The sequence below is a fragment of the Terriglobus albidus genome (genome assembly GCF_008000815.1).
GTDB classification, from domain to species: Bacteria; Acidobacteriota; Terriglobia; order Terriglobales; family Acidobacteriaceae; genus Terriglobus; species Terriglobus albidus_A.
The window spans coordinates 691144-748183 of the sequence record NZ_CP042806.1; the positions used below are offsets into that span (position 1 = coordinate 691144).

The window sequence follows — 57040 nt, forward strand, 5'->3', positions numbered from 1 at the left end:
GCATCGGGAGCATGTCCCTGCTGGATGTTGGTAATCACCTCGGTCCATGCCAGCGCAGCCTGCTCGCGCGGAGTGAAGAACGTCGTCTCGCGCCATGCATCCAGGGCAAACAGACGCTGCGCGGTCTCTCCGGCGGCCATGGCATCTTTGCTATGCATGTCCAGGCAGTAGGCGCATCCATTCAACTGCGAAGACCGCATCTTCACCAGCTCCAGCAAGCTGTGTTCCAGGCCGCTGTTGTCCACAATGTGTCCAAGCTGCTGCAGCGCCTTCACTCCGTCCGGAAAGGCCTTCCAATATGCAATACGCTGTTCGTGCATTCCGCTTCTCCTTTAGAGCATTTTTCCTGTTGCTGGGTATTCCGGAAGGGGCGTGCAGCGGCGTTTTCATTGCGGAAAACGCCCATAGATGCGGAAACCCTACTCTACACCTACAGGAAAAATGCTTTACTGCACCGGCGGAACGACTGTATGCGTGTCGTACCACGCGGCGTCTACACTCTGGATGCCGGCCGGGCTCACCGTGACGCGCAAAAATCCCCGAGCCTGTTCCGCTTCACCCACCTGGTTCTTTTCACTTAACGGTGGCGCCACCCGGGTCTTTGCCGCAACACAGGGATTCACCGCCAGCGAACTGTCTGTACCTGCATAGCTGGTCTTTGCCTCGTCATGGAAGTGGCCGGCAAAGATGCCTATGACCTTCGGCCCACATGCGGTCTTCTCCCAATCCTTCCGCAAGGTCTCATCAATCTCCCACACAGTATGTTTGCGGAATGGGTCCATCAGGTCCGGCTCATGCGTGAAGATCACCAGCGGCTGCGGTGAGTCGTCAGCCAGGTCCCCGATGAGCGCAATCTGCTCCTTCGGGCAGTTCACCGGCTCCGGCGCAATGGCGCAGGGCGCTGCGTAGTTTTCCTTCGCTTTAAAGCTGACCGTGTCCATGCCGGCGAAGCGAAGTCCACGGATGACGAATGCATTCTTCGTCAGCAGCGGATACACCTCAGGCCCATGCTTCGCTTTCATACGCTCCTGCAGCAGGGCCATAAAGCAAGGAAACCGCCCCGAGTCGGCAATGCGCTCATGGATCACGTCGTTATTTCCCGCCACGAAGTAGATCCGCTGTACCTTCAGCGGAGCCAGCAGCTCGGCCACCTCTTCCACGGCCGCGTCCAGACGGAAAGGCGGCAGACCCGTCGGCGATAGCGGTACAGGAGTCGCCGCACAGCGCGACTGCGAGAAGTCCACGTTCAGCAGGCCCATGTCGCCGGTGAAGACCGCGAAGTCTGCCTGAAAGCCGCTGGCATTCATCGCCCCGATGGCCCAGCGGAAGCTGCGGCGATCCTCCGCGGCAACCTTGAACGCCTCTTCCCGCGGAAGCTTATCTCCGTCATCGAACAGATGTGCGTCGGTGAACTGGAAGAAACGCACAGGCTCCTGGGCGTACAGGGCAGCAGAGCAGAGTGCAAACAGCAGTGTGGCAAGGAGACGCTTCACATTCGACAGTCTAGAGAATTTTTCCTGTTGCTGGGTAGCCCGGGAGCTGGGGTGCAGCGGCGTTTTCATTGAGGAAAACGCCCGTTACACAGGCCCCGGACGACACCTACAGGAAAAATGCTCTACCGGTACAGCCCATGCTCTTCGATGTAGCGAAGTACCGGCGGAGGCACCGCTCCCGGCTTTTCACCGCGTTTCAACGCATCGCGCAGATCCGTCGCCGAGATGGGTTCCTCAATATCGGTCAACAGATGCACGCGTGAAGACTGCGCCGATGTCAGTCCCAGATCGTTAATTCGCGAAAGATCGAAGCCCGGGCGCGAAACGACGATCCATTGGGCAAAGTTCAGAAGCTGCTCGGGCTGTTTCCATCGGCGAAGATCGAGAAAGCTGTCTGCGCCAACGATATTCCACCAGCTGCAACCGGGATTTTCCCCGCGCAGCGTCTGCAGCAGGTCGATGGTGAAATTCGGTTGTCCATCGCCACGCGGAGCGTCGGCCCCGCTGGCGACGAAGCGGTAGTCCGCCTCGCATACCATGCGCACCATCGCCAACCGCTGGGAATAAAACGCCTGGGGAGGTGTGGGCTTCAACGGCTGGCGCCCCACGGGGATCCACCAGATCTCGGAAAGACCAAAGTTGTCGGCCGCTGCTCTTGCTACATCAATATGGCCCGAATGGGGAGGGTCAAAGGTTCCACCAAAGATACCGATACTTCGCATGAATATGTCCCTGTCTTAGGTCTACCAGACCTTGCAGGTCTCTGCGCGCACCATCGGGTCCCCTTTCTTGCACCCCCATGCCTTCTCGAACTCCGGCATGTTCGATAACGGACCCAGCACACGCCATTTGCCCAGCGGATGTGGGTCCACCTGAACCTGGCTGCGTGCCGCCTCGGGCCGCACCAGCGCTCCGCGCCACTGCGCCTCTGCGAGGAAGAACTGCTGTTCCGGGGTAAGGCCGTCGACGGTAGCTTCCGGTCCCTTCCCCTCCCGCGATTTCTCGTACGCCCGGAGCGCGAGGTTTACGCCGCCCAAGTCACCTAAGGCCTCGCCTGTCACCAGCTTTCCGTTGTGATGAATGCCCGGCTCAATGAAGTAGTTGTCGTACTGCTGCGTCGTGCATGCTGTCTTGGTCTTGAACTTTTCAAAGTCCTCCGGTGTCCACCACATCGTCAACGATCCATCGGCGGCGAACTGCGCACCCTCATCGTCGACGCCGTGGCTGATCTCGTGGCCAATCGTTACTCCAATTGCACCGTAGTTGATGGCGTCGATGCCCTTCGGATTGAAGCCTGGTGGCTGCAGGTATCCCGCCGGTACAACAACCTCGTTCATTTGCGGGTTGTAATAGGCGTTCATCGTGGGCGGAGTCATATCCCAGCGGCCGCGGTCCAGCGGCTTGCCGATCCGCCCCAGGTCGTCGCGTATCTCGAAGGACTGCGTCGACATGACGTCCGACAGAAAGTCGCCGCGCGTGACCTTCACGCTGGAGTAGTCCTTCCATTTGTCGGGATATCCGACCTTGATATTCAGTGCAGCTACCTTTTCCAGAGCCTTGGCCTTGGTCGCCTGCGTCATCCAATCGTTATTGGTGATACTCAGCTTCAACTGCTCGGCGATATTGACTGCCATCTCGCGCGCACGAGCTTTCGCTTCGGGCGAGAAGTACACCTCGACATACTTCTTACCCAGCGCTTCACCGAGTTGGGAATCCACCAGGCGCGAGCAGCGCTGCCACCGCGGCCGCTGCTCCTTCACGCCGGTCATCACTGTTCCGAAGAAGCGGAAGTTCTCATCAACAAATGTCGTTGGCAGGTAGGCCGCATCCGCGTGCAGCACCATCCAGCGCAGATAAGCCTTCCACTCGCCAACCGGCGTCTGTTTCAGCTCTGTGAGGAAGGCGGTGGTTAACTTCGGCTGGCTGAGATTCAGCTTGCCCTGAGGAATATTCAGGGCCTTGTAGGTAGCCGCCCAGTCGAAGCCCGGATACTGTTTCGTTAGCTCGCTGAATTGCATCGGATGGTCGGTGTTCTTCGGCTCGCGCAGCTCTACGCGCGACAGCCGCGCCTCGGCTAGCTTTGTCTCGATCTTAAGCACGGCATCGGTTGCTTCTTTTGCCTGAACCTCGCTATAGCCTGCAAGTTTGAACATCGCTTCCACATGCGCGGTGTACTTCTCGCGAATCTCCTTGTAGCGGGGCTCATTGCGCAGATAGTAATCCCGGTCGGGCAGGCCGAGGCCGCGGATCGAGATCTCGGCGATGGTATCCAGCGGAGCATGCGCATCCTGCGATGAACTGATATCGAGCGGAGCCCGAACGCCGACCTTCATCAGATCGACGATTGTTGTCTGTACGCCGCGAGCATCCTTGATAGCATCGACGCGCGCCAGTGTCGCCTGTAGCGGCTTCAGACCCGCTGCATTCACTGCGGCCTCATCCATGCAAGCCCCATAGAAGTCGCCGACCAGTTGTTCGGTGCTGCCGGCCGCCTGCTTCTTTGAGGAAGCCTCATCCAGCAGGCCGCGCAGCTTCGCCGTCGTCTCCTCCTGGGTTACCGTGCGCAATGCCCAGGAGGTCTGGATTGCCGGCATCGGATTCTGCTTTCGCCATTGCCCGTTGGCATAGTTGTCGAAGTCGTCACAGGCTGAGAGCGACGTATCGATGTCCTGAACGCGCGCGCCCTGCTGGGCGGCGACGGTGGAAAATGGCAGCAGGGTGCATCCCAGTGCGGCTGCGGCAAACCACTTCATGGCAAAGTCCTCAATGGCCCCACTATACCGGTTCTACCGGCATTTTCCCTGTTGCTGGGTATCCCGGAAGAGGAGTGCTGTGGCGTTTTCATTGCGGAAAACGCCCATAGATGCTGGAGCCCGCGCTCCACCTACAGGAAAAAAGCTCTAGCGGCAAACGCTTCAGCTTTCCTGCTATCCTTGCCTGCCATGAAAATCGCACTTGCCGCCACACTCTTCGCTACCTCTGCCCTGGCCCAGTCCACCCTCCTGGTCACCAATCAGACGGACAGGAGCCTGACCTATATCGATACGGTGGCCGGCAAGGTCATCGACACGATTCCCGAGAACGGTGTCACCGGGCACGAGATCACCACTACGCCCGACGGCAAAATCGCCTTCGTTCCCATGTACGGCAGTGCCGGTGTCGGCAAACCCGGAACCGACGGCGCGGAGATCCAGGTCGTCGATGTAGCCAGCCACAAGATCATCCACACCATCAATTTCGGTCACGGTGTACGTCCGCACAAGCCTGTCTATGACACGCACCGCAACGTCCTGTGGGTGACCACCGAGATCGATCAGAGCATCACCGCCATCGATCCCAAGACCTATAAGGTGCTTTATTCCATCCCGACAGGACAGGCCGAATCGCACATGCTGGTGCTTTCTCCCGATGGCCACCACGCCTACACCGCGAACGTCGGCCCCGGTACCGTCTCCGTTCTCGATCTGGATGCGAAGAAGCTCGTCACCATCATTCCGATCTCGAAGAACACACAGCGCATCACCATCACGAACGATGGCAAGTACGTCTTCACCTCAGACCAGGTTGAGCCGCGTCTCGCTGTTATCGATACCGCCACCAATAAGGTGAAGAACTATGTCGCGCTGCCGGCTTCCGGCTACGGCGGCGCCATTACGCCCGACGGTAAGACCCTGATCCTTTGCCTCGTACATGCCAATAAAGTCGCTTTTCTGGACCTGGCGACGATGAAGGTCACGAAGGTGATTCCGGTGGGCGAATATCCGCAGGCAGTCGTGATCACCAAAGACGGAACGCGCGCCTTTGTCTCCAGCCTGCACTCCGGGACCATTGATGAGCTGGACGTTGCCAAACAGGAGCAGGTAAAGAGCATCTTCTCCGGTAAGGGCGCGGACGGCATGGTGCTGGTCTCCGCGAAATAACGGTTACGCAGGCAGGCCTGGCGTTCGTCTGCTAGCCTTTTAGCAGCATGGAAGCAATCTGCCATCGGTGCCATCAGTCGTTCCCCGCGGACTCCGCGTTCTGCCCTCACTGCGGAGCGGCGCAGCTCTATGTCACCGCGGAGCAGATGGAGGATGAAGCAGCCGCCGGCAATCTGCCGCCGTTGCAGCGAGTCTCGCGCATCGACTGGCACCGGGCCCTGCTCTCGTCGCTGGTGGTTGCCGCCGCAGCCGCGGTACTGTCTGCGCTGGCCGTGCTGGTGCCGGTGCTCTCTATCGCTCGCTTTCTCTGGATCCTCACGGCATCCACCACGACGCTCTGGTTCTACCTCAAGCCGGCGCCCAACCGTCCCATGGATGGCGGTATCGGCGCGCGTCTCGGAACGGTGACCGGTCTCGCCGTCTCGTTCCTCACCACCTTTTCGACCGCGCTGCTGATGGTCATCCAACGTTATGTCCTGCATCGCGGAGCAGCCATGGACGCTGCTTTCGCCGACATGCTGAACAGGCTGGGTGAGTTTTACAAGAGTGTGGGCATTGACGCCCAGCAACAGCAGCTCGTCTTCTCCCTGCTGCGTTCTCCCGAAGGCCATGCCGGGCAGATGCTTTCGGAGTTCGCTATGCGCGCCGTCTTCATCACGGCCTTCCTTGCGCTGGTCGGCGCCATCTCCGGCATGGCCCGTAAGAGCCGTCGCCGCGTCGCTGGCTAACATATATCTGTTGCGGATATATCTGTTCCTGATGTAGAGTGCTTCCATGAGCACCGCCAGGACTTCGCCCGAGGATCATCTTCCGCTAACGCCGGCAGTCTTCGCCATCCTTCTCGCCCTTGCCGATGGTGAAAAGCACGGCTACGCCATCATGCAGGAGGCGCGCGAGCACGTCTCCATGGGGCCGGGAACGCTCTACGGAACGCTCGACCGCCTGCTGACCGCTGGCCTTGTCGTGGAGACGGGCCTCTCTGAAGATGAGCGCCGGCGCTACTATCGCGTTACCCCGCTCGGCAGGCGTGTGCTTACAGCAGAGACGGCACGGCTGCAGCGAGCGGTCGCCATGGCTCAGGACAAAGGCATACGCCCCATCGAGGTGAAGGCATGAAGCTCGATCGTCTCCTCCGCATCTACGCTTTATCCCTGTACCTATATCCAAAGGCATTCCGAGAACGGTATCGCGAGCAGCTTCTCGACGCCGCGCGCCAGGCCTATGACGAGCGGCAATCGGGACACGGCCGGCTGCTTCTGGTCCATCTACGGGACAGCCTGGGTTCCGGACTCTGGGAGCGGATAACGACACCTTTGCGGCCGCTGTACGCCATCCTGCTCTCTGGAGCCGTCACCCTGGTCCTCTTGGTGATGGCGGTTACAGCGCAGCAGATCGTGCGCCGCCAGGCCGATGTCAGGCCCCGACAGGCAGTGGCAAGCATCGCTGCCAGGCTCGGACAAGGCGCGAATGAGCATATCCTGCAGCCGCGAGAAGAGATCAGCGATGTCGATTGGCTGCGTTCTGACCATACCTTTGCCGCCATCTACAACCCTGCCGGCGAACCCATCGCTGCCAGCGCCACGCTGCATGGAGCCTTTCCGCATCTGCCCAGCGTGATCTTCCCTCGTATCCGGCAGACCGGGCGTACGGTCATCACCTGGCAGCCGGAGAATCGTCTGCGCCTTGCGCTCACCGTTCGTCCGCTTCCCGACGGTAACTATGTCGTCGCGGGCCAGAGCCTGCTTCCCTTTGAACGCCGGGAAAGCGCGCTGCGCCTCTCTTTTGCCATCGCCTGGGGCCTCATTCTTTGCGCCGCAGGAGGCCTCTTCCTCCGCCGTCCTGCACCGTACGCTCCGCTCCGGTAAAATAGCCGAGGCGGTTACGAACAGGATGTCCTGGTTTAAGCGCGAAGATAACGAGATCATCAACGACGACACAGAGAAGACAGTCCGCACGGAAGGTCTTTGGATCAAGTGTGAGGGTTGCCGGCAGATCATCTGGAAGGCTGATCTCGAAGCCAACCTGCAGGTCTGCCCCAAATGCGGCAAGCACTTCCGCCTCGATGCCCGTTCGCGTATCGATCTGCTGCTTGAGCCTGGCTATCAGCTGGTCGACCTGGATCTGCGCTCCACCGACCCGCTGAATTTCACCGATCTTAAGAGCTACAGCGGCCGCCTGCAGGCAGCCCGCCGCAAGACCAACCTGAACGACGCCATCATCAATGCCGTCGGCCAGATGGGGCCGCATCGTGTCGTTCTTTCGGTGATGGAATATGGCTTCATCGGTGGCTCCATGGGCTCCGTCGTCGGCGAAACCATCGCCCGCGCTGTGGATCGCGCCTACGAAACCAAGACCCCGCTGATCATCATCTCGGCCTCCGGCGGAGCCCGCATGATGGAAGGCATCGCCTCCCTGATGCAGCTTGCCAAGGTCTCCACGGCTCTTACGCGTCTCGACGCCGAGAAGATCCCGTTCATCTCGCTGATGACCGACCCTACCACCGGTGGCGTCACGGCCAGCTTTGCCATGCTGGGCGACCTCAATATCTCCGAGCCCGGAGCCCTGATCGGTTTTGCCGGTCCCCGCGTCATCGAGCAGACCATCCGCCAGAAGCTACCCGAAGGCTTCCAGCGCGCGGAGTTCCTGCTGGAGCACGGCTTCCTCGATGCCATTGTTCCGCGCCGCGAGCTGAAGGACTACCTCGTCCGCGCTCTCAGTTTCATGCAGCCGGCCTAGCCCAATAGAGACAAGATTTCGTATCCTTGCCGGGCCGTCCCATACCTCCTGGGATGAACCCTCTAAAGGAGACCTTGCCTCATGGCTGAAACCGCAGGCACCTCGAAGGCCGCGCTGTGGACTGGGCGCATCCTCATCTGGATTCCCTCACTCTTTATCCTCTCGGGCGGCATCAACACGCTCCGCCACGCTCAGATGGTGATCGACGGCCTCAAGCAGTTCGGCTATCCCATGAGCATCCTTCCCTACATGGGCACTGTGGCTCTGCTCGGCGGCCTGCTGGCGCTGATTCCGGTCACCGAAGTGTTGGGCGTGATCCTGCTCACGGCCTACCTCGGTGCAGCTGCCCTCACCCACCTGCGGGCGGAACAGGCAATCTGGTACATGCCTGTTCTCTTCGGCGCCATACTCTGGATTGGCCTCTACCTGAAAGAGCCTCGCGTCCGCGCGGTCTTTCCCCTCAACCGCTAGAGCATTTTTCTGTAGGTGTAATGCAGGGTTTGTGCATGTATGGGCGTTTTCCGCAATGAAAACGCCGCTGCACGCTCCTCTCGGAATGCCCAGCAACATCTAGAGATATCGACATATAGAGATAGCCCATGCCCGGGTCCCCATGTCCCCAGGAGACATCCTCCAAGTCAGCGCAGTCCAAAGAAAAAATGACGCGAATGAGTCCCCTCATCCGCGTCCCAGGACACACCTTGGAACTTCTTTATGGGCTCTTCCTTCCTCTTTCCCTCTTTCGAGGCAGGAAAATGCGATTCATGAGATTGCGGAACTGACTCGTAGGGTTGTACTTACGAGCGACCACAAACACACATGCCGACGGCCAGAGGCAGACACGAGTTCATTCTCAGAAAAAATGATCGAGCCGATTGATTTTGGCAGCTGCCATTCAAAGAGAGGGGCGCCTTGCGGGCTCTTGGTAGCGATAAACGCTATTTATTTATCGTTATTCGATAAATAAATATTGACAAAGACGCTCTAGCGTCTTACTGTTTCTTTCGTGGTGCTGGTAGATCTACGGAGGTATCGTTCATGGATTCCGAACTCGAGAGAAAGCTGCAAAGGATTCGGTCGTTCAGCCAGGTTTTCAGGCGGATTTGCCAGGGAGCGTTGCTTGTCATGTTCCTGCTGTTGCTCGCCTGTATCGCCGGCATCTGCATTGGAAGGGGTGGAATCGTCCGTGCATTCGATATCTCGATCCCGTTGAGCACGTTGAGTGGATATCAACGCATCCTTATGGCTGTGGTTGCGGTGCTTGCGATCGCTGTTCCTATCAAAGGGCTGTATCACCTGGAACGGTTATTTCGGAACTATACGGAAGGCAAGATCTTTACCGTTGCATCCGCTGGGGAGATCCGGCAATTGGGTATAACCGCTCTTCTGTGGGCCGCGGCCAATCTTATATGGATTGCCGCTGCAGTGGTCTTAACCGAGCGGCGCCTTCCTCATTCCTTCTACTTCCGCATGGACTCAATCGCCATTGGCGTGACGGTCATCGTGATCTCGTGGCTGATGGAGATGGCTGCGGCGATGCGCGAAGAAAACGAACTGACCATCTGATCTGGCCGAAGGAGCGTTTGCAGTGCCAATTGTTGTCAATGTCGATGTGATGCTTGCCCGCCGGAAGATGAAGCTGAACACTCTCGCCGAACGAGTGGGCATCACGCCACAGAACCTCTCGGTCCTGAAAACCGGCCGCGCAAAAGCGATCCGGTTCAGCACGCTGGAACTGCTGTGTGAGGTTCTCGAATGCCAGCCTGGAGATCTGCTCGCGTTTGAAAAGTCACCCGCGAGTTCCACTTCTGAGGAAGAAGAAGAACTCGCTGAGCTTTAGCAGTTATCGATGAATTCGGACGCTTTACTCTGGATGCCCGTTCATTGCATCGCAAAGGATGGAATATCTGGGGTGAACCATTCGAGCGAAGCTCGAACCGGTGGGAGCCGTGGGCTTTAGCCCACGGTCTCTTTGCCCCAACAAGAAAATGGGCTTTAGCCCTGGGCCTTTCCTCGCGGGCGAAGGAGAACCCAGGGCTAAAGCCCATTTATTTTTGAGCCTTTATCAGCGGGCTGAAGCCCGCTGCTCCCGCCAGTCGTAGCCATGCTCTGGCTATCTCGATGCGTCCTGGCGAGGTACTTCCCCAATCCATCCCGGGGCAACCCTATTCAACGAGTCCCCGCCTTAACGCCCCAACTTTTTAACTCTTCCTCGGCCGCGTAAACACAAACGGCTTCACTGTCCGTTCCAAAGGAATCGAAAGCTCCGTCACCTTACCTTGAGCATCGAGATGGAAGCTTGCTGTCAGCCGGCCCGTAAATGGATCGCTCGCCACGAAGGTGTCGTAGTTGTAATGGCGGAAGTGCAGTGTCAGAGCGTCGAAGTGAAGATCGAGAACGTCTCCCTCTACCGTCATAGACACCTTGCCAAACGCCGGATGAAACCACTCTCCCGCATATGCAGAAAGCGGCAGCGATGTGGGCGCATGAGGCAGACGTCCTGCTTCGAATGCCGCATCAGCTTCTGCGCTTTTCTTCCTCGCGGTATCGATGTTCTGCTTGATCGCATCAATCCGGTCGTGAAACGGAAGATTGAGATAACGGCTCAGAAAGTTCTCCGCTACTGCTTTCGGTAAGGCCGTCTCAGCGTTGTTCAGTACCACGATGGCCGTATGCTTCTCCGGAATCAGAGCTACCATCGCGGTGAATCCATTGATCGAGCCGTCGTGTAAAAGCAGGCGATATCCCGCGCGGTGCTCGATGATCCAACCCATCGCGTAGCTGAGATCACCGTCAGCAGAGATAGCGCGGTGAATTTGCGTGAACTGCTTTGGTGAAAGCACCACCTTCCCGTTCGCTGTGCCGTCTCCCATATGAAAGGCAAGGTATTTCAACATGTCGTTCACCGACGAGTTCACTGCTCCGTTCGGGCCGATGCCGAAGGATTGATAGTCGTAAAACGGGATGGGCGCAGCCGTATCGTTTGTAACTTCGTGTGGCGTGGCGAAGTCAGGGCTCTGCTGTATCTCGCGCGCAGAGGAATTCGAGTGCGTCATGTCCAGCGGCACAAAGATGCGGTCATGAAAGAGCTGCTCCCAGCTTGTGCCATTCGCATGGCCGGCGAGATAGCCGGCCACCACATACATCAGATTGTTGTACTGGAAGGTTTCGCGGAAGGTGTGATTCGGTTCCAGATAGCGCAGACGCTGGATAAACTCGTCGGGAGTGAGATGGGTGCTGTAGCGGATGAAGTCATGCCGCGAAAGTCCAGACCGATGTCCCAGCAGATCGCGCGGCGTAATCAGCTGTGTCGCAATGGGATCGTAGAGCCGAAAACCTGGCAGGTACTGCGTGACCGGTGTATCGAAGTCGAGCTTGCCGTCATCGACCATCTCCGCTACGGCCATTCCGGTAAACGACTTCGTGATCGACCCGATATCGAAGAGCGTGTCGGCGTCGACTGGCTGCGGCGAGCCTGCGCGGCGAACGCCATAACCCTTCACCAGCACAACCTTGCCATCGACAAGAATGCCGACGGCCACCCCCGGCGCATGAAACGCGCTCATTGCGTGCGCAACGTCAGCATCGACGGTAGAAACATCGAATGCAGGCCCGGAGACCTGACCAGGCAGCAAAACAGAGCAAACAGCAAGCAGGCAAAGAGTGACGACGCGAGAAAGCTTCATGGGTACTTCCTACGTATCATTTCGTAGTTTGGTTCCGTACGGTATGAATCATTCTCCAAATAGTCGCTTGCCTGCTTAACTCTACATATGTAGAGTTAAGGGCATGAAGCTGCGCAGCTCACCGCAAACCACCATGGTTCTTGCCGAGTTTCTTACTTCCAGAGAGGAGTGGAGGTATGGCTACGATATCAGCCGCAACACAGGGCTGAAGTCAGGGACGCTCTATCCCATCCTTATGCGGCTCGCCGACCATGGATTATTGCAGACAAGCTGGGCGCAAGGAGAGGACGGCAAACCACCGCGACACATGTACAAACTCACCCGCAGCGGTATCCGCTACGCGGCTTCACAGGTGGAACCTGGTGTTTCCCGGTCTCTCGTCAAACCAGCCTTTGAGGTGTAAACAGCCGATGACGATCCTTCGCAGAGTTGCACGCAACATCGCCGGTTATGTTGTCCAGCATGCCTCTCCAGGATGGAAAGAGTGGGCGGAGGGCCTCGGTCGCGAGCTTGACTTCATCGAAAGCGACTGGCGCGCTCTCAGATGGGCCGTCAGCAGCCTCCCGGTGCTCCTCGATCGCAGGCCGCGTGCCATTCTCTCCTCTGCCGATCTTGAGATTGCGGCACAGAAGTTTGCCTCGCAAAAACGCTATCGTGTGAATGATGTCTGGTTGGCCAATAATAAGGACTGGCTCGTGTGGGTAGGTCCGCTGCTTTCATGCCTCATTCAGCTTCTTACAGAGCACACCAGGTATTGGTCTGCAAACTGCGTTGCGCTTCCCGGTCTCATCATTCTTTTGACTCATGGAGTCCTCCATCGCAAACCGTCGTCCGTCCCCGACCGGGACGATACCGCAGGCATGGTTCAGTTCTACAAGAAAGAACTCGAACGCTTCTGCAATGTAAGTTTCTGGTTCTATTTTGTTGGTTTCCTATCAGTTGGCCTCGGCTACTCGCTGATGGTTGGGGTAATCGGGAAGTTAATTCTGGGCCTCTTCTGGACGGTAAACCTCTGGATCATTGCGTGGAAGTATCGGAACGACAGCAGGCATCTGCAACAGATCGAACGCTTGACCGGGGATGATGTGTCCGCCTGAATGCGGTGAATTGGCAGATGCCGTTCTCTGACGGATCCTCGTTCTGCCTGCATCAATTGCGATCCTCCCTGCAAATTGCTGGAGATGTTGACAACACTCCGCGAACCTTGCCCCAGAGGGTAAGCGGAGAATGCACCTATTTCGGATACTCGTCATCCTGGCCGTCATGTCCACAGCGGTCACCTCCTTAGGGCAGCAGCCATGCACCCGCGGTGTTCGCGTTGACGGCCTGGTAACCGATCCCAGCGGAGCCATGGTTCCGGGTGCAACCATACAGGCCTCTACGGGCGCGGTGGCAACGAGTGATCAGACTGGACACTACCTGCTGCCGTGCCTTTCTCGTTCTTTTACTCTGCAGGCACGCGCGGATGGCTTCGCTCCGCAGACTCTCACTCAGACAGCAAACTCGCAGCAACTTCACCTCGATATCCAACTCTCGATTGCTTCAGTGGAGTCTCAGGTGCAGGTCAGCGCCGACGACAACACCGTCGCTCTCGACCCAGGGCGAGGGCCAGGCACCGTCACATTGGACGAGCGAGCTGTGCAGCAACTTGCGGATGATCCAGACGATCTGCTGCGCCAATTGCAGATGCTCGCGTCGCAGAATGGCGGTGATCCCAGCACTGCGCGCATCACCGTCGATGGATTTCAGAACGCCACCACGCTGCCCCCAAAAGGTTCGATCGCATCGATTCGTGTCAACCCCGATCTCTTTTCCGCCGAGTATCGTTGGCCGCCTTACGGTGGAGGTCTTATCGAGATCAAGACGAAGCCTGGTGCTGCGGCGATACACGGAGCCGCATTCTTTACCGGTAGTAATGGAAGCTGGAATGCGACTACCGCATTTGCACCCTCGTCGACTCCGGCAAGTAAACGCCGCTATGGTTTTGAGCTCAGCGGGCCTATTCTTCCTGGTCGCGGAGACTTCTCCGCCGCCCTTGAAAAGCGCGATATCGATGAGTTCAAAGTCGTGAATGCGCAGGTTCTGGCGAGCGACTTCAAGATAAGCCCGTTCCGCCAGACCGTTCCCACGCCACAGCGCTTATGGGTGGCCTCGCTGCGCAGCGGCTGGCAGCTTGGCCAATCTGACACGCTCACCGGCTCCTTTGCTGCGAATGTGAACAGTCTCGGTAACCAGGGAGTCAGTGCCCTGGTTCTTCCAGAAGCCGGATACTCCACCATGGCAACTCAATACGAGCTTCGCCTTGCGAATGAGCTTACGCACGGCGCAGGCCAACTTCACCAGACCAGGGTTGGACTGTCATCCCGGAGAAGCCAGAACACACCAAATGCGACAACCCCTTCGCTACAGGTGGCGGGATACTTCACCAGCGGCGGCGCCACAAGCCAGGCCACTGACAGCCGTCGATACACCCTGGAGCTCGATCACGATGCAATGTTCACGAAGGGCAGGAACACACTCAAGCTGGGCACCCAGAGCCTGGGCATCGTGATTCACAACCATACTCCCGACACTTTCAATGGAGCGTTTCTCTTTGGTGGAGGGAGCGCGCCGGCGCTGGACCCTCAGAATGCGACTACGGGACAAACCGTCACCATTGACGGCATGGATCAATACCGCCGCACCTTGCTCGGGTTACCTGGCGGGAATCCCACTACCTATCAACAGACCAGCGGAAATCCCGAGGTGAACTTCACACAATGGCAAAACGCGCTGTATCTCGAAGAGAACTTCCAGGTCACTCAGCGGCTAACTCTGTCAGGAGGGTTCCGCTATCAGTTTCAGACCTCACCAGATAGCCTTGCCAACTTCGAGCCTCGGCTCGGCATCGGCTGGTCACCGGATAAGAAATCCACCTGGGTGATTCACGCTCGTGCGGGTATCTTTTCGAACTTCATCGACGCGGACACGATTGCGGATGGTTTCAGGCTCAACGGCAGGCGTCAGCAGCAGGTCGTGGTCTACTCGCCCGGTTACAGTGCGCCGCTCAACCCGAACTCAGCTTCCATTGCCGTCTCTACCCGGCGGGAGTTTGCGCCGGCGCTCTCGCAGACGACGACCTTTACCGGATACTTCACCGTTGAGCACACCTTCGCTCACCATTGGCTGGCACGCTCGGCCTTCTATTGGGGAGCCGACTGGAATGCGATCCGTATGCGAAATACTAATGCCCCCATCGTCAGCACAGCCATTGGCGCACCCGCTGATCCAATCGCGGCACTCCGCGCTCCGCGCCCGTATGGCGGCAATGAAAACATTCTGCGCTATGAGAGCTCGGGGCATCTCGCCGGCAATCTTGTCTCCTTCTCTGTTGAGCAACAGAGCTACAAACGCTTCAACCTGCGTGTGTACTACCGGCATGCGAACTTTAAAGCGAATGGTGGGGATGGCATCGTCACTCCGCAATCCTCCTACAGCGAACAAGGGGAATCTGCTCGTGCCGACTGGCTGAGACTCAACGGAGTTTCGTTGATTGGCAGCCTCATCCTTCCTCGCAGGGTCGAGTTAGCAACGGAGCTCGATGCTCACTCCGGCGCGGCATATACCATCACGACCGGAACCGATGCAAATGGCGACGGTATCGTGAACGATCGTCCTTCCTATGCTTCTCCGGGGATGTCCGGATCCGTTTATCACACGCGGTATGGCCTGATGACGGCCGATACGACCAACGGCAACGTGCCCCGGAACGTCGGCACAATGCCGCCTACGGTCCATCTCGACATGAACCTCAGCCGCGCCTTTACGCTCAATCCAAAAGACAAGGAGCACGCGCGAACCATCACCTTCAATCTTCGCGCCGCTAATGTTTTGAACCACGTCAATATAAACGGGGTTGGGACTGTCGTCTCCTCGCCGTCCCTGGATAAGCCTTACCAGGCGGAATCCGCCAGGCGGCTCGAAGCCGGCGCGCGATTCTCTTTTTGAGAGGTATTCGTACAATGAAGACAGACATTCTCAACGGAGGTGACCCATGGGTCTCTTCATGAGCAATCTCGAAGCTGCTGTCCCTCCCGCGCTCGATCAGCTCCATTCGTCCACCTCTCCGCCGGCTGGAGCTGCCGCATTCGACATCAGGGCATGGCATATCGTCGTGCCGATCACGCTCGGCATTACGCTTATCACTGCTTCGGAGTGTCACTCCATCACCTCCATCCCCTCGCTTCGCTATGGTTTCGTCCTGGCGGGCTGGTGGGGAGCCACCGCTCTGGGGCTGTGGCGCGTGGCGCAATCGAGACCGCAACTCCTTCAACTACGTCCCGCGGTTCTCGCGGTTCATGCAGCCATCGCTTCCCTTCTCGGCGTTCTCCACCTGTTGCTCATGGCCTGGATGGATTTCCTCTTTCTTACGCCATCGGTCCAGGCAGCCATCCATCTGACATGGATGCGTTATCTGTATCTGAACCGCTGGGGTTTAGAGATGCTGGTCTACGGATTCATCTTTGGCGTCGCTGCCGTCGCCAAGCTGCAGTTGCTGGCGCAACGAAACTCAATGCGCTCGCTCGAGCTGCAGAAGGAGCTCTCTGCAGCGCAGCTTCATGCGCTGCAGATGCAGGTCGAGCCGCACTTCCTCTTCAATACACTTAACGCCATCACTACCCTGGTGGAGCTCGGCCAACAGCAGAAAGCGTCGGCGATGTTAAAGCATCTCAATATCATTCTGAAGACGACGCTTACACGCTCTGCCCCACAGAAGGTCCCGCTCGCGCAGGAGCTTGAGAATGTCGAGAACTACCTTGCTATCGAGCAGGTCCGATTCTCTGATCGTCTTCAACTCCAGTTCCGCATTGATCCGTCAGCACTCAATGCCCTGGTGCCAAGTTTTCTGTTGCAGCCATTGATCGAGAACGCCATACGCCATGGCATCGGTAAGCTCGAGGATGGTGGCGTCATTCAGACCTCCGTTGAAAATCGCAATGGTACCTTGTTGCTCCGTATTCATGACAACGGTCCCGGCCTGAGTACGCAGACGGCTTCAGGTCACGGCATCGGTCTCAGGAATACCGCGAGCCGTCTTGCTCATTTCTATCCGGATAAATACTCCTTCCAGACAGAACAGGCAGCGGCCGGTGGATTCCTTGTAAGCATTGCCATTCCCTTTGAGGTGGCAGCGATATGAGCCTCCGTGCATTGATCGTCGACGACGAGGCGCTTGCCCGCACCCGCATGAACCGGCTGCTCTCCGGCGACCCCGAGATTGAGATCAGCGGTGAGTGCAGAAACAGCCGCGAAGCCTATGCGTTTCTCAGCTCCCAGACGGTCGATGTGGTCTTTCTCGATATCCAGATGCCCGGCGAAAATGGATTCGACCTGATCGAGAAGATCGGTTTTCGAAAGATGCCGGTAACGGTCTTCGTTACGGCACACAACCATTACGCCATCCGAGCCTTTGAAGTTCACGCTCTGGATTACCTGACAAAACCGATCGAGCAGGAGCGCCTCGCCTCCACCATCGAGCACGTCAAACAGAGGGTCAGGGAACGAACAGGGGAGCACCCCTCCGTCAGCTACCGGGGCGATCTTGAAGAGACGCTTCGTTCCATGCTCGCATCGCTTGGTCCTTCGTCGCAGACGGTGTCGTATACGAAACGGCTGCTTGTGCCTGACGGCGCGAAGACGACCTTCATCGATGTTGAAACGATCGAATGGATTGAAGCAGCCGACTACTATGTCCGCATCCACTCCGGGCAGAAAGAATTCCTTCTCCGCGAAAGCATGAAAGATCTTGCCGCTGCTCTCGATCCTTCACGCTTCGTGAGAATCCACCGCTCCGCGATCGTGAACCTCGCCTGTGTACGAGAGGTCTTTCGCGAAGGTAGAGGAGATGGGACGGTTGTCCTCTCGGGTGGACGTCGTCTCCCTATGAGTAGCGTGGGATGGAAGGCGCTGCTCGCTTCTGGACGGAGCTAGTAATATACGAATCCATTCCTCGATATCTACGTAAATCTTCGTATATCCGCCTCGCACCGGAGGCTTCCGTGGGGAAGCTAGCGCTCCTCGTTCTGCTGCTGTCACCCGTCTCCTCTTCCCGCAGAACCAGCGATCCAGCTATTCCACAACTGGAACAAGGTATTCCGCAGTATGCAGGTAGCTGGCATTCCCGGGGCCTCTATCGCCCTCGCGCGACACGGCAAGACGGAGTGGCTCACAGCTTCGGCAAGGCTGACGTGGCTTTGAGCCGTGCAGTTACACAGCGAACCAAACTCAATCCAGCAAGTGTTATGACAGCCTGGGCGAGGCGTACATGAATGCAGGGAACAAGCCCTTGGCGATTAACAATTATGAAAAGCCATTCAGCTTCACGTCCATGCCGACAATGCACGGCAGATGCTGAATAAGCTTGGGCGAAACGTCGAGCCACTAGAGCTTTTCCCTGAAGCTGGGCACAGAGCGAAAATGAAACCGCCACGCCACATGTACAAGCTCACACGCAATGGCATCCGCTATGCGGTTATACAAACTGACCATCAGCTAATTCCGGTGAAATAAATGTTCTGGACTATTTCCGCGAAGGTTGAGGTCGGCCTTCCTTACGATTGCTCTATGGTCGCCTCATTGGTGTTTTATGAAGCATTTCAATCAAGCTTGTATTCTTCCTTCGTTCAGGGTCTTGGTTGTCTGCTACGCTCCACAGGAAGTGTGTGGCCGTTGCGTCTCGCCGATAGGCATCGTTGTAGGGCAGTATGTCGGTCAGAGGACATCCTGTTGGCAACGGATGTTTGTAAGCGCAAGGTGGTGGGGATCCGGATCGAATCGCCTGCTCAGCAGTAATCTTGCTGCTACCGGGGCGCATTACGGCCATTTGATGGCAATACATGCAATTAGAACTGGTCGCGTTATGGTTGGGCCCTTCAATATAAGGGTTGAATGCGATGTGAGGAGAACCGTCTTCCTCTAGCGGAACTGTGGGAGACATTGTCGTGTTCATCGCATAGAACCACCATGGTCCATACTGAGCTACGCTCGGCGGTTGATCGTCGTGTCGAGTGTCTTCTTTAGGATTGGGAGTCCACCAGTAGGTGGACCAGACCCAGTCATGCTGTTCGGCCGTAATGATATGTACGCCCATCAATAATGCATAGAAGAATTTGCCGTGGCGACAGTGATTAACCTGTCCCACGCTCGATGGCGCAAGGCCGCCGTCTAGAAGCTCGCACGGATAATATCGATGATAGAAACAATTGATCGGGACGGTTGAGTCTGTAGTTGGGGGGCGGTCCGGCGCGAAGGTCTTGAATCCTGGATGCGAGCTTACCGAACAAGGCGATGGGTCATTCACATCTACTTTCACTCGCTGCCACTGATCAACATTAGGTAAAACGGAATCACCATCGTTTTTCCTCTTGGCAAACGCTGGATTCCATACGGAAACTTGGTGCCGGGGATCAGGTGTGGCCCAGATCAACTTAACAATTACAGACGTGTTATCGAATTGGCGATTTTGTTCACTCTCCCTCGCCAATGATTCAATCCCCTGCGCCTGGTGTAGGCAATGCCGGCGTATAAAATCGGAGGCTTTAGGGTTGAAGCGAATCGAAGAGATAAATGCGAGAGCAGAAGGAGCTGGCAAGGCAGGAGCTTGAGGTGCATTAGAGTGAAGTTTCGTAAAATCGATTTGCTGCGTCGGAACTTCCATGAAGGTTGCAAATCGTGTGGCATTCTGCGGCTTCGGTAATGGACAATCTGAATTATTTACGATGCGGCATCTTGAGCTGTTGCCACCCAACCCCAATGTGCATTTATTTTCCCACTGACCATTCAAGCGATCCCAGTCAGCCACGTAGCCCGAATTGCCATTTTCACCCTGTGGATCTTTAGAAAGTAGCGAAGTGAGGACCGCCCAGCCATGCGCGCGTATTTCACTTTGATCATTGCGCGAGATCATCTGCTGGATCTCATCATGAGTCATAGGGTACCTGCCAAGGGCTACACTCAGCTCATGTCGCACAGATGTGACAGTCGCCGTCCTTGATTGCTGATGGTTTTCTCTGGAAAAAGAGCAAGTAGATACGCCCAATCCCAACAGCAATGACATTGCAGTGGCTAAACTCAGAATGCGCATGACGCTCCGCCTTTCTTCGGTCTGTAAATTGCACGATCGGGAAGGGGGGAACTTCCCTATCGGTGATTGTTATGCGGATGTTGACTGCTGTGCCAAACGCACCGTTGAAATCAAATTCTCGATCGCATCAATGGCAAGAGGGCAGAAGTCTCCCTGATACGGTCCCCCTAGCTCCGCTTTGACAAGATCATGGAAGCTTTCCTGTACGTTTTGAAATTGCATGCCAAACGATCCCGTAGCCTTCTTATAAAAATTCTTTACAGTGCCAGGTGAAACGCCAAGCCTATGAGCAAGAGCCGCCTGCGCCGTTGGATCCCTTAGGTCATCGAGATAGGCATGTCCGTTACTTCCTGTCTTTGTCGTGACGACGAGCCAAAGAATCAAGAGGTTCTTGAGAGCAGCGAGATCATTCATGGGATGTTCCTTTCACGCGGTTAGTGGATAGAGCGCGGTATCGCTGCCGGACGATCCGGATACGAGTTACCGTGAGGTGACGTCTGTGAGCGCAAATTGCGCAGTAACTTCTCTGCCTCGGCATATTGCCCGGTATGTTCGTCTGTTGTGCGGATCCAACCGCTCAGCTGAGCCACATAGGAGCCAGGTGGATGAGACGAAACGATGATCCAGATCAACGCGGGCCTGAATGCCACATAGGCATACGCGTCTGCCGCCTCTCGACGAAGCGCATGGCCACGTGCCGATGATGTTTCCCATTCCGCGCACTGTTCGAGGCTCTGCGCGAGATACATGCGTGACTCCACAGCCGCATCGATGGCCGCTTCAGCGCGAAAGGCCTTCAGGGCTGTTTCGCAATGGTGCTGTGCCAATTGGAATGCGCCCTCTTTCTCCAGTTGAGCCATCTCGAACAGAGGGCCGATCTCATCGCGGTGGCCCTCGGAATCCTTTGACTTCAATAGCTTTAGCAGGTGAGCCTTCTCAGCGACTCCAGCCGTAGGCGCAAATCTGCCCACCAATAGGCTTGCCGCGCGCATCCGATATGACGAATGATCGATTGCCAGCGAGTTGTCTGCATCCTGGGCACAGGTGGTAATCTGACCCATCTGACATCGCAACCACGCCCGATCCATCAACACAGATGACTGGTTCCCTTTTTCGCCTCCAGATTCCGCGAGTAGAAGGGCCTTATTGATCGACTCCTGAGCCAGCGCCAGCCGTCCCTCTTCCGCCTCTACGTGAGCGAGCAACTGGTACCCTGCAATCGCCCGGCTTGGTGACGTCGACCGGCTCACTTGGTTGAACCTGTCCTCTGCGGTTTGGGTGTCCCCCCGCAGGACCGCTGCTTCTCCCTCAATCCAGGCAGCCTCTATGGGATATCCATAACGGCGAAGTTCTGCGATCCATCCCGCCACTGCTGCCTGGTCGCCAGCGACGAGTGAAAACTGCGCCAGTGTCGCTGTCGGACTCAGCCTCTGCGGGACCAACGCATGCGCATGTTTAAGGCATTCAATCGCTTCCTCTATGCGCCCCAGTCGCATCAGCGGCAAAGCGCGGTAGAACCAGGCGAGCCAATCACTGGGATAGTAGGAAGCAAGGTCGCGAAACTGAGCCTCCGCAGTAGCGAAATCATGAGTATCGCTGGCATAGATGCCACGTACGCGGTCCAGTTCACGGCGGGAAAGGCGCTGCCTACTTGTCGTGCTTATGGCCTCACGGTATGCCGCCAAGCCGTCGCGCCAACGGTTCATTGAGACGAGCACGTCTCCAAGCCGCGCATAGGCCAGGCTGAACTCGCGATCCAATTGCGTCGCACGTTCGAGAGCGGTAATCCCGTCATCGGTCTTACCGTCAAGAAGCAGCCTTTCTCCATGTGCGTACTCATCCAGTGCCTGCCAGTTCGCGGTCGTTGCATCTTCTGGAGGGATGTCGAGCCGTGCGATGTCATCGGCCGATTCCCCCACCTTTTCGCGAACCCAATCGCCTGCCTCGCGAATCATCGCTAGAGCCGCATTATCAAGAGGCGATGATTCTTTCGCTGCCTGCCAGCGAAACTCTCGAGTCCACTTTGTCCGGGAACGCGATGGATCGTGATCCGGTTGATCGATGGTGACGGACAGCGTATATCCTCCACGGGTCACCTCGATCGATGGAAAGATCACACGCACCGCTCCGGTCCTTAACGCAATCTCACGCGCCGTTGCCGCATCGATCGATGTATCTGCCGGCTTCTTCATGTTGCGAAGGGTCTCGTCTATACGGCTCTGCTCTAAGACCTGTACGTGCGTCGATTGCGAGAGCTGACTGGCCAGCAGGGTAGTGGCCTGATCCAGTTCATGCACTGCGGCACGGTTGGTGAGCGGGGCGAGATACACGGTAGCTCCTGCCGGGACGGTGGAATGGGTGTTCACTTGTACTAGGCGCATGATGCCGCCAAAAAGGGCCGCGGCGATCAGCAATACTCCGCCACTAATGGCGAGCCACTGTTTTCGCAGTGCAGGCAGTGTTGGGCGCGACCATTTCTTCACCCGTGGGGGTTGTGCGGCAGTTGTTTCCAGATCATGTAGGAAGGCAAGCGTATCCGGGTATCTATCTTCCGGCTTCGGGTTCAGGCAACGTTCAAGAATCGAAATCCAGGCTGCGGGAATCTGAGATGGCAGCATGGTTGCCAGAGATGGCTGATCCAGCCGCGCCGCCATGCCATTCAACAGTCTGTGTGCTGCAAAGACTCGCGTTCCAGACAACATCTCTGCCGTCACCAGCCCGAGTGCATAGACATCCGTAGCTACCGTTGCAGTCAGCCCCTCTAACTGTTCGGGAGCCATGTAGGACAGCGTCCCGATCGGATATCCGCGTGTCAGCGATTCCTCGGCATCGCTTGCGGCATAAGCGGTGGTCCCCATCGGGGCGGCTAAGCGGGCCAGGCCGAAGTCGGTCACGACGGCGCGGACTTCCTTCGCTTCACTGCCCTCTTCCAGCAGCATGATGTTGCCTGGCTTGATGTCGCGGTGGACCACCCCCAGGCTGTGTGCCGCTGCCAGCGCCTGCGCAATCTGACGAAGAATATGCAGGGCATTGGTGCAGTCCAGGGGCCCTTCAGCGCGTAGCCGCTCGGCGAGCGTGCGGCCCTGAAGGAATTCCATCGTCAGAAAGACGATTCCGGCGCCCTTGTGCACCGTGCGTTCGAGATCGAAGGTGCGGCAGATGTTGGTATGAGTGATGCGCCGCGCCAGCGCGACCTCGCGGCGAAATCGCGCCACCACCTCCGGGTCATTCGCGATCTCCGGAAGAACGACCTTCAATGCAACCGGAGTGTGTAATTCCTGGTCGTACGCTTCATAGACCGTTCCCATGCCGCCAGCGGCGATCTGCCGCCGAATTAGAAAGCGGTCGCACAGCAGGTCGCCTTCCTCTATCGTTCCGGCCGCGAGCGTGGGATTGACATCGAAACCTGCCAGCGCAGGTCTGGAGAGCCATGACGCGGCCTCTACATGAGCTTGCAGTAAGCGTTCCACTTCAGAGCGCAATCCGTCATCGTCACCGGACTCAAGGGCGACGAACGCCGGGCGCTCCGCCACATCCAGTTCCAGGGCTTTGTGAAATATGCGGCTGACCGCCTCCCATCGCTTGCTCTGCATCACGGTCGCTTACTTGCCAGTCCTCTCTGTGTCTCACCTCGATAAGGCACTGAACAGCCACGCCCGCGTGAACTGCCACTCACGTTTCACTGTTCGCACCGAAATACCAAGGACGCAGGCGATCTCCTCCTCGGTCAATCCGGCGAAGAATCGCATCTCGACGATCTTTGCTTTGCGTTCATGCTGTATGGCCAGTTCATCCAGTGCCCGGTCCAGCGCCAGCAGATTGACATCCCGCGATGGAGCACGGGCAAGGGCCTCATCCAGCGCAATCATCGTGACTCCGCGGCCACGCTTTTCCGCATCGTCGCGACGAGCTTTATCGATCAATATCTCGCGCATCAACCTGGAGGCCATCGCGTAGAAGTGAGCCCTGTTCTGCCACTCAATCTTCCGGATGCCAATCAGTTTGAGGTAGGCCTCGTGGACCAGGGCAGTCGGCTGTAGGGAGTTATCCGGCCGCTCCCGTCGCATGTGGGCCGCCGCGATCCTCTTAAGCTCCCCATAGACAAGCGGAAGCAGGCGATCTCTTGCCGACTCCTGGCCGTGTGCAAAATCCGCCAAAATTTGCGTGATCTCTTCCGACGCCGGGTCCATTCGAGCCTCAGACCTTGACAAAAAATAGGTTGTGAACTGTGCGCAAATCATAGCACACCGAACCCCCGTTACTGGTGAATGAGCCAGGCGGCCCCTGTTCCTTTTTTCCGATCAGGGTGCCTTTTAGAACAAAGTCATTTTTTCTCTACGTAAATATTCGTATATCCTCCTCCCACCGGAGGCTTTCGTGAAGAAGCTAGCGCTCCTCATACTGCTGCTGTCGCCCGTCTTCCTCTTTCCTCAGACCAACGATCCAGCTATTCCGCAACTGGAACAAGGGATTCCGCAGTGGATGCAGGCAGCCGGCATTCCCGGCGTCTCCATCGCCGTGGTGCGTCACGGTAAGACGGAGTGGCTCCATAGTTTCGGCATGGCCGATGTGGCTTCGGGCCGCCCGGTTACCCAGCAAACCATCTTCAACGTCGGCTCGCTCAGTAAGGTCGTGTTTTCGTATGCGGTGCTCCGTCTGGTCGACCAGGGCAAACTCGACCTCGACACACCGCTCACGCGTTATCTTCCTAAGCCGTACATTGACAACGAACCTCGTCTGGAAAAGATCACTGCGCGTATCGTCCTCAGCCATCGCACCGGTTTTCCGAATTGGAGGCCGGATAAGGACGGTCCTCTGGTTATTCACTTCACTCCGGGAGAGCGCTTCAGCTACTCCGGCGAAGGTATGGTGTATCTGCAGGCAGCCATCGAAGCCATCACGCACAAGCAGATGGAAGACGTTATGCGGGAAGAGGTCTTCCAGTATCTGGGCATGAAGCACTCCAGCTATATCTGGCATGAAGAGTGGGCGCCGGTGGTTGCGACTGGGTATGAGAGCGGCGGTGCGCCGTATCCAATCTTCCATGCGAAGTTCGCTGGAGTCGCCGGCAGCCTGATCACCACACCGCAGGACTATGCTCTTTTTCTTGAAGCCATTCTTGGCGGGAAAGGGCTGAAGCCTGGCACACTCCGCGAGATGGAGACACCGCAGATCGCTATCGATCCCTCCTGCTTCATCTGTACCGATCATGCGCCCGGCAGGCTGTCCGACAAGCTTTTCTGGGGCCTCGGCTGGGCAATCGAGAAAAACTCTTCTGGTACCTATCTCTGGCACTACGGCGACAACGGCGTTTTCAAAGCCTATGTTTCGGTCGATCTCAAGCGGCGCGATGCCGTCGTATATTTTGCCAACAGCCGCGATGGTCTTGCGATCGCTCCTGCGATTACGCAGACAGCCCTTGGCGGAGAACATACCTCGTTCTCGTGGGTGAAGTATGACACTTATGATTCGCCGGCGATGCGCTTCATGCAGTACTCCTTGCATCACTCCGTCGCAGAGACCCTGCAAGTCTTCGCTGCATCGCTTGAAGATGGAAGCATTACGGAAGGCAGTATGAATGCCTATGGCTACCGTCTGCTTTCTGTGAAAGATTTTGACGGAGCCATTACCGCCTTCCAGCGCAACATTGCACTTCATCCTCAATCCAGTAACTGTTATGACAGCCTGGGCGAAGCGTATATGGATGCAGGCAACAAACCCCTCGCGATTGCCAACTACGAAAAAGCTGTCCAGCTCGATGCGCATGCCGACAATGCACGGCAGATGCTGAACAAGCTTGGGCAGACGTCAAGCCACTAGGGCCTATCAGCGAATTTGATCGATCTGAGATAGCCCAGGGGTCCCAATCGGCTTTGCCGGATGGAGTGCGGCGGGCATCAGCCCGCTGATAAAAGCGTAAAGATAAATGGGCTGGGCCTTCTCTGTCCGTCAGGGAAAGATCGCCCGAACGTCTTACACATTGCAATGGATGAAGGACCCGGGGTAGTATCCCGAATTTGTCGATGCACCTTAGTGTGGTGAATCTGAAGTCCTTAGCAAGATTTGTCATCCTGAGCGACGTGAAGGACCTGCTTTTTCAACGCTTCGGATGGCAAACGCACTCATTATTTATGGCGCGAACTTCAGACTCAGGGACACTGGTTCCCGGGGCAACACGCATCCTGACATTTCCTTACACTCTGAAGCGCAACAGGAAGGCATCCCGTCCTGTCTGATGACATAGTTGTGCCGATCAGGAGAGCGGCATCGATCTATCTCTCCCCTTTGCCGAAGCAGGAAAGGATCATTCGCTATGAAACGTCTCTGGATAAATTCGTGGGCAATCTCTCTGATGAGTTGTTTGCTCTTTGCCGGACCTCTGTGCCGCGCTTACGCCGAAGACCCCAGTCTTCAGGAGCAGAGCGCGCAAGATCAGAGTCCCGCTGCAAGCACAGGCCGTCAGCCGATGGATCCTGACCAGGTGGTGGATATGCTCGCCGCTAAGCTCAACCTGACAGAAGAGCAGAAGGCACAGATCAAGCCCATCATCGCTGACCGTCAGCAGAAGCTGAGAGATCTGCGAGAGGATACCTCGTCGCGTCCCATGCAGCGCATGCGTAAGGCAAAGAAGATCGTGGAAGACAGTGATAAGAAGATAGAGCCCATCCTCAATGAGCAACAGAAGCAGCAATATATTCAGATCGAAGAGCAGATGAGGCAACAGGCCCGGGCTCGCATGCAGAACCGCGGCGCAGGCAACATGCAATAGGAATTCGGAGGAGATGTCCTGTGAGATCGTGCATCGCTTCAGTGCTGTTATTTGTATCGTTCTCCGCTCCGGTGTTGCCGCAGCAGCAGGACGCTCCGCCCATCCGGCTTGTCCGGCGCGGTCTCGATCTCCCGCCGGGAGCTACCTTTTTCCGCGACATGGCTTATGGCCAGGCATCGTCGCAGATCATGGACGTCTACCTGCCGCCAAATCCCCGGAATGCCCCCATCATTCTGATGGTGCATGGCGGAGGCTGGCGGATCGGCGATAAGACCTTGAGCGATGTTGTCGTGAATAAAGCGAACCACTGGCTTCGGAGAGGCTACGTCTTTATCTCGGCGGACAATCGGCTGCTTCCATCGGCGCGACCACTGGAACAGGCGCAGGATGTTGCGAAAGCCCTCAGCGTCGTACAGGCTAAGGCCGCCTCCTGGGGAGCGGATCCAAATCGCATCGTCCTGATGGGCCATTCGGCCGGCGCACATCTCGTCGATCTCCTCAGTACATCTCCTTCGTTGGTCGCCGGGCAGGGAGCGAAGTCATGGCTGGCGACCGTATCGCTCGACACCGCAACGCTCGATCTGATGGAGACCATGCAGGGGCCGCACTACCGTCTTTATGACAATGCCTTCGGATCCGATCCGGCGTACTGGAACCAAAACTCGCCGATGCAGCAGCTTACCCGGACGCCCATGCCGATGTTTCTGATCTGTTCGACAATTCGTCCCGACCATCCATGTCCACAGGCCGAGAGATTTGCTGCGAAGGTGAAGTCGCTCGGCGGCCGGGCGATGGTGCTGCCACAGAATCTTTCGCATATGCAGGTGAACGCCAACCTCGGCCTACCCGGTGCATACACCGACGCGGTCGATGCCTTTCTACAGAAGCTGGGACTTCCTTAGGCGCCAGGGTTCAACCTCTCCGCGCTTTCTATGAGTACGTCATGGTTTTGCTTAAGGGCATGGCTTTAGCTGTCTAGTCTCCAGAGATGGTTTACAGTTTGTCTCCACACATCCTTTACAGATTGAGTGAGTTTGCGGGGCAGGGTTCCACGATCGTGGAACCCTGCCCCGTGAGGTCGAGTTCCCGGATGGGCGTGTCACCGTAGAAGATCAGGATGCGTTGATCGATGCGAGCGAGACGGACAGGCTGATGAGCCAGGGCTCCGGCTACCTGCCAGCTGCGTCCGTCCAGCCAGAGCGCTCCGTTGCTGTTGAGCTCGCGCACTTCGGCATCCGGGGCATACGCGGGGTTACGTGGTTCGGTGTACTCTCGCTGGCTGGGGTGCCAGTGGTCTGCTGGCGTTTCCATGTCCAGCGCTTCATGGGGACGAACATGGTTGTACTCTTCCCGGAAGCGGTCCAGCCATGACTGGCCAGGCGGCGTATCCATCGGCCCGCACCTTCTCCGTGCCCGCTCCAGGGCACCGTGGAAGCGTTCCACCTTACCCTGGGTCTGCGGGTGGCGGACTCCGGAGAAGTACAGCCGGATGCCCAGCCGCATCAGCCACACGGATAGCTGCGTCCATCCTCCTGGTGACTGCGCGTTCCACCAGGGCTGGCCGTGATCCATCAGCATGGCCTCGGGCAACCCACAGTCAGAGAACGCCTTATCCAGCCTCTGTTGGACGACGAGACCTTCACCCGAGGACAGTTGCTCCAACACCAAGGCATAGCGGCTGTGGTCATCCAACACGGATAAGGGGCCAAGATGCGCGTTCCATCCCTTAGGGCTTTTGAAATCCATCTGCCAGAGCTGATTAGGCGCCTCGCGACAGAAGCTGCCAGTGGCCTGTGGATGGCTGTCCAGCCGGTGGATCAGACCGTGCCGACGCAACACTCGATGTACGGTCGACGATGGCACCTTCACCCCAGATCGGCCGAGCAGAACGCGAAGCTTACGTGCACCCCAGTCAGGATGCTGGCGCCGTAAAGACACGATCTGCTCTTCCAACTCGGCAGGGCTCTGACGGGGACTCAGCAGAGGCCTGCGGCTGGCTTCCTGCATGCCGGCCGCTCCATGCTCACGGTATCGCTTCAGCCACAGATAACCCGTCGGACGGCTAATCTCGTACTCCACACACAGAGACGAAAACGATCGCTCTCCAATCATCGCCGCCTCCACAAACCGCAATCGCTGCGCTTCCACTTCCACCTTCCTCCATGCCATCCAAAAACACCCCTAAACAGGCATAAACCTGTAAAGGATGTCTGGAGACAAGGTGTAAAGGATGTCATGGAACTGAACAGCTGAAGCCTTGAGCAAAACAAAGACATCTGCTTCTGTCCTACATGCGAGACGCGGGACCTACGTTTGAACCCCAGCCCTGCACCACCGGGAAACGCATCGTTACCTCAAGGCCGCCTTCCGCGCGGTTGCAGGCTTCCATAGCGCCTCCATGCAGCTCCACAATCCGCTGGCTAATGGAGAGGCCCAGGCCGGCACCGCGTCCGCTCTGTTCTCTCGATGCAGATACGCGAAAGAACGGCTCGAAGAGATGCGGCAGGGCATGCTCAGGAACGCCTTCGCCTTCATCAATCACACGTATCGTCGCCACTTGCCCCGCCGGCGTCTCATCCGAAAGAGTGACATTCACTTCGATGCCTGTATGCTGCGGTGTGTGCTGAATCGCATTGCGGACGACGTTCTCAATGCAGCGTTCCAACAGGTTGGCGTCGCCCTGCATCATTACTTCATTGGCGCCGGTCTGCACCAATGTCTTCTGCTCCGGCCGGCCTTCAAACGCAGCGTCTTCCAGAATGCGGCGCACCATGCCGGAAAGATCGATCCGGTCTCTGCGCGAGTTACGGTCTGAGGCTTCCATGCGGCTAAGCGTCAAAAGCTCCGAGATTAATGCTTCCAGCCGCCGAAGATCGCCTTCCATGCGTGACGCCGCGTCCGTATCTCCACGCTTGACCAGCTCCGCGGACAGGGTAAGCCGCGCCAGCGGTGATCGAAACTCATGCGAGATGTCGCGCAGCAACGTCTGCTGCCTTTCGATCAATGTCTGTACACGGTCGGCCATGCGATCGAAGTCAATCGCAAGCTCGCCCAGCTCATCGTCGCGTGGCCCCATCACGGGAGCCGCACGGGCCTTCAGATCGCCGGCGGCAATCCGTCTGGCCACACCCTGCAAGCTACGGATCGGTCGCGTGAGATAGCGGGCCATCAGGAGACAGAGCAGGCTCGCAACTCCCAGACCGGCGACCATCCGAGCCAGCAACGCGGCGGGTTGAAATGCTATCCGGGCCCTGCGTCTCGGGTGCTCTAATGCGACGAAGATATACTCTCCCCGATTACCGGGGATCGGTATCGCCGATGTCCAGGTCTGGATGTCGTTTTCGTTCCGCCGGCTAAGGCGCTCTCTGGCCAATACGGTGTCGGTGGTTGCAGGAACCTTGTGAGAGCCAAGCAATGCTCCATCAGGGCCTAGCAGGGCACCGTCTATTCCAGACGCCTGGATGTCGGTGAGGTAGTTGTTCAGGGCCGATGGGCCGCCATGCTCATACAGCTCGACAGCAGTCTGGCCATACCAGGTGAGCGAGTTCGCCAGCCACACGCGCAGCAGCGGACGTGTTCCCAGGGCGGCGTTCACCACGCCTACCGCGATGAGCACCAGGAGCGATGAGGCCCAGAACGACAGAAAGACCTTACCGAACATCCTCGGGAATAGCCTAAACATGCGAGCTCCCGGTGTAGCAATAGCCCACGCTGCGGATGTTCCGAATCCGTTCTCTGCCATCGGCATGGGGCCCAAGTTTTCTACGCAGGTTACTCATGTGGTTATCAATGCTGCGATCCACGGGGCCCATCGGACGCCCCAACGCCTGCTGGGAGAGATCGTCGCGTGTGACACAATCGCCTGCACGCCGAAGCAGTACAACCAGCAGGTCGAACTCCGCTGAGGTCAGGTCCATCGAAACGCCATCGCGTAGTGCCCGCCTGTTGGCAACTTCCACCGTGATATCGCCCACAACGATGATGTCTGCGGGCGCCGGAGGAGCGTGTCTGCGCAACACCGCGCGAATGCGGGCGATCAGCTCTCCAGGATTGAAAGGTTTGGCAAGATAGTCGTCTGCGCCATCTTCAAGCCCGGAGATGCGATCGGTTGCCTCCCCGCGCGCCGTCAGCATGATGACCGGGATCGCCGTTCTGGTGCGAAGATCCCGCAACAACGCACGACCGTCACCGCCTGGCAGCATGATGTCCAGTACGACAAGGCGGTGCCTGCCGGAGAGGGCCTCGGCCAGTCCACTCACAACGTCATGCCGTACCGCGACGGCAAACTGCTCCATCTCCAGCAGAGAACGCAGCATACCGCACAACTCGATATCGTCATCAATGACAAGCAACGATGGCGCGTTACCCTGTTCCACCTGCATCATCACCAGATCCGCCAGAAGTGGATTTTCTCTTGTTTATGAAAACACCAGGCAGTGGCATCGGTTGCTGTTGCGCCCTGTAATCCGACAAATCCTTACAAATCGTTATGTCCATGCCAGGCAGAGCATTTCTCCTGTAGGTGTATTGCGGGGCTTGGGCATCTATGGGCGTTTTCCGCAATGAAAACGCCGCTGTACCCTCCTCACGGGATACCCAGCAACAGGAGAAATGCTCTAGACATAACCTTACACTTCTATTCCGCGACCATTCCCGTACGGCCGGTTCTCACACGAATGTCGGCAGTGCATACGCCGCCGCACGCTACATCTCAAGGAGACACATCATGAACAGACTTTCTGCTATCGCAGCCATCTTTGCTTTGAGTACGGGAGTGGCGCTGGCGCAAAGCAGCACCACCACAACCACCGTGACCGGCGCCAATGGCCAGACGGCAACCCGCACTGCAACCCGTGGCAACGGCCAGACGAACGTTACGGTTACGGGCCCTAATGGACAGACCGCCACCCGCACTACCGGCCATTACGCCGGGGGCAACTCGACAACTGTTACCGGGCCAAATGGGCAGACCGCTTCGCGCACTGTCACCGGTCGCGGCACCGGTGATGTGAATGTTACGGCAACCGGGCCCAACGGGCAGACAGTCACACGCAACACGCAGCGCTACGCCGGCGGCAACTCCACCACGGTGACCGGGCCGAACGGCAACTCCGCAAACCGCACGGTCGTCGGGCGTGGTACAGGCAATGCGGTTGTGACACGCTCAGGGCCACGTGGAACCGTCGTGCGCCATCGCTAGAGCTCTAAATCCTTCCACCGATCTCTCTCATCGTGGCGCGAAGCCAGGTGTGCGCGGCATCCGTATTCAGGCGCGGATGCCACGTCATCACATAGCGGAAGGTGCTGATCTCGGCAGGTGGCTTCAGAATCTTGATCGCCGGGTTGGAGATAGCTCCCGCGATGAACTTCCTGGGTACTGTCGCCATCAACTTTGTTCCCGCAACACAACGTACGGCTGCTTCGAAATACGGGACGTGTATGGCAATCTGGCGCTTGTATCCTTTGGCCGCCAGCGGCTTGTCGGGCGCGACCTGTATCCCGCCCTGGATGCTGACGCAGATATGTTCCGCCTGAAGATACTGCTCCAGGCTCATCGCCTTTCTCGACGGATACTTCGCATCGACGACGCAGACAAATTCCTCATCAAAGATGGTCTGGCTCTGTAAAGGAGAGGGCGCCTCCACGATGCTGGCAGCAAAGGTCAAATCCACGCTGCCATGTCTTACTTCGTCAAAGGTGCCGCTGTGCCAGGCCACAAACTCGAAACGCACCTTCCTGGCTTTGGGCAGCACATCGCGACAGAGCTCAGGAATCAGGACAGCGGCTCCATTGTCCGTCACCGCAATCCGAAAGTTCGCCTGTTCGTTCGCAGGATCGAAGTTTGAGCCGCTCAAAAGGCGGTCCAACTTCGGCAGCATCACTTCTAGTTCACCTAACAGACGCTGACCCTGCGGTGTGAGCTCGTAACTCCCAGCCGATCGAACAAAGAGATCGTCATGGAACATGTCGCGCAGCCGCTGTAAGGCCCGGCTCACGGCCGGCTGGCTCAGCAGCAGCCGTGTCGCGGCGCGCGAAACATTTCTCTCTTCGGCAAAGACGGCGAAGATAACCAGGAGATTGAGATCGGCCTGTCGCAGTTGCGTCAAACGCATACGTACTATTTGTACGATGTCCTGGACGTATGGGGAATATAGTCCTCAATTAGAAATGTTCATGGCGCCAATTACGCGTTAGAGCATTTTTCCTGTTGCTGGGTATTCCGGAAGGGGCGTGCAGCGGTGTTTTCATTGAGGAAAACGCTCATAGATGCGGAAACCCTACACTACACCTACAGGAAAAATGATCTAGCCTTGATTGCCAAGGAGCACAGGAGACCGTTCCCGATGACGACGGCTGCACCCGTATCTGCCCAAAACATCAAACTCTCGCTTCGCCTGCGGATCACCCCTTGCCTCATCGGTCTGTTCTATCCGGTCCTGGTCTGGAGTGTTGCAGCGTGGTCACCCTTTGCGCTGCTGCTGACGCTGCTCGCACCGGCAGTATGTCTCTATCTCGCATTCCGATTGGCGCGGACGAATACTTATCGCCGTGCGACAAGGATTGCGTATTTCGCCATCGGTGCACCGGCGCTCTACAGCTTCCTGGGCGGCTGGCTCGATTCGCAGCGGTGGATTCCCTATCGCGCCAACGGCGTATGGGTTTTGTTGTGGTGCATTCTGCTACTGATCCTCCTGACCGAGCGGCCAGAAGCCGCCGACAATGCTGACGTACGTCCGGCAAAGCTGGCGGTCGCGCATGGAATCTCCGCGGCACTCATCACCATCTTCGCCGTCGCCCACCTCACCAACCATTTGGCCGGTGTTCTCGGCGGTGAAACGCATATCGCTGTCATGCGCCACCTGCGCGTGGTCTATCGCTCACCGGTAGTGGAGAGCCTGCTTCTGGCCTGCGTCCTCTTTCAGGTTGCAAGTGGCTGGGTGCTTCTCGCTCACAGGATACGCAAGCCATTCTCCGGTTGGATCGACACGGTACAGAACGCCTCCGGAATGTATCTTCTGCTCTTCTTTGCATCGCACGTAAGCGCGGTGATGCGGGCCAGATATCTTCGCCACATCGACACCAACTGGGTCTGGCTTACGGCAGATAACCTGCTCAAGGACCCATGGAGCGTTCGCCTGGTGCCCTATTACTTCCTTGGTGTCCTGGCGCTCGCGGTGCACGGAGCCTGTGGCGTGCGCCACGTTTTGGTAGAGCATGAGCGGCCTCGCCTCGCAGGTCGGGCATTCGCGACGATTGTGGCAGGAGGCGGGGTTGTTGCCCTCGTGATTATCGTGGCGCTCGTAGCAGGGTCGTTGTCCCATTGAGGCCGGTGTCCAGAATGAGCGGGAACTCGAACGAAGTTCGAACCGGTGGGAGCCGTGGGCTTTCAGCCCACGGTTTTCCGGTCTCATAATGTATGGGCTTTAGCCCTGGGCCTTTACGTGATGGTGACAGAGCCCCGACGCTTCTATGACCTTGAATCAGCGGGCTGAAGCCCGCTGCTCCCACCGGTTCGTAACCTTATCCAGATTGCTCGGCCGACATTCTTTTTACCCATCCTGGTCGAGGAGTGGGTGTTAAATACAACCCAGCAACTATGATTAAAAGAGCGTGACTTACACCATCGCAGCCTTTTACCGGTTCCTCTCGATCGCAGAGCCGAAAGCTCTCGCGGCAGAGTTACGTCGTCTCTTCCAGGACTCGGACCTGCTCGGCACTCTGCTGATTGCCGAAGAAGGCATCAATGGCACGATGGCCGGCTCTGCCGAAACCATCGACCGGCTGCTGGCGACTCTCGCCGAGAAGGTCGGCCTGGACCGCGCCGAAGTAAAGTTCACCGCTTCCAAAACAGAGCCCTTCCGCAAGCTGCGTTTTGCCGTAAAGCGGGAGATCATCACTTTCCGTCAGAACGTCAATCCCAACCAGCCAGGCACCTATGTCCAACCCGACGACTGGAACGAACTGATCGCACAGGAGGATGTATTGGTCCTCGATACCCGCAACAGTTACGAGACAGAGGTCGGCACCTTTGAGAGGGCGGTACTGCCGCAGACGGCCAGCTTCTCTGAGTTTGCTGCGTACGTACGTCAGAATCTGGATCCGGCAAAGCATCGCAAGGTAGCGATGTTTTGCACGGGCGGCATTCGCTGCGAGAAGGCCTCCGCCTTCATGCTGCAGGAGGGCTTTGAAGAGGTGTATCACCTAAGAGGCGGCATCCTGCGTTACCTGGAGCAGGTCCCTGAGCAGGAGAGCAAATGGCAGGGACAGTGCTACATCTTCGATAAGCGCACCGTGGTCACCCCGGAAGACTTCCAGTAAGTAGTGCATTTTCCCTGTTGCTGGGTATCCCGGAAGGGCGGGCAGCGGCGCTTTCATTGCGGAAAACGCCCATAGATCGAGAAACCCTGCACTACACCTACAGGGAAAATGCTCTAGCCCTAAAACTTATATCCCTTCCACAAATACTCCAGCGCCTCTGCCAGCGTCTGCTGTTTCACCGTTCGATCGGTATGCCCGGCATTGCGAGCGAAGACGAACTGGTAGTGGTAGCCCTTCGCCTTCAGCACTCGCGCCATATTCTCGTTGGCTACCACCCAGTCGTGCATGTTGTCGCGCATGGCATTAGGATTCAGATGATCGCGGTCACCCACCTCCATCCACAGACGTATCGGCTTCCGTGCGGACTGTGGGATCAGGTGTTCATGAAACTCCCACGCTCCATGCGGAGTCTTCGGGTCGCTCGGCCACTGCTGGTTCACATATGTGCCGGAGTAGGTCAGGACGCGATGGTAAAGCTCCGGGTGATACCAGGCCATGATCAGAGCGCATGACCCGCCCGAGCTTCCGCCCATACTGGCGCGGCCCTCTGGATCATGCGTAAGCTTCACATGAAACTGCGACTCCACCTTCGGTAAAACCTCCTGCTCGACAAACTCCGCATAGCGCCCCGACATGGTGTCGTACTCAAGGCCGCGTTCACTGCCCTGGGCATCGCCACTGCCGTTTGAGATGGAGATGGCAATCATCGGCGGAACCTTATGTGCGGCGATCAGCGAGTCGAGCACAGTGAAGAGCAGCGTATCCGGCCCATCGGCGCCGACAATGAAGGGCGCGGCTGTGCCCGCAACATACTGCTTCGGCACGTAGACCGTGACCTTGCGCGTATAGGGGGCGGGATGGCTGGTGGTGACGATCAGCTTCGCCGGATCGTTCGGATCGGGAGTGCCGAAGGTATTCGCCTCCCGCGCAATGCCCGGATAGATCTTGCTGTCGGCCGAGCTCAGGACAAACTCGCCGACATCGCCATGCGGTATTCCTTCGTGAGCGACGGCCTCTGGTGCGGGCTGATGTGTCGGCCCAAGAATGAAGTTGCCATCCTGGTCCGCTGGCGGAAGCTCCCCATCGACCAGATCTTTCGCCTCGACATAACCGGGCGTGTGCGCATCACGTGTCGGCGCCGGTGGCCGGACCGGTGTCGTGGACGGTGTCGCGGTTTGTGCATCCGCTCCCGCGCAGGTTGCCAGCAGAAGGACGGCACAGGAGAGACGGTAGAGAGACAGACGCATCGCAGCTTTCACCTCGCCGCGAAGTATATCCCGTGAGATCCGCCGCCTACTTCAATATCAATTTCATTGCGTAAAGATCCAACACGAAGCCGGATGTCTGCATATAGAGATCTTTCCCAGCATTCGCGAAAATCCAGTCGCGATGATCCTGGCGTTTCGTCATGATATGGGCAGGGCTGAGTGTCAGATTTTTCCCGTCGACCTGGAATGAGAGTTCAGAAACATCGATCGCATCGTTGCTCTCTGTGCCGCCGAGTCCGATGATCTCATTCTTTCCCGCTCTTCCGTGCTGTTGCAGATAGTCAGAGAACTTGCGGGCAAACGGCGCATAGATGTCAGTTGTAGTTGCGCCGGAGTCTAATGACATCCATATCGGGTTCTCTTGAAACTTCGCCTGCAAGACAAGGTGGTCTCCTGCATCGAAGATGAGGTTCGAGCGCTCTGGAACAAATTCGTGGGGTTCTTCCCCAATGGTGAGCGTGCCCTTCGCATCCCAGCGAAAGGTCGCAATCGCAACCATGAGTGGCAGGCCAATAATCCCACGATGATCCATGGGTACGAGAGACATCGGTGGCTGATCGTCCGGGAACACGGCAAAGGAGACATTTCGGAAATGCATCTTACCTATGGTGACCCGCTTTGCTGTTGCCATACGGAACCCGACGCTCTGTGCCATAGTCCCTAGGATGCCCGTAGAGTTTGAAAAGGTTAGGCCAAGCCGTTTTGCCTCATTCTCCGAGATGCATGAAAGATCGGCGCCATTATCAAAGAAAAATTCGACATGCTTTCCGTTGATCGTTGCCGGAGCGGGAAGCGAATGGCCGTCGTGGCGCAACACGGATGCGGCGCGTGGACCGTTCTCCTGATCGGGGAGATTCATAAAGGGAGCGTCCTCTTTTCTCTGTGAGGCGACCTCCTCTTTGCCAGGGAACAGCTTCCACTGTTCCTGGCGAATGGCGACAAGGCTATGGTAACGGCCAGACTTCTGATAGAGATTTGCCAGCCAGTTGTAAGCCTCGTAGGCATGTTCCGAGGTCGGCGCCTCCTGAACTACCTGCTTGAATAGCGACTCCGCTTTGGAATCGTTGTAGACGGCAGCCGCCACGGCGTTGTAGAAATCAGCGTTGCTGTCCTTTGAGGCCGCGATTCGAAGTTCGCTCCAACGTCGCTCACGGACAAGGTCGTCAAGAGTTGATGATGTGACCTGCGCACGCGTTGAGGGCGACACCATGCTCAACGCGAGCAGGCAGATTTTCATAGCTGATAGCCTCGAAACTTTATTCAATGCTTCCATCACTCAACTCCTCAATCGGTTTTACGCCCCATCCTTTTCCACCCAATCGTCTGAATCACAACCGCAGCAACGCTGAGGCAGGCAAACACAACCACCCATGGAACCTTGCGCTTCTCGATCATCTGGTACGCAACTCCATGCGCGATGGTGAGCCCGAAAGTGACATAGGCCCACTGCTGTATTGCCTTCCAGCGCCCCACACCGAGGCGCCGTAGCGAAAGGTCATTCGAGATTGCCAGCAGAAGCAGGAAGAGTATCGCCGCAGCTAAGCCTACAAAGTTAGCGAAGCCAAACTTTGTATTCTGGATCGCCAACGGATGCAGGCGCTTGAAGAAGTACATCCACATCCGCCCCCGCAAATGTACGGTCAAGCCCACGGCGGTATGTACCAGCGCAAGCATTGCGGCCCAGATGCCGATATCTCTGCGCAGATCGAAGCTTACCGGGTTCGGTCTGCGGCGAAGAACGTTCCACGGACCAAGCCAGAGCGAAGCCACAAAGAAGGCCAGGCTGGCATACGCCGTTGCCATGCTGAACCGATGCCTGAAATCGGGTGGAGGTGTCGCAAGATAAGCGCCGGCGGTGATGATGATCGCGCTCATAGCGAGCAGGCCGTGCCGCTTTGTGCGGTTCACCCAGTATGCTGTGCTACCCATAACTTTGTTTCTCTCTCGTAGACGCGGTTGCGGACGTTCTACGTCCTGGCAATTCCGCCCATCCTTCTTACCATTGTGGAACGGTCTTTGCGAAGCAGATGGAACCAATCAGGCAAATGGACGTGAAACCAGGTCGCTCTCCATCGCATCGTAGACAGCGATACGATGGGCAGGGTTCCAGATAAGCATGGTTGCAGGAGAGGTCCATGAAATCTGTTCTCTACTGGTTGGCGACAGGCATTATTGCGGCGGAGTTGTTCGTGGGAGGCATCGCCGATCTGATGCGAGCCCAATGGGCCTCGGCGGTGATGATCCACCTCGGTTACCCGCTCTACATGATGACGATCCTTGGCTTCTGGAAGGTCCTGGCCGCCATTGCTCTCGTCGTTCCCCGAATCAACCGCATCCGGGAATGGGCCTACGCCGGAACCGTATTTGAGTTGACCGGTGCTGCCGCATCTCACATTTTGCGCGGAGACGGACTTGCCGCGGCGATTGCTCCATCTGTGTTTACGTTGCTGACGCTCCTCTCGTGGATACTGTGGAATGCTCGCATAAGGATGGGCGCACATCCGTAGAGGATATGCGCCCGATGCAGAGGTCATCTCGAATATGCGGTCTTCTTCTATCGTCCAGCCACTAACTTTGCAAGCTGCTCCGTGCAGATCTTCCAGCCCTCATGGAAGCCCATCTTCTCGTGTGCTTCACGATCGGCTTCAGTCCAATGGCGGGCTACCGCCGTGTACTTTGTCTTTCCTTCGTATGCCTCGAAGGTAAGAGTGACAGTCATGAAGGGTTTCTCTGAGGGCTCCCAGGCGCTGGTGTACGCATCGGTGAAGACCACGCGCTCATTCGGTACAACCTCGAGGTAGACGCCGCGGCAGGGAAACTCCGTTCCGTCCGGACCGCGCATTACGAACAACGTTGTTCCGCCTGCACGAAGGTCGGTCTCCGCGTGTGGCGTCGTAAACGGCAGCGGAGCGATCCACTGTTTCATCAGCTCCGGTTCGGTCCATGCGCGAAACAGCTTCTCCGGGGCGGCGTCAATCACGCTGGTAAGAATCAGGTCGCGTCCTCTGGTCTCTGTCGTCGTGTTGCTCATACGTCCATTACTCCTTTTGCTGTGAAGATGTGAAGTCGACTACGTCGTCGCGGCTTACTGAGATAGGGCGCAGTTGAAGAACCACTGGATTCCGAACTTGTCAGTCAGCATGCCGAAACGCGCACCCCAGGGCATATCGCTCAGCGGCAGGCGAATCGTCCCGCCCGCCGCAACGGACGCAAAGAACTGTTCCAGTTCCGCCAGCGACTCGCAGTCGACTGAGACCGTGAAGTTGTTGCCGGCGTGGACCTTACCGCCGGGCGCCGAGTCTGAGGCCATCAGAATGGGCTGGCCCTTGTAGGTCAACTGGCTGTGCATGATCATGGCATTGGCATCGCTCGAAGGCTTGCCATCGGCGTCCGGATACGGGGTAAGCTGCAGCTCCGTGCCGAGACATTGTTGATAGAAATGCATCGCCTGGCGGCAGTTGCCTTCAAAGTGCAGAAATGCAAGAACGCTCTTCATCGTGATCTCCTTATGTCTGGTTGTAGTGGAATGGTGTTTAGCGAGCGAGAAACGTCTTCAGCCGCCAGTCGCGCAGATAGAGGCCGGTCCAGGCAATGCTTGCGAACACAACCGGAAACAGCATGTTGAACCATCCAGAGCTGATGCGGACATTCGCTGCCACGGCTCCGCCAAGGTAGCCGGTCAGCAGTACTGCGCCAAAAATGGCGGTGCGTGGAATCAGATAGAGAAGCGTGCTCAACAGTAGGGCGACGCCAAGGCCAATGATGCAGCTTTCGGGATAGCCGAGTTGCACGGTGGCCTGCACCACAAAAGGTGGCTTCACCAGCTTCATGCCGGCATCCATCAGAAAGAAGGCCGCGGCCAGCCAGCTCAACACGCGTCCAATCCAGAGTTGGGTCCGGGAAATGGTTTTCTGTCCGGGATGGGTTGAAAAGGTCTCAGAGTTCGCAATGGTCTGTGCAGTCATGGTTCGTGTTCTCCTTACGAACGCATTGACTGCCCCGGCAACCAAAACTCATCGGTGTCCAGAAAATATTTCTCGGGGCTCAAACAATTCAACCATTCAACAATTCAACTAATTAAACGGTCATCCCAAACCCGAACCGGGGAAACAGGCGTGCCGTATCCAGGAACGTGGTTACGCCCGCGATCCGGTCGCCATCCAGCTCCAGCACGATCAGGCCCCAGGCCTTATGCCCGCCCTCGGGATTCGGGCGGTACTGCACAAATGCAGGCCAGCCGGAGGCAGAGGTCGGGAATAAACGCGATCCCCTGCAGCCGCAACCCAGGCCCAGCATCCAGGTCTGAATCTCTTCCGGCCCCTGCAGCCATAGCTCAAACGGAGGCATGCACAGCGTGACATCCTCACGCATCAGCGCTGTAAGTCCGGCGACATCGTACTGTTCGAAGGCCGTAACATACCGTCGCAGCATTCCCTGCTGAGCTGCGGTCAGCGAGACCGGCTGTTCCTCACTGCGTTTCGCCAACGTTGCCCGGGCGCGCTGTAATGCGCTGTTCACTGAGGGCACAGAGGTCTCCAGCGTCTCGGCTACCTCGGAGGCAGAGCATCCCAGGACTTCTGTCATCAGCAACGCGGCGCGCTGCCGCGGAGCAAGATTCTGCAGCGCTGCCACAAAAGCAAGCCGCACGCTCTGCCGCTGCACCACCTGTTCCGCCGGACTGGCATCGTTCGAGACGACCTGGGTATCCAGAATCGGTTCGATCCAGTACTCCTGCGGTTGCTGTGTCAACGACTCCAGCGGAGGTGCACCTGAGGAAGGAATACCTTCGTCGACCGGCCTGGCGCGCCGGCCACGCTTCTTCAGTTCATCGAGGCAGACATTGGTGGCAATGCGATATAGCCAGGTCTTTAAGGTCGAGCGGCCGTCAAAGCTCTCAAGGCTCTTCCATGCCCGAATCATCGTCTCCTGCACGGCATCGTCTGCATCGAAGACGGAACCCAGCATGCGATAACAATGGCCGGTCAGAGCAGGCCGATACATCTCGATCTGGCTGATATCCATGGTCACAGAAGCGAGATCGATTGTAGCCGCTCCATCGAGCAGATGTCTGCCAGGCAACTGGTTCGATCCTTCAATTATTCAATTCTTCAATCCTTCAATCAGCCGTATGATGTTGCACATTGGTCGTCCACGCATAAGGTAGACAGCACTGATGGAGCCTCTGATCGTCCCGCCGCGGCCACGCCTCCACTCCATCGACGCGCTTCGTGGTCTGGTTATCTGTCTCATGGCGCTCGACCACACGCGCGACTTCTTTCACGCGAGTAGTTATGCCTATGATCCGTTAGACGCGGCGCAGACCACACCGGCGGTCTTTCTCACCCGTTGGATCACGCATGTCTGCGCTCCCGCCTTTCTTCTCCTTGCCGGTGTCTCGGCATGGCTGCAGCATCATCGCGGCAAATCGATCGCCCAGCTCTCCCGCTTCCTTCTCGCGCGCGGCGTCTGGCTTCTTGTGCTCGAGGTAACCGTCATCAGCTTCGGCTGGGCCTTCTCGGTTCCCTACCTCATCTACCTGCAGGTGATCTGGGCGATCGGATGCTCCATGATCGCCCTCGCCGCACTCATCTGGCTTCCACGCGCGGCCACCCTCGCTATCAGTCTTGGCATCATCGTGGGACACAATCTGTTCGACGGTTTCCACCCTGCAGGGCATCTAGGGCAACTTTGGGCTGTGCTTCACAGCGGCGGACGGTGGCCCAATACTGATGCAGCCCTGTTGCTCATTACCTACCCGCTGCTTGTCTGGATCGCTGTCATGGCGCTCGGTTATGCCATTGCGCCCGTCTTCCTTTCCCTTCGCCGCGGCCAGATCCTTACTGCCTCTGGCGTGCTGCTCCTGGTCTTCTTCTTCGGTCTTCGTGCATTGAACCTCTACGGCGACCCGCATCCATGGACATCCGGAGAGACTCCAGCGCAGACCGTTATGCATTTCTTCAACGTGCAGAAGTATCCGCCGTCACTGCTCTTTCTCTCCGTCACGCTCGGCATTCTCTTCCTTCTGGCGCCACTGTTCGATCGCTGGGACGGCCGCTTCACTGATATTCTTCGCGTCTTCGGCTCGGTGCCGCTCTTCGCGTATGTCGTGCATATCTACCTGCTCCATGCCGCGAACATCGTTCTGCTGATACTGACGCACAGGTCCATGGCAGGCGCCTTCGACCAGGTTCGCAGCGCATTCTTCCTTCCGGAAACGCTTGCGGGTTCCAGCTTCTCGCTGCCAGTCGTGTACGTAGTGTGGCTGGCGGCGCTTGTCCTCCTCTATCCACTCTGCCGCTGGTGGGCGATGGTCAAATCGCGAAGACGCTCCTGGTGGATCTCGTATCTATGACAGCTAAAACGCTGTCATCCTGAGCGCAGCGAAGGACCCGCCTTTCTGGTCGCCAGCTGAGATCAATCCATCCAACACCGCAACACGGTAGAATTCCATGCGATGCCCGGGAGGGAGCCCGAATGGATGCATTCGATCCGCAACGCCGTTCGTTCCTCGTGGGCGCCGGCAGCCTTGGCCTTACGCAGGTCCTTCCACCCGGTTCGACTCAGTCGCATACAACGCGACAGGGCCAGGTGCTCAGCGCGGGTGAAGGCGAAACCCTTATCCACTTCCGCGACAACGGCGCCATCCTCATTAAGGCATCTCCGGCAACAGGTTCCGACCAGCTCGCGCTTGGCACGCAGCAGGTGATGCAGGGTACGGGGATTCCCGTTCACCGCCACCTTCACATGGATGAAGTCTTCTATGTTCTGGAAGGCAGCGGCAGTTTCCTCCTGAACGATGTTCCCCATCCCTTCGAAAAGAGCACAAGCATCTTCATCCCGCGCAATGCGTGGCACGGCTTCCAGAACCCCGATCACGAACTGTTGCTGCTCTGGATAGTTTCACCTCCCGGACTGGAGGGTTTCTTCCGCGAGACTTGCGATGCTCCCGGAATACCGCCGAAGCAACTCACCCGCGAACAGATCCACGAGATCGCGCTCAAATACGGAACCGAATTCCGATAGCCACAGACATCATCAAACTAGGAACCAGCATCATGACTCCCCTTGACTGGCTACTCGAATCCGATCCCGCCATTCGCTGGCAGGCGCTACGTGACCTTATGGAATCTCCTCCATCGTCGGTCGAAGCAGAGACGATTCCACTATTCAACCATTCAACTATTCAACCAGCTTCATCCGAGCGCTCCCGCATCCCACTCGAAGGCCTGGGAGCGAAGGTTATCTCCAGCCAGCAGCCGGATGGTTCATGGCTCCGGACCGACGAGCCCAAATGGGCATCAACGCTTGTGACCATGCTTCTGCTGCGAGCCATGGGAATCGATCCAGCCGATCCCGCTGTCGATGCGGCTGTTGTCCGGCTCGAAACCAGCCTTTGCTGGGACGACCATCCAGGCTTCTGGGACCTGCGTCCTCCCACACCCGGTGGCAACCCGTTCTTTGAGGGCGAAGAAGAGCCTTGCATCAACGGCGGTGTGCTTGCACTCGGCGGCTACTTCGGCCGTCCGTCCTCAACTCTCGCGCAACGTCTTATCTCGCAGCAGCTTGAAGATGGCGGTTGGAATTGTGACGCGCCGACGAGCAGCCGCTCCTCCTTCCACACCACCATCTGCGTTCTTGAAGGCCTGCTCGAGTATGAACGCGCCGCCACCGCTGCTTCGGTGGTTAGCTCGGCTCCGGAGATTGCTTCAGCCAGAGCTCGCGGTGAGGAATACCTACTGCAGCGCAGCCTCTTCCGCCGGCTCTCTACCGGCGAAATCGCGAACGCCGAGTTCCTGGAGCTCGCCTTCCCGCCGCGCTATCACTACGACATTCTCCGCGCCCTCGACTACTTCCGTACCGCCAACCACGCCGATCCGCGGCTCAGCGAAGCAATCGAGATTCTCAAGAGCGGCCGCCAGCCCGACGGCCGCTGGCTTCTCGACCGTGCTTACGACGAGGCGCTCCCGTTTCCCGTGGGAGAAGCGGTTGGTGAGCCAAGCCGGTGGAATACGCTCCGCGCCCTGCGCGTGCTTCGCTGGTACGAACGGCAATAGCTTCGCCCGTCAGCGACGGCATTGCTGAATTCACCGCAGGATGCATGACGACGCAGCAGGAGAGGGGTATAGTCGAGGGGCCAGATAAGCGCGCTGTTCCATGCCGCTCCGGGAGACGCCAATGAGCACACCTTGGTCACGCCGCACCTTCCTCTTTACTGCCGCTTCAGCCTCTATCGCGCCTTCCTTCTCGTTAGCTGCACAGGAAGCCCTGCCTTCTTCTCCGGACGCAGCGCTTCAGCGGCTGATGGAAGGTAACCGTCGCTTCGTCGCAGAGCAATACACAAGCATCGCCCAGGACCTCAAGGTCCTGAAGGAACACACGGTCGACAAGCAGGAGCCCTTCGCGGCCGTGCTCTCCTGCGCCGACTCCCGTGTCCCCGTGGAGCTGGTCTTCGACCAGACCATTGGTCACATCTTCGTCAGCCGTGTTGCCGGCAACATCATCAACTCTGAGATCATCGGCAGCCTCGAATACGGAGCCGCGGTTCTGGGCGCGAAGGTCCTTCTGGTCATGGGCCATGCCAACTGCGGCGCGGTCAAAGCAGCCATCGCGAAAAAGCCTGTCCCCGGCCAGATTGCCTCGCTCTATCCGCATCTGCAGCCTGCCATCGAGGCCGCAGGAGGAGATCTGGTCGCCACCATCAAGAAAAATGCGCAGATCCAGGCCAGCCTACTCGCCCAGACCTCTACCGTGCTGCGGCCCCTGGTCAACGAGGGCAAGCTGAAGATTCAGGCTGCCTTCTACGACGTCGCCACCGGCGCCGTCACGCTTCTGTAGCCGGTGCAAACCTAAGTTGTTCTGTCTATTTGATAGCCGAAAGAATGACTCGGGCGGTGACAACTGCAATCTCCGGCCCGGCAACTAAGGTTGCATGAAACGGAAGGTGAAAGAAGCGCTGCGGATAGTCGCGTTTTCGGTGAGCGCCGTAGTCCTTGTGATGACGGCCTGCAAGAAGACAGCTACGGTCGCTCCTAACTATGCCGGCGCGATCGATACATACTATGCCGCTCACCCCCTGTGTGTATGGCCGGCGCCACCGCAGTTCCCCGTACAAGTAGCGCACTCTGACCAGGACAAGACGCGCCAGTTCGATGCCCTGGTCGACCAGGGACTGCTAACCCGCACCTCAGCCGAGAAGAAGATCATCATCGTCTCCAAACAGATGAACAACTACGACATCAGCGAAAAGGGCCGCTCCGCCTGGACAGTGGATCCATCCCAGCCCGGCTACGGCAACTTCTGCTACGGCCATCGCAAGGTTGCATCGATTGACAGCAACACGCCCACGTCCGATCAGCCAGGAGCGACCACGACGGTGAACTATCACTACACCATCGACGGCGTCCCCGACTGGGCAGAGGCCCCCGAAACCAAGATCGCCTTCCCAGCGATACAGTTCGCCCTCAGCGGACCAAAACCGACAACCGCAATGCTCACCAATACTCCGCAAGGCTGGCAACTGACCAAAACCGGCAACAGCACTACGGGCGACGACTCGGGCGTCGTGCAGTAGTTACGCTCTGCCTCCGTTCGAATAGAAGGGACGGCGGAGGATTATCTTTATAGCGCTGAAGGCGCGCTCTATATATCAGCCTGGGCAACGCCCCAGGTTAGCGGCATTAAGAGACCCAACCCGCCAAGCACCATTCAACCGATCCACTACTTACTCATAATGCCCAGCTGAACGGAAACACTTGCCTTCATCATTAAAGAAAAGGATCTCCCCACAGCGACGCCCCGCCTGGTTGGTGTAGCAGATCACCACCGAATTCGCTCCGGTGTAAACCGTCTCCAGCGTGAAATGCAAACCGGGGAACAGACCCATGGCCCTCTCCCAGTAAGCACGAATGGCAGGTTTACCATACAGCGTGCCGGAAGGCTCTCCCATGATGTTCACGATATGCGGAGACGACATCTCGAAGTCATCCGTGTAGAACGCCAACACACGATCCAGATCATGCGAATTCCAGGAAGCAATCCAGTTAGCGGCGAGATTCGAAGGCACCATACCTCATTGTGGCAAAGAGAGCCGCCTGATGTCTGCACGGTATTAATTTCTCAACCCACACTTTAGGGGCCCAACCATTGCATCGCAATGGGTGTATTCGAGCGTCAGCTCGAATCGTTTTGCTTAAGGGCATGGCTTCAGCCATGCCGCACATGTGCCAAAGAAGCAAGCGGCTTCAGCCGCTGAGGTCCGCTCTTCACCCCGTCCGCACCATCCAACCGCTGGGGTGGGCCATTCGACCGCAGCACGAACGATCTTTTATTTGTCATTTCGTAGCGCAGCGGAGAAATCTGCTTGGATTCAGGGTCCAAGCTGCTTCTCGACCCATACTTCTTCTCACAAACGAAGAACCGCTCAAACCCTAAACAATCCGCGAAACCCTCTGCCGCGATAAAAGCACGGCGCAGTGTTGTGATACACAAAGACACGCCCATACCGCCGGTCAGCGAAGATAGCTCCGCCCAGCTTCGTGATCTCATCCGACGTCTTCAACCAGCTCTGGGTCTTGGTATCGAAGCTCCCAAGCTTCTGCAGCTCCCGATACTGCTCTTCGTCCAAAGGCTCAATCCCGATCTCCGCCGCCATATCCAGCACATTGCCGGCGATCGGCAGGCCTTCTTTCTCCCGCTTCTTCTGCCCTTCGCGGTCATAGCAGACGTTCCTGCGGCCCTCGGGACTCTCGGCCGAACAATCGCAGAAGATGTATTCCCCCGTCTCGTCATCCCTGCCGATCACATCCGGTTCGCCGCCGGTCCGCTCCATCTCGCTTAACGTCCAAAGCGCCCGGGACTTTCGTGTAAGTCGTGCCTGCACGTCAGGCCATGAGAGATCCTCATGACGCTTCCCGTTCTTCTCGAAGCGGTCTTGAAGGGTTTTGAGAAGCGTCTCGCGTTGCTCCTTCGAGAGAGTCGCAGCGGCCACCGACGTAGCTCCTGAAATGGCGCGGCTATCAGTACCGGCCTTGTCCTGGATGATATCGCGCAAACGGCGCGTTATGAGCAATTCCTCTCCCTCGAAGACATACAGCTCTCAAATCTAGGGCAATCCCTGTCCTCTCGAAAAATCTCAACCTAATACATCTTCGTAGGCGTGCATGGATCATACCCAAGCGACTGCACGCTCACCGGCACCGGAGGTGTCGGCGGCGTTGACCATGGCACCGCGTTGAAATCGAAGAACTCCAGCAGATTCGGTTGCGCCGCATCGCGCGCCGTCAAGTGCGACGAGGCTCCCAGGAAGCGGTTCTCTACGAACTTGATCACGGCAGTATGGTCCATCGGCGTGTGCGAGACGAAGTGCTTGCGGCTGAAGGGCGAGATGATGATGTTCGGAACGCGGAAGCCGAGCTGGGCAGCGAAGCCTTGCTTGGCAGGAGCGTCTGCAGCGTTGGCTCCGGGATCGTTCGAGTTGAGGTCGCAGTGTGTCGTCGGAACTCCACCGCTGGGCACGCAGGGTTTGTAACTGTCAGGATTTACCGAGATCTGCGCGATGTCCGGAATCGAGCCGAGTGAAGCATCGGTGTTGGCGTTCGACGCGCCGGGCACTGGAGGAACATGGTCATACGGTCCGCCGCCCTCGTCATAGCTGAGGAAGAAGACCGAGTCCTTCCACTCCGGGCTGGCCGTGAGAGCATTCACGACCTTCGCAACCTGCGCCTGTCCGACGATGTTCGATCCGCCGGAGCCGGGATGCTCGTCGTTTTGACCATAGCCGGCCTCGATGAAGGCGAAGCTGGGCAGCGTGTTGTTGGTCAGATCGATGAAGTAAGTCGAGAGCGGCGCGACGTGGTTGGGATCGATGCAGAAGGAGTTGGAAGCATCGCCGACAACACTGGACTTCTGCGTCGGAGCCACACACGCTGCGCCCGAAGGGTTCTGGTAGAGGTATTTGTTCGCCCACCCGAAGTAGCTGAGGACAGTGGCTGGGAACTGCGCGGCCGCGCCTCCCGTGCAGTCATCGGCAGAGAGGCACGAGCCCTGCGTGACTGTGTAGTACACCTTCCAGCTCACACTGGACTGGTCCAGTTCCTGGAAGATGGTCGTCAAACCAAGCTGCGGCAGATGGTCGTTCGAGCCAGGATCGAAGACCAGGCCCTGTGTCGTTCCGCCGGTAAAGGTGGCGATGCGGTTGGGAATGCTCTTACTCGACAGTGGCGAGAACCAGCGGTCAGAGACGGCGAACTGCGAGGCCATGTAGTAGTAGTAGTTCAGGAATCCCTGATCGTAATACCCCATCACACGCTGCCCATTGGTATCGCTGTAGCTGCCGGAACATACGCCCGACTGCAGGCACGACTTCGCAAAGCCTTCGGCAGTGTGTACGAAGCCGTCGAGATTGATGCCGCGCAGTGTACTGAAGTCATAGCGGCTTACGTCACCGTAGCTCTCCAGCCATGAAGAGCTGGCGTCGTCGATACAACTGCTCTTCAGTTTGAAGAGCTGATAGGAAACACCTTCGTCGCTCTGGTTGCTGACACTCGCGAGCTTGTCGTCGATGCCGTCGACGTTGTATGTCTTGCCATCCTGGCCGATATTCCAGCCGTTGCTCAGGCGATACGGATTCAACATGCCGAAGTAGCTGTCGAAGCTGCGATTCTCCTGGAGCATGAAGACAACATGGTTGATCTTCTGTAGATCGGCTGCGGGCACAACCGTAACCGTTGCAACCACTGAGGTGTTGCCGTCCGCGTTCGTGGCCGTTGCCGTGTAGTTCGTGGTGGCCGTCGGAGTGACAACCTGCGTTCCGCCGGTCGCGGCGAGCGTGTAGTTGGAGCCATCGTTTCCGCTAATGACGACGCCGGTCGCATCGCCGGCGACGACCTTGAGAGTGGAAGAAGCGCCCGCGGTGATGGTGGAAGAGGTCGCGGTGAAGCTGACTGTGGGCGGCGCCTGATTTCTCACCGTAATATTCACCGGTGTGTTGAGCGCTCCGCCGCAGTTATCCCACTCCTGCACGACGGTGTTGTATGAACCTGGATTGAGAGTCAGCTTGGTGTTAAGCGACGAGCCGTTGACGTGGTAGGCGAGCGTGTTATTGACGTAGATGCCCATCGCCGCCACGCCGGCCGCGCAGGTGGTGCTGCCTGCCGAGGCGGTGTAGGTCACAGGCGAGGTATCCGTGCTGTTGTTCGCGGGCGAGCTGATGGTAACGCCATTCTGTGTGCTGCCGCCGGGGATCGTGATACTGACCGGCGTCGTCGTCGAACCGCCGCAGTTATCCCACTCCTGCACCACCGTGTAATACGAACCCGGACTCATCGTGAGCGAGGTGTTGAGCGATGCGCCATTCACCTGATAGACGAGCGAGTTATTAACGTAGATCCCCATCGCGGCGACGCCGCTGGCACAGCCGGAGGCAGTAGCCGTGGCAACATAACTGACCGGGGAGCTCACCGTCGAGCCGTTTTGCGGACTGGAAACCGTGACGGTAGCAAATCCGGGAGCAGCCAGGAGAAAAAAGACAGAAGCAAGAAAGACACACAGCTTGCGATTCATATTGTTTTGCCCTGCAAATCGTCAGAGGGATCGACCGGCGTCGGCTTTCCCGCACAACCGGACGAAGATGTGTGATGCCAACTTCTTCCGTAGCGATTGCCTGCGCCCGAAGATTTTTGCAGAGCCGGTATCGACAAGTTCGTTGGTAACCCGGGTTTGGCCCGAGCTATATAGGGCTATATATAAGCGCTGAAGGCGCGTTCTATACCAGCCTGGGGCAACGCCCGAGGTTTCCGGCCCATTGAAAACTAAGGGCTGAAGGCCCGCTCTATAGTTCTTCAGTGAAGGTGGGTCTTCGATAGATCGAGCAGCACCGAAGGCGAGAAAAGCGATTCGAGCTCCGCTCGAATGTCCCACATAAGCTACGCGTATGTGGGGCACCCAGTTTTGTTCAGTCGAAAATCAACACCTAGCCCGTATACGTCACCCGCCACACCGAATTGGAGGCGTCATCAGAAAAATACAGCGCCCCATCAGCCCCGGTGGTAATGCCAACCGGACGTCCCCAGACCGTGCCATCACTGTTCACAAAACCGGTGATGAAGTCTTCAAAGTATCCGGAGGGCTGGCCGTTCACCAGAATCACGCGCAGAATCTCGTAACCACCGCGCACCGACTTATTCCATGAGCCATGAGAAGCGACAAAGATATCTCCCTGGTAGATCGATGGAAATACGGTTCCGCTATAGAAGCCGATCTGCAGCGGAGCGAAGTGCGGCTGCAGCAGAACATCCGGCACGATGGTCTTACCGGCGAGTTCAGGATGACTGGCAGGCAACCGTGGGTCCGGATTGGCGCCAATGTAATACCAGGGCCATCCGTAGAAGCCATCTTCACTGATGCGGGTAACGTAGTCGGGTGGCAGGTTGTCGCCCAGGCCATCGCGTTCATTCACAGAGACCCAGATGTTGCCCGACGCATCCGTGGTTAGCCCGACAGCGTTTCGCAAGCCGGTGGCATACTGCTTCAGAAACGTGCCGTCCGGCGTATAGGCCAGAACATCCGCGCGGTTCACTTCGTTCTTATCGCTGTCCGTATTGGTGATGTTGCTGCTGGAACCGACAGAGACGAGCAGGCGATTGTCTTTGGTGAAGGTCAGCGTGCGGGTGGAGTGGCCTCCCGTGGGCAGCGACGGGACAATCACCTGTGCCGCTCCACGAGCCGTCGTATCGCCGTTCTGATACGCGAAGCGGACAACAGAGCCGGTATTGGCGACATAGACATACTGCGGGTTGGAATCTGCAGGATAGAAAGCGATGCCAAAGGGATAATTGAGCCCCGAGGCAAAGGTCGTTACGGTCTGTGCTGTGCCGTCGGAGTTCACGCCGTGAAGCACGCGCACCGCGTTACCGCCGGAATCCGCGAGAAAGATATCGCCGTTCGGCGCTGTAGTGAGCAGGCGGGCATTGCTGAAGCCCTTCGCGTAAAGCTGAACCTTGAAGCCTGCAGGAGCCACGGGGAACTGGTCACTCTTCCGGGGAGCGGCGGTGGGTCCGTTGGTGACAGAAGATGGTGTATTCGGTGCTGGCATGTCGGCAGGAGTGATCAAATGGCACACACCCGGAGACTGCTTGGTGTAATCGGTAAAAGCCGCGGCCCCGGTCAAGGTAGAGGTGCAACCCGAGGTGGCTGTCTTTGTATCCGTGGTCGGCGGAGTCGTCGGGGGTGGCGTATCGCCGGAGTTGGGAGGATTGCTCGTACAGGACAAGAGGAACAGTGTCGTCCCCAGCAGCATGGGCAGATAAATAGGACGCATAGAGGGAGTTGCCTCCTGCGAATGTCAGATGCCTTTCCTCGCGCATTGGAAATCTGAGACGAGTCCGGAACTACATGTAATTTCTTTGTCACTCGCGGCCTCTGTGTGAGGCCTGACTCGAAAGTCTTTTGTTTGTCATCCCGTAGCAACGCGGAGGGATCTGCTTTTCGCCCACCGGGTTCATACTCCTTCCAAACGAGATAATGAACATATGGTCAACATACGGCCCGCAAGCGCCGCCGACGCCGATAGCATCTGGCTCATCCTCGAGCCCGTCTTCCGTGCCGGCGAGACATACACTTTGCCTCGGGATATCGCGCGCGATGAGGCGCTTGCCTACTGGTTTTCAGCCGGTAACCAGGTCTTCGTCGCAGAAGATGCCGGTGAGATCCTGGGTACCTACTACTTGCGCGCCAATCAACGCGGCGGCGGATCGCATGTCTGCAACTGCGGGTATATGACAGCGGCGCACGCAACCGGCAGAGGTATCGCCAGAACGATGTGCATGCATTCCAAAGAGCAGGCAAAACGCTCCGGCTTCCGTGCAATGCAGTTCAACTTTGTGGTTAGTACGAATGAGCGGGCCGTAGAGCTTTGGCAGAGCCTCGGGTTTGCGATGGTCGGAAGGCTTCCTCGGGCCTTTGAGCATCCATCCAAAGGTTTCGTCGATGCGCTCGTCATGTTCGCGGAGCTCTGATCGAGAGGACAAGGTCCTTTTGTTTGTGATTTCGTAGCGTCTGGGATCCCCGACCAGCTTGCTGTTGGAGCGGTCTCCAAAGGAGCGGAGAAATCTGCTTCCCCACCCATACCCTTTCTTTCGGCCACAAAAACCTCCCTCACAACCTCATGCGAGATTTTGAAAGACAAACCTTGCCTACCCATCTATCAGGGTGTAGATTGTCTACATCATTGATGTAGGCGGTCTACACCCTATGGCGACAAAGACGAAATATCAGAACCGGATCGAGCTTCTGCAGGGCACGTTGGACATGTTGATCCTGAAGACGCTTCAGTGGGGCGAACAGCATGGCTATGGAATCAGTCAGGCGATCCGTGTGAGCTCCGGTGAGGTTCTTCAGGTGGAGACCGGCTCGCTTTACCCGGCGCTGCACCGGCTGGAGAATCAGGGCTGGGTCGAAGCCGAGTGGCGAAAGAGCGAGAGCAATCAACGCGCGAAGTATTACCGCATTACGAAGCTGGGTAAGGAACAACTGGCTTCCGACTACGAACGCTGGGGGAAGATGGTTGCCACCATCGAGGCAATCATGACCGCGAAGTGAGGTAGTACATGAGACTATTTCGATTCTTACGGCGTAAATCCGATCTGACGGAAGAGCTGGAAAGCCATCTGAAGATGGCGATCGCGGAGCGGGTGGCACGCGGGCAGTCACCGGAAGAGGCACGCAGATCGGCACTTCATGAGTTCGGCAACGTGCCGATGATTGCGGATGTGACCCGAAACCAGTGGGGATGGTTGCGCCTGGAGCAGTGGCTTCAGGACGTCCGCTATGCGCTGCGGCAGCTACGTAAAGAGCCCGGCTTCACGCTCACCGTTGTCATCACCCTCGCGCTAGGCATTGGTGCGAATACTGCCATCTTCACGCTGGTGCAGGGCATCCTGTTGCGCTCGCTGCCGGTGAATGAACCTTCGCGCCTCTATCGCATCGGCGACAAGAACGATTGCTGTTACTACAACAACTATCAAAACGATAACGGCGACTTTGACATCTTCTCCTACGATCTCTATCTCCACCTTAAGCAGGCGGCGCCGGAGTTCGAGCAGTTGGCGGCGGTCGAGGCGGGAGGCAACGGATTCAGTGTGCGCAAAGGCGCTGAGCCGGCCCGCCCAATGCGAAGCGAATATGTCTCGGGGAACTACTTCGCCACCCTCGGTGTAGGCGCGTATGTCGGACGTGTCCTCAGCGAAAACGACGACACACCCGGAGCCGCACCCACACTGGTGCTGAGCTACAAGACCTGGCAGGCCGACTTCGCCGGGGACCCAGGCATCGTCGGCTCCACCCTTTATGTGCAGACGCATCCCTTTGTTGTGGCGGGCATCGCGCCGCCGGGATTCTTTGGCGACCGCATCATCTCCAACCCGCCCGACTTCTGGATGCCCCTTGCCAGTGAGCCCGTGCTTGAAGGGGCTAACTCCGCACTGAAGGGCACCGATGAGCTCTGGCTCTACCCTCTGGGCAGAGTGCACCCCGCCGCTAACATACAGGCTTTGCAGGCGAAGTTGTCCGTGGCCTTGCAGCAATGGCTCGCCACCCGTCCAACGTACGCCGATCACGGTGGCGCGGCGCTGATTCCGCGGCAGCATGTCGTCCTCGCACCCGCCGGCGGCGGTATTCAAAGACTGCAGCAGCAGACGGGCACAGGTCTGCGCCTGATGATGATCCTTTCTACGGTGGTCCTTCTCATCGCCTGCGCCAATATCGCCAACCTGCTCTTAGCTCGCTGCACCGCACGCCGCGCGGATGTAGCGGTGCGCATCGCTCTGGGAGCGTCGCGGTTCAGAGTCATACGCGAGATTCTCACCGAAAGTGTCCTGCTGAGCCTGATGGGCGGTGCGGCAGGCTTGGCCGTTGCCTATGCCGGCTCGTACGCGATGCTGATGCTTGCTTTTCCGGCCGCCAAAAACATGCCTGTTCAGGCACTTCCCTCAACGGCGGTCCTGGCGTTTACGTTTGTCGTGTCAGTGCTTACCGGCATTGTTTTTGGAACGGTGCCCGCATGGTTGGCGTCGTATGCACAGCCTGTCGATGCTCTTCGTGGAGTGAATCGATCAACCGCAGACCGCTCGTCCCTGCCGCAACGCATTCTGATCGTCTTTCAAGTGGCCCTGTCGATGGTTCTGCTGGCAGGCGCATTGCTGATGACGAAATCGCTCCACAACCTGGAGCACCAGAACTTCGGCATCACCACCGCCAACCGTTATGTCGTCTCCACTGATCCAAAGGGAGTGGGCTATACCGTCGATCGTCTTCCTGCGCTCTACCAGCAGATTGAAGATCGATTCGCAGCGCTGCCGGGAATGGCCAACGTCAGCCTCGTCCGGTATATCCCTCTCGGCGGTAATATGTGGGGCTCCTGCGTTATCCCTCAAGGTCACGCTGCGCCTGGCCCGAAGGACCCATGTTTTGCGGCCTGGGACCGTGCCAGCACTCGCTTTCTCGATTCGATCGGGGTGCCAATTGTGCGTGGCCGCAATTTCTCCACGCAGGATACTGCCACCTCGCAGCAGGTCGTCCTGGTGAATCAGGCCTTCGCCAGGCACTTCTTCCCTAACCAGGACCCAATCGGCAAGCACTTCGGTGTGGGTTCGATCCAGTACTCGGGCGCCTTTGAAATTGCAGGAGTCTTTGCGGACTTCAAGATGACCGATCCGCGAGGCGAGGTGCGGCCGCTCTTCTTCCGCCCGTTGTCTCAGCAGTTCCACGGATACAAAGAGTCCGATGTTGATGCAGCGGAAAAGAGCTCCATGTATCTCAACTTCATCATTCTCGATTTCGCGCAGGCGCCGGCGGATGTCGAGACTCTGACGCGCAGAACACTCGCGGACATCGATCCCAGTCTGCCCGTGATGCACTTCAGCCCCTATGATGCGGAGGTTGCAGGCAACTTCAACCAGGACAGACTATTGGCGCGACTCACCAGCGGGTTCGGAGCCCTGGCACTCATCCTGGCTTCGGTGGGGCTGTATGGAGTGATGTCCTATTTCGTTGTCAGGCGGACAAGCGAGATCGGCATCCGCATGGCGCTCGGTGCGGCGCGCTCCGGTGTGGTGGCTATGATGTTGCGCGGCGCGCTTTGGCAGATTCTCGTTGGCCTGGCGATAGGCATACCCGCAGCGCTGATCGCCGGCCACTTTATGGCGAGCCTTCTCTACGGAGTGAAGCCATATGATCCGCTGGCGTTCTTCGGCGCGATCGTGCTGCTGACCATCTGCGCCGTCGTGGCTGGATTCATTCCCTCGCGCCGGGCAGCGTCGATTGACCCAATGAAGGCCCTCAGGGCTGATTGAGGGAGTGAAAAGCCGCAGGAAGAGTACAAAGCAAAGGCCGCCCATCACGGGCGGCAGGCTAGAGTGTGTCGATAGATTCCAAATAACCCATGCACCCGGTGCATGGGTTATCTCGAATTTGTCGATACAGCTAGCTATCACTGTAAGTTGTTATCTTCGCCCTGGCCGCCGGAGCCGAAGCCATGACCTCTTCCATGACCTTCCGGCTCGTACACTGAACCATTAAGGTCGGCGTCGGTGAATCCGAAGACATAGAACTGATTTGGATTAGAGCCGGAGACAATGCCATAGTCCTGGAGGAAGTCGTTGTCATTGGCAACCCAGAGCGTGTGCAGCGTTTTGCCATGCTGCTTCACGTCAGGACCGAAGGCGATGCCCTCGATTTTCGCAGGCACCTGGTCGGGCGTGACATTGTTGTTGCCCAGCACCTTCACGATATCCAGGAAGAGCGTCTTCGATACAGCGACCGTTGCAGCGGTGTTTCCGTCCATGCCAGTGATATCGGCCGCGTTCGTCAGGTCGATCTTGAAAAGCTGCTTGACCTTAGCCTTGCTGCCGTCGCCGAGTCCTTTGCCGTCACGTTCATCGACGAGGAATTCATGATTGTTGAGCGCAACAATATCGCTGACACCGCTGCCGGTGGTGAGCAGATATCCGAACTCATGCACCGTCTTGCCGGAGGGAATATCGATTACGGCGATGCGCAGCAGGCTGGCGCCAGGACCACCCGCGGCAGTGTCCTCTATCGTCGCCGTCTGCAGCATGCCGACCAGGGTCTTACCATCTGGTGTGAGAGCCAGGCCCTCCATTCCCTTGTTCGGGACACGGCCGCTTGCGTTCGCGGACATCTCGCTGTTGGTGGTCGTGTTGGGATGCGCGACATCAAATCCCTTCGGCAGCTCAAAGGTGCGGATACGCTCGCCTGTGCGACGTACGAACTGGTAGACATAAGGACCGTACTCGTCGGAGATGAAGTACGTCAGGCCATCATTCGAGACCCGAATCGACTCCGGATCCAGACGGGCGTCGTGCACGTCACCGGAGCTACGGCTCGGGTCGAAGTTATCGGAGCGTCCTGAGAAGTAGTGTTTGAAGAAGCTGTTGACCTGGGGAGCGCCGGTAGGGACGTTGTAGGCTGTGCCATCACCATAGACAAGCGGGGACAGGCTCCAGAGCAATGTGGTCTCTTCAAGCTGCGGCGTGACGGTAAACGGCAGGCCCGCGCCATGGTTCTTCTCCAGATTCATGCGGATGGTGTGTACCCGGGGGATATAAGACGCGGTATCGTCGATGAGCGAGTTGTAGGGAATGGCATTCGGCCCGCGGTCCGGCAGTGCAAGAAAGGTATCGCCTGAGAGATAGGCGATGCCCGATCCCATGC

The 57040-nt window shown here is 57.7% G+C and carries 53 protein-coding genes (2 of these 53 running past the window's edge); 28 read left to right on the forward strand and 25 right to left on the reverse strand.

Features of this window, described 5'->3' with window-relative positions; all coding sequences use genetic code 11:
• The 4 genes from FTW19_RS02860 to FTW19_RS02875 all read right to left on the reverse strand — a co-directional run.
• Window positions 1-320: the 5' portion of a carboxymuconolactone decarboxylase family protein gene (locus tag FTW19_RS02860; RefSeq protein ID WP_147646236.1), read on the reverse strand. The gene continues 145 nt to the left of window position 1, outside the view; the window shows 320 of its 465 coding nt (coding positions 1-320); the start codon lies at window positions 318-320; its stop codon lies off the left edge, out of view.
• Window positions 321-446: 126 nt separating this feature from the next.
• Window positions 447-1493 carry a metallophosphoesterase family protein gene (locus FTW19_RS02865; RefSeq protein WP_147646237.1) on the reverse strand — a complete coding sequence of 349 codons (1047 nt, stop codon included), beginning with the start codon at window positions 1491-1493 and terminating at the stop codon, window positions 447-449.
• Window positions 1494-1615: 122 nt separating this feature from the next.
• Window positions 1616-2215, reverse strand: a complete 600-nt coding sequence (gene nadD / locus FTW19_RS02870; protein WP_147646238.1) for a nicotinate (nicotinamide) nucleotide adenylyltransferase — start codon at window positions 2213-2215, stop codon at window positions 1616-1618.
• A gap of 21 nt (window positions 2216-2236) precedes the next feature.
• On the reverse strand, window positions 2237-4246 hold the full coding sequence (locus tag FTW19_RS02875; protein ID WP_147646239.1) for a M13 family metallopeptidase: 2010 nt from the start codon (window positions 4244-4246) through the stop codon (window positions 2237-2239).
• Between the two features lie 189 nt (window positions 4247-4435).
• Between FTW19_RS02875 and FTW19_RS02880 the strand changes: the two genes are divergently transcribed.
• From FTW19_RS02880 to FTW19_RS02915, 8 genes are all read left to right on the forward strand, one after another.
• Window positions 4436-5413: a cytochrome D1 domain-containing protein gene (locus tag FTW19_RS02880; protein WP_147646240.1), complete on the forward strand. Its 978-nt coding sequence runs from the start codon at window positions 4436-4438 to the stop codon at window positions 5411-5413.
• A gap of 47 nt (window positions 5414-5460) precedes the next feature.
• On the forward strand, window positions 5461-6141 hold the full coding sequence (locus FTW19_RS02885; protein WP_147646241.1) for a hydrogenase maturation nickel metallochaperone HypA: 681 nt from the start codon (window positions 5461-5463) through the stop codon (window positions 6139-6141).
• 46 nt (window positions 6142-6187) lie between these two features.
• Complete coding sequence (locus FTW19_RS02890) at window positions 6188-6529, forward strand: PadR family transcriptional regulator (protein ID WP_147646242.1); 342 nt, start codon at window positions 6188-6190, stop codon at window positions 6527-6529.
• The gene (locus tag FTW19_RS02895; RefSeq protein WP_147646243.1) at window positions 6526-7278 is read left to right on the forward strand and encodes a hypothetical protein; all 753 of its coding nucleotides are present in this window, start codon (window positions 6526-6528) and stop codon (window positions 7276-7278) included. Before FTW19_RS02890 ends, FTW19_RS02895 begins: the two co-directional genes overlap by 4 nt.
• Window positions 7279-7303: 25 nt before the next feature.
• Window positions 7304-8149 (forward strand): acetyl-CoA carboxylase, carboxyltransferase subunit beta, encoded by an 846-nt coding sequence (gene accD, locus FTW19_RS02900; RefSeq protein WP_147646244.1) that lies wholly within the window; start codon window positions 7304-7306, stop codon window positions 8147-8149.
• 81 nt (window positions 8150-8230) lie between these two features.
• Window positions 8231-8620, forward strand: coding sequence for a DoxX family protein (locus FTW19_RS02905; RefSeq protein ID WP_147646245.1), 390 nt, complete (start codon window positions 8231-8233; stop codon window positions 8618-8620).
• Window positions 8621-9274: 654 nt separating this feature from the next.
• The gene (locus tag FTW19_RS02910; RefSeq protein ID WP_187143221.1) at window positions 9275-9715 is read left to right on the forward strand and encodes a DUF2975 domain-containing protein; all 441 of its coding nucleotides are present in this window, start codon (window positions 9275-9277) and stop codon (window positions 9713-9715) included.
• 22 nt (window positions 9716-9737) lie between these two features.
• Entirely contained in the window at window positions 9738-9989 is a 252-nt protein-coding gene (locus tag FTW19_RS02915; protein WP_147646247.1) for a helix-turn-helix domain-containing protein, read from the forward strand.
• A 361-nt stretch (window positions 9990-10350) separates the two neighbouring features.
• On the opposite strand, the gene FTW19_RS02920 is transcribed toward FTW19_RS02915, so the two are convergent.
• Window positions 10351-11835, reverse strand: a complete 1485-nt coding sequence (locus tag FTW19_RS02920) for a serine hydrolase (RefSeq protein WP_147646248.1) — start codon at window positions 11833-11835, stop codon at window positions 10351-10353.
• A gap of 103 nt (window positions 11836-11938) precedes the next feature.
• Here FTW19_RS02920 and FTW19_RS02925 point away from each other — a divergent pair, with 103 nt between their 5' ends.
• The 5 genes from FTW19_RS02925 to FTW19_RS02945 all read left to right on the forward strand — a co-directional run bounded on the left by FTW19_RS02925 (window position 11939) and on the right by FTW19_RS02945 (window position 17805).
• A complete protein-coding gene (locus tag FTW19_RS02925; RefSeq protein WP_147646249.1) occupies window positions 11939-12238 on the forward strand; it encodes a PadR family transcriptional regulator in 300 nt (99 codons plus the stop codon).
• A gap of 7 nt (window positions 12239-12245) precedes the next feature.
• Window positions 12246-12932 carry a hypothetical protein gene (locus FTW19_RS02930; RefSeq protein ID WP_147646250.1) on the forward strand — a complete coding sequence of 229 codons (687 nt, stop codon included), beginning with the start codon at window positions 12246-12248 and terminating at the stop codon, window positions 12930-12932.
• 130 nt (window positions 12933-13062) lie between these two features.
• Window positions 13063-15822 (forward strand): TonB-dependent receptor, encoded by a 2760-nt coding sequence (locus tag FTW19_RS02935; RefSeq protein ID WP_147646251.1) that lies wholly within the window; start codon window positions 13063-13065, stop codon window positions 15820-15822.
• A 46-nt stretch (window positions 15823-15868) separates the two neighbouring features.
• Window positions 15869-17014: a sensor histidine kinase gene (locus tag FTW19_RS02940; protein WP_147646252.1), complete on the forward strand. Its 1146-nt coding sequence runs from the start codon at window positions 15869-15871 to the stop codon at window positions 17012-17014.
• Window positions 17011-17805, forward strand: a complete 795-nt coding sequence (locus FTW19_RS02945) for a LytR/AlgR family response regulator transcription factor (RefSeq protein ID WP_147646253.1) — start codon at window positions 17011-17013, stop codon at window positions 17803-17805. The genes FTW19_RS02940 and FTW19_RS02945 overlap by 4 nt, the downstream gene beginning before the upstream one ends.
• Before the next feature lie 631 nt (window positions 17806-18436).
• On the opposite strand, the gene FTW19_RS02950 is transcribed toward FTW19_RS02945, so the two are convergent.
• From FTW19_RS02950 to FTW19_RS02965, 4 genes are all read right to left on the reverse strand, one after another.
• Window positions 18437-19804 (reverse strand): hypothetical protein, encoded by a 1368-nt coding sequence (locus FTW19_RS02950; protein WP_147646254.1) that lies wholly within the window; start codon window positions 19802-19804, stop codon window positions 18437-18439.
• 222 nt (window positions 19805-20026) lie between these two features.
• On the reverse strand, window positions 20027-20371 hold the full coding sequence (locus FTW19_RS02955) for a hypothetical protein (RefSeq protein WP_147646255.1): 345 nt from the start codon (window positions 20369-20371) through the stop codon (window positions 20027-20029).
• Window positions 20372-20391: 20 nt separating this feature from the next.
• On the reverse strand, window positions 20392-23550 hold the full coding sequence (locus tag FTW19_RS02960) for a serine/threonine-protein kinase (protein ID WP_147646256.1): 3159 nt from the start codon (window positions 23548-23550) through the stop codon (window positions 20392-20394).
• 33 nt (window positions 23551-23583) lie between these two features.
• Window positions 23584-24147, reverse strand: coding sequence for a sigma-70 family RNA polymerase sigma factor (locus FTW19_RS02965; RefSeq protein WP_147646257.1), 564 nt, complete (start codon window positions 24145-24147; stop codon window positions 23584-23586).
• A gap of 187 nt (window positions 24148-24334) precedes the next feature.
• Here FTW19_RS02965 and FTW19_RS02970 point away from each other — a divergent pair, with 187 nt between their 5' ends.
• The 3 genes from FTW19_RS02970 (at window position 24335) to FTW19_RS02980 (ending at window position 27628) form a co-directional block, all read left to right on the forward strand.
• Window positions 24335-25777, forward strand: coding sequence for a serine hydrolase (locus tag FTW19_RS02970; protein ID WP_147646258.1), 1443 nt, complete (start codon window positions 24335-24337; stop codon window positions 25775-25777).
• A 493-nt stretch (window positions 25778-26270) separates the two neighbouring features.
• Window positions 26271-26726 carry a hypothetical protein gene (locus tag FTW19_RS02975; protein WP_147646259.1) on the forward strand — a complete coding sequence of 152 codons (456 nt, stop codon included), beginning with the start codon at window positions 26271-26273 and terminating at the stop codon, window positions 26724-26726.
• Between the two features lie 20 nt (window positions 26727-26746).
• The gene (locus tag FTW19_RS02980) at window positions 26747-27628 is read left to right on the forward strand and encodes an alpha/beta hydrolase (protein ID WP_222705522.1); all 882 of its coding nucleotides are present in this window, start codon (window positions 26747-26749) and stop codon (window positions 27626-27628) included.
• A 115-nt stretch (window positions 27629-27743) separates the two neighbouring features.
• On the opposite strand, the gene FTW19_RS02985 is transcribed toward FTW19_RS02980, so the two are convergent.
• From FTW19_RS02985 to FTW19_RS02995, 3 genes are all read right to left on the reverse strand, one after another.
• A complete protein-coding gene (locus tag FTW19_RS02985; protein WP_147645759.1) occupies window positions 27744-28895 on the reverse strand; it encodes an IS481 family transposase in 1152 nt (383 codons plus the stop codon).
• Between the two features lie 118 nt (window positions 28896-29013).
• Window positions 29014-30408, reverse strand: coding sequence for a sensor histidine kinase (locus FTW19_RS02990; RefSeq protein WP_187143223.1), 1395 nt, complete (start codon window positions 30406-30408; stop codon window positions 29014-29016).
• Window positions 30401-31111, reverse strand: coding sequence for a response regulator transcription factor (locus FTW19_RS02995; RefSeq protein ID WP_246153546.1), 711 nt, complete (start codon window positions 31109-31111; stop codon window positions 30401-30403). The genes FTW19_RS02990 and FTW19_RS02995 overlap by 8 nt, the downstream gene beginning before the upstream one ends.
• 341 nt (window positions 31112-31452) lie before the next feature.
• Here FTW19_RS02995 and FTW19_RS03000 point away from each other — a divergent pair, with 341 nt between their 5' ends.
• A complete protein-coding gene (locus tag FTW19_RS03000) occupies window positions 31453-31926 on the forward strand; it encodes a hypothetical protein (protein ID WP_147646262.1) in 474 nt (157 codons plus the stop codon).
• 4 nt (window positions 31927-31930) lie between these two features.
• On the opposite strand, the gene FTW19_RS03005 is transcribed toward FTW19_RS03000, so the two are convergent.
• Window positions 31931-32839, reverse strand: a complete 909-nt coding sequence (locus FTW19_RS03005) for a LysR family transcriptional regulator (RefSeq protein WP_147646263.1) — start codon at window positions 32837-32839, stop codon at window positions 31931-31933.
• 231 nt (window positions 32840-33070) lie between these two features.
• Here FTW19_RS03005 and FTW19_RS03010 point away from each other — a divergent pair, with 231 nt between their 5' ends.
• Entirely contained in the window at window positions 33071-34051 is a 981-nt protein-coding gene (locus FTW19_RS03010; RefSeq protein WP_147646264.1) for a hypothetical protein, read from the forward strand.
• A gap of 286 nt (window positions 34052-34337) precedes the next feature.
• Window positions 34338-35045: a rhodanese-related sulfurtransferase gene (locus tag FTW19_RS03015; RefSeq protein WP_147646265.1), complete on the forward strand. Its 708-nt coding sequence runs from the start codon at window positions 34338-34340 to the stop codon at window positions 35043-35045.
• A 119-nt stretch (window positions 35046-35164) separates the two neighbouring features.
• On the opposite strand, the gene FTW19_RS03020 is transcribed toward FTW19_RS03015, so the two are convergent.
• The 3 genes from FTW19_RS03020 to FTW19_RS03030 are packed head-to-tail and all read right to left on the reverse strand — an operon-like array spanning window position 35165 to window position 38242.
• The gene (locus tag FTW19_RS03020; protein WP_147646266.1) at window positions 35165-36292 is read right to left on the reverse strand and encodes an alpha/beta hydrolase; all 1128 of its coding nucleotides are present in this window, start codon (window positions 36290-36292) and stop codon (window positions 35165-35167) included.
• Window positions 36293-36338: 46 nt separating this feature from the next.
• Complete coding sequence (locus tag FTW19_RS03025; protein ID WP_147646267.1) at window positions 36339-37586, reverse strand: retropepsin-like aspartic protease; 1248 nt, start codon at window positions 37584-37586, stop codon at window positions 36339-36341.
• A gap of 11 nt (window positions 37587-37597) precedes the next feature.
• Window positions 37598-38242, reverse strand: coding sequence for a ferric reductase-like transmembrane domain-containing protein (locus FTW19_RS03030; RefSeq protein WP_147646268.1), 645 nt, complete (start codon window positions 38240-38242; stop codon window positions 37598-37600).
• 206 nt (window positions 38243-38448) lie between these two features.
• Here FTW19_RS03030 and FTW19_RS03035 point away from each other — a divergent pair, with 206 nt between their 5' ends.
• Complete coding sequence (locus tag FTW19_RS03035) at window positions 38449-38820, forward strand: DoxX family protein (protein WP_147646269.1); 372 nt, start codon at window positions 38449-38451, stop codon at window positions 38818-38820.
• 47 nt (window positions 38821-38867) lie between these two features.
• On the opposite strand, the gene FTW19_RS03040 is transcribed toward FTW19_RS03035, so the two are convergent.
• The 4 genes from FTW19_RS03040 to FTW19_RS03055 form a co-directional block, all read right to left on the reverse strand.
• Window positions 38868-39344 (reverse strand): SRPBCC family protein, encoded by a 477-nt coding sequence (locus FTW19_RS03040; protein WP_147646270.1) that lies wholly within the window; start codon window positions 39342-39344, stop codon window positions 38868-38870.
• A 54-nt stretch (window positions 39345-39398) separates the two neighbouring features.
• The gene (locus tag FTW19_RS03045; RefSeq protein ID WP_147646271.1) at window positions 39399-39809 is read right to left on the reverse strand and encodes a VOC family protein; all 411 of its coding nucleotides are present in this window, start codon (window positions 39807-39809) and stop codon (window positions 39399-39401) included.
• Between the two features lie 37 nt (window positions 39810-39846).
• Window positions 39847-40278, reverse strand: coding sequence for a DoxX family protein (locus FTW19_RS03050; RefSeq protein WP_147646272.1), 432 nt, complete (start codon window positions 40276-40278; stop codon window positions 39847-39849).
• 112 nt (window positions 40279-40390) lie between these two features.
• Window positions 40391-41392 (reverse strand): sigma-70 family RNA polymerase sigma factor, encoded by a 1002-nt coding sequence (locus tag FTW19_RS03055; protein WP_222705523.1) that lies wholly within the window; start codon window positions 41390-41392, stop codon window positions 40391-40393.
• A gap of 94 nt (window positions 41393-41486) precedes the next feature.
• Between FTW19_RS03055 and FTW19_RS03060 the strand changes: the two genes are divergently transcribed.
• The 5 genes from FTW19_RS03060 to FTW19_RS03080 all read left to right on the forward strand — a co-directional run bounded on the left by FTW19_RS03060 (window position 41487) and on the right by FTW19_RS03080 (window position 45884).
• Entirely contained in the window at window positions 41487-42665 is a 1179-nt protein-coding gene (locus FTW19_RS03060; RefSeq protein ID WP_147646273.1) for a DUF1624 domain-containing protein, read from the forward strand.
• Between the two features lie 122 nt (window positions 42666-42787).
• Window positions 42788-43336: a cupin domain-containing protein gene (locus tag FTW19_RS03065; protein ID WP_147646274.1), complete on the forward strand. Its 549-nt coding sequence runs from the start codon at window positions 42788-42790 to the stop codon at window positions 43334-43336.
• Between the two features lie 32 nt (window positions 43337-43368).
• Window positions 43369-44367, forward strand: coding sequence for a hypothetical protein (locus tag FTW19_RS03070; protein WP_147646275.1), 999 nt, complete (start codon window positions 43369-43371; stop codon window positions 44365-44367).
• A gap of 121 nt (window positions 44368-44488) precedes the next feature.
• Window positions 44489-45148, forward strand: a complete 660-nt coding sequence (locus FTW19_RS03075) for a carbonic anhydrase (RefSeq protein ID WP_147646276.1) — start codon at window positions 44489-44491, stop codon at window positions 45146-45148.
• A 94-nt stretch (window positions 45149-45242) separates the two neighbouring features.
• Entirely contained in the window at window positions 45243-45884 is a 642-nt protein-coding gene (locus FTW19_RS03080; protein ID WP_246153547.1) for a hypothetical protein, read from the forward strand.
• Window positions 45885-46034: 150 nt separating this feature from the next.
• On the opposite strand, the gene FTW19_RS03085 is transcribed toward FTW19_RS03080, so the two are convergent.
• The 4 genes from FTW19_RS03085 to FTW19_RS03100 all read right to left on the reverse strand — a co-directional run bounded on the left by FTW19_RS03085 (window position 46035) and on the right by FTW19_RS03100 (window position 51629).
• Window positions 46035-46379, reverse strand: coding sequence for a nuclear transport factor 2 family protein (locus tag FTW19_RS03085; protein ID WP_147646277.1), 345 nt, complete (start codon window positions 46377-46379; stop codon window positions 46035-46037).
• 354 nt (window positions 46380-46733) lie between these two features.
• A complete protein-coding gene (locus tag FTW19_RS03090) occupies window positions 46734-47381 on the reverse strand; it encodes a DUF4256 domain-containing protein (protein ID WP_222705524.1) in 648 nt (215 codons plus the stop codon).
• Window positions 47382-47449: 68 nt separating this feature from the next.
• Window positions 47450-49873, reverse strand: coding sequence for an alkaline phosphatase family protein (locus FTW19_RS03095; protein ID WP_147646278.1), 2424 nt, complete (start codon window positions 49871-49873; stop codon window positions 47450-47452).
• 409 nt (window positions 49874-50282) lie between these two features.
• The gene (locus FTW19_RS03100) at window positions 50283-51629 is read right to left on the reverse strand and encodes a PQQ-dependent sugar dehydrogenase (RefSeq protein WP_147646279.1); all 1347 of its coding nucleotides are present in this window, start codon (window positions 51627-51629) and stop codon (window positions 50283-50285) included.
• A gap of 211 nt (window positions 51630-51840) precedes the next feature.
• On the opposite strand from FTW19_RS03100, the gene FTW19_RS03105 reads away from it, so the two are divergent.
• The 3 genes from FTW19_RS03105 (at window position 51841) to FTW19_RS03115 (ending at window position 55659) form a co-directional block, all read left to right on the forward strand.
• Complete coding sequence (locus FTW19_RS03105; protein ID WP_147646280.1) at window positions 51841-52326, forward strand: GNAT family N-acetyltransferase; 486 nt, start codon at window positions 51841-51843, stop codon at window positions 52324-52326.
• Between the two features lie 235 nt (window positions 52327-52561).
• Window positions 52562-52909, forward strand: a complete 348-nt coding sequence (locus tag FTW19_RS03110) for a PadR family transcriptional regulator (protein WP_147646281.1) — start codon at window positions 52562-52564, stop codon at window positions 52907-52909.
• Window positions 52910-52917: 8 nt separating this feature from the next.
• Window positions 52918-55659: an ABC transporter permease gene (locus FTW19_RS03115; protein WP_147646282.1), complete on the forward strand. Its 2742-nt coding sequence runs from the start codon at window positions 52918-52920 to the stop codon at window positions 55657-55659.
• A gap of 137 nt (window positions 55660-55796) precedes the next feature.
• On the opposite strand, the gene FTW19_RS03120 is transcribed toward FTW19_RS03115, so the two are convergent.
• Window positions 55797-57040, reverse strand: the 3' portion of a protein-coding gene (locus FTW19_RS03120; protein ID WP_147646283.1) for an esterase-like activity of phytase family protein. 184 nt of this gene lie beyond the right edge of the window; 1244 of the gene's 1428 nt are visible here — the last part of the coding sequence; its start codon lies beyond the right edge, outside the window; its stop codon occupies window positions 55797-55799.

Bases quoted from the DNA above. Each gene is read 5' to 3' on its own strand.
- FTW19_RS03085 (WP_147646277.1), bottom strand. From the start codon at position 46,379: ATGGTGCCTTCGAATCTCGCCGCTAACTGGATTGCTTCCTGGAATTCG.
- FTW19_RS03100 (WP_147646279.1), bottom strand. From the start codon at position 51,629: ATGCGTCCTATTTATCTGCCCATGCTGCTGGGGACGACACTGTTCCTC.
- FTW19_RS03030 (WP_147646268.1), bottom strand. From the start codon at position 38,242: ATGGGTAGCACAGCATACTGGGTGAACCGCACAAAGCGGCACGGCCTG.
- FTW19_RS02920 (WP_147646248.1), bottom strand. From the start codon at position 11,835: ATGAAGCTTTCTCGCGTCGTCACTCTTTGCCTGCTTGCTGTTTGCTCT.
- FTW19_RS03025 (WP_147646267.1), bottom strand. From the start codon at position 37,586: ATGGAAGCATTGAATAAAGTTTCGAGGCTATCAGCTATGAAAATCTGC.
- FTW19_RS03005 (WP_147646263.1), bottom strand. From the start codon at position 32,839: ATGCGTTTGACGCAACTGCGACAGGCCGATCTCAATCTCCTGGTTATC.
- FTW19_RS02885 (WP_147646241.1), top strand. From the start codon at position 5,461: ATGGAAGCAATCTGCCATCGGTGCCATCAGTCGTTCCCCGCGGACTCC.
- FTW19_RS02950 (WP_147646254.1), bottom strand. From the start codon at position 19,804: ATGACTCATGATGAGATCCAGCAGATGATCTCGCGCAATGATCAAAGT.
- accD (WP_147646244.1), top strand. From the start codon at position 7,304: ATGTCCTGGTTTAAGCGCGAAGATAACGAGATCATCAACGACGACACA.
- FTW19_RS02930 (WP_147646250.1), top strand. From the start codon at position 12,246: ATGACGATCCTTCGCAGAGTTGCACGCAACATCGCCGGTTATGTTGTC.
- FTW19_RS03095 (WP_147646278.1), bottom strand. From the start codon at position 49,873: ATGAATCGCAAGCTGTGTGTCTTTCTTGCTTCTGTCTTTTTTCTCCTG.
- FTW19_RS03020 (WP_147646266.1), bottom strand. From the start codon at position 36,292: ATGCGTCTGTCTCTCTACCGTCTCTCCTGTGCCGTCCTTCTGCTGGCA.
- FTW19_RS03045 (WP_147646271.1), bottom strand. From the start codon at position 39,809: ATGAAGAGCGTTCTTGCATTTCTGCACTTTGAAGGCAACTGCCGCCAG.
- FTW19_RS03010 (WP_147646264.1), top strand. From the start codon at position 33,071: ATGACGACGGCTGCACCCGTATCTGCCCAAAACATCAAACTCTCGCTT.
- FTW19_RS02890 (WP_147646242.1), top strand. From the start codon at position 6,188: ATGAGCACCGCCAGGACTTCGCCCGAGGATCATCTTCCGCTAACGCCG.
- FTW19_RS03070 (WP_147646275.1), top strand. From the start codon at position 43,369: ATGACTCCCCTTGACTGGCTACTCGAATCCGATCCCGCCATTCGCTGG.
- FTW19_RS03080 (WP_246153547.1), top strand. From the start codon at position 45,243: ATGAAACGGAAGGTGAAAGAAGCGCTGCGGATAGTCGCGTTTTCGGTG.
- FTW19_RS02905 (WP_147646245.1), top strand. From the start codon at position 8,231: ATGGCTGAAACCGCAGGCACCTCGAAGGCCGCGCTGTGGACTGGGCGC.
- FTW19_RS02995 (WP_246153546.1), bottom strand. From the start codon at position 31,111: ATGATGCAGGTGGAACAGGGTAACGCGCCATCGTTGCTTGTCATTGAT.
- FTW19_RS02965 (WP_147646257.1), bottom strand. From the start codon at position 24,147: ATGGACCCGGCGTCGGAAGAGATCACGCAAATTTTGGCGGATTTTGCA.
- FTW19_RS02940 (WP_147646252.1), top strand. From the start codon at position 15,869: ATGGGTCTCTTCATGAGCAATCTCGAAGCTGCTGTCCCTCCCGCGCTC.
- FTW19_RS02975 (WP_147646259.1), top strand. From the start codon at position 26,271: ATGAAACGTCTCTGGATAAATTCGTGGGCAATCTCTCTGATGAGTTGT.
- FTW19_RS03060 (WP_147646273.1), top strand. From the start codon at position 41,487: ATGGAGCCTCTGATCGTCCCGCCGCGGCCACGCCTCCACTCCATCGAC.
- FTW19_RS02925 (WP_147646249.1), top strand. From the start codon at position 11,939: ATGAAGCTGCGCAGCTCACCGCAAACCACCATGGTTCTTGCCGAGTTT.
- FTW19_RS02985 (WP_147645759.1), bottom strand. From the start codon at position 28,895: ATGGCATGGAGGAAGGTGGAAGTGGAAGCGCAGCGATTGCGGTTTGTG.
- FTW19_RS03065 (WP_147646274.1), top strand. From the start codon at position 42,788: ATGGATGCATTCGATCCGCAACGCCGTTCGTTCCTCGTGGGCGCCGGC.
- FTW19_RS03105 (WP_147646280.1), top strand. From the start codon at position 51,841: ATGGTCAACATACGGCCCGCAAGCGCCGCCGACGCCGATAGCATCTGG.
- FTW19_RS02960 (WP_147646256.1), bottom strand. From the start codon at position 23,550: ATGCAGAGCAAGCGATGGGAGGCGGTCAGCCGCATATTTCACAAAGCC.
- FTW19_RS02910 (WP_187143221.1), top strand. From the start codon at position 9,275: ATGTTCCTGCTGTTGCTCGCCTGTATCGCCGGCATCTGCATTGGAAGG.
- FTW19_RS02895 (WP_147646243.1), top strand. From the start codon at position 6,526: ATGAAGCTCGATCGTCTCCTCCGCATCTACGCTTTATCCCTGTACCTA.
- FTW19_RS03050 (WP_147646272.1), bottom strand. From the start codon at position 40,278: ATGACTGCACAGACCATTGCGAACTCTGAGACCTTTTCAACCCATCCC.
- FTW19_RS03075 (WP_147646276.1), top strand. From the start codon at position 44,489: ATGAGCACACCTTGGTCACGCCGCACCTTCCTCTTTACTGCCGCTTCA.
- nadD (WP_147646238.1), bottom strand. From the start codon at position 2,215: ATGCGAAGTATCGGTATCTTTGGTGGAACCTTTGACCCTCCCCATTCG.
- FTW19_RS03110 (WP_147646281.1), top strand. From the start codon at position 52,562: ATGGCGACAAAGACGAAATATCAGAACCGGATCGAGCTTCTGCAGGGC.
- FTW19_RS03115 (WP_147646282.1), top strand. From the start codon at position 52,918: ATGAGACTATTTCGATTCTTACGGCGTAAATCCGATCTGACGGAAGAG.
- FTW19_RS02935 (WP_147646251.1), top strand. From the start codon at position 13,063: ATGCACCTATTTCGGATACTCGTCATCCTGGCCGTCATGTCCACAGCG.
- FTW19_RS03040 (WP_147646270.1), bottom strand. From the start codon at position 39,344: ATGAGCAACACGACGACAGAGACCAGAGGACGCGACCTGATTCTTACC.
- FTW19_RS02880 (WP_147646240.1), top strand. From the start codon at position 4,436: ATGAAAATCGCACTTGCCGCCACACTCTTCGCTACCTCTGCCCTGGCC.
- FTW19_RS03000 (WP_147646262.1), top strand. From the start codon at position 31,453: ATGAACAGACTTTCTGCTATCGCAGCCATCTTTGCTTTGAGTACGGGA.
- FTW19_RS03035 (WP_147646269.1), top strand. From the start codon at position 38,449: ATGAAATCTGTTCTCTACTGGTTGGCGACAGGCATTATTGCGGCGGAG.
- FTW19_RS02945 (WP_147646253.1), top strand. From the start codon at position 17,011: ATGAGCCTCCGTGCATTGATCGTCGACGACGAGGCGCTTGCCCGCACC.
- FTW19_RS02955 (WP_147646255.1), bottom strand. From the start codon at position 20,371: ATGAATGATCTCGCTGCTCTCAAGAACCTCTTGATTCTTTGGCTCGTC.
- FTW19_RS02990 (WP_187143223.1), bottom strand. From the start codon at position 30,408: ATGTTTAGGCTATTCCCGAGGATGTTCGGTAAGGTCTTTCTGTCGTTC.
- FTW19_RS02875 (WP_147646239.1), bottom strand. From the start codon at position 4,246: ATGAAGTGGTTTGCCGCAGCCGCACTGGGATGCACCCTGCTGCCATTT.